General features: G+C 65.1%; 49 protein-coding genes (2 of these 49 cut by a window edge). 28 read left to right on the top strand and 21 right to left on the bottom strand.

Going from position 1 to position 57,545, the window contains the following annotated elements; translation table 11 throughout:
- The 12 genes from IE100_RS11735 to IE100_RS11680 all read right to left on the bottom strand — a co-directional run.
- Window positions 1–1,114: the 5' portion of an ABC transporter ATP-binding protein gene (locus IE100_RS11735; protein WP_189374433.1), read on the bottom strand. It extends 29 nt beyond the left edge of the window; 1,114 of the gene's 1,143 nt are visible here — the first part of the coding sequence; the start codon lies at window positions 1,112–1,114; its stop codon lies beyond the left edge, outside the window.
- Window positions 1,111–2,736, bottom strand: coding sequence for an alpha-amylase family glycosyl hydrolase (locus tag IE100_RS11730; RefSeq protein WP_189374431.1), 1,626 nt, complete (start codon window positions 2,734–2,736; stop codon window positions 1,111–1,113). The genes IE100_RS11735 and IE100_RS11730 overlap by 4 nt, the downstream gene beginning before the upstream one ends.
- 193 nt (window positions 2,737–2,929) lie before the next feature.
- Entirely contained in the window at window positions 2,930–3,760 is an 831-nt protein-coding gene (locus IE100_RS11725; RefSeq protein WP_189374430.1) for a carbohydrate ABC transporter permease, read from the bottom strand.
- Window position 3,761: 1 nt separating this feature from the next.
- On the bottom strand, window positions 3,762–4,703 hold the full coding sequence (locus IE100_RS11720) for a carbohydrate ABC transporter permease (protein WP_189374428.1): 942 nt from the start codon (window positions 4,701–4,703) through the stop codon (window positions 3,762–3,764).
- Between the two features lie 144 nt (window positions 4,704–4,847).
- Window positions 4,848–6,119: an ABC transporter substrate-binding protein gene (locus tag IE100_RS11715; protein WP_189374427.1), complete on the bottom strand. Its 1,272-nt coding sequence runs from the start codon at window positions 6,117–6,119 to the stop codon at window positions 4,848–4,850.
- Between the two features lie 154 nt (window positions 6,120–6,273).
- Complete coding sequence (locus IE100_RS11710; RefSeq protein WP_229800359.1) at window positions 6,274–8,886, bottom strand: hybrid sensor histidine kinase/response regulator; 2,613 nt, start codon at window positions 8,884–8,886, stop codon at window positions 6,274–6,276.
- Between the two features lie 4 nt (window positions 8,887–8,890).
- Window positions 8,891–9,619, bottom strand: a complete 729-nt coding sequence (locus tag IE100_RS11705) for a response regulator (RefSeq protein WP_189374425.1) — start codon at window positions 9,617–9,619, stop codon at window positions 8,891–8,893.
- Between the two features lie 135 nt (window positions 9,620–9,754).
- Window positions 9,755–10,582, bottom strand: coding sequence for an ABC transporter permease (locus IE100_RS11700; protein WP_189374423.1), 828 nt, complete (start codon window positions 10,580–10,582; stop codon window positions 9,755–9,757).
- Window positions 10,583–10,585: 3 nt separating this feature from the next.
- On the bottom strand, window positions 10,586–11,848 hold the full coding sequence (locus tag IE100_RS11695) for an ABC transporter permease (RefSeq protein ID WP_189374421.1): 1,263 nt from the start codon (window positions 11,846–11,848) through the stop codon (window positions 10,586–10,588).
- A gap of 120 nt (window positions 11,849–11,968) precedes the next feature.
- Window positions 11,969–13,009 carry an ABC transporter substrate-binding protein gene (locus IE100_RS11690; protein WP_229800358.1) on the bottom strand — a complete coding sequence of 347 codons (1,041 nt, stop codon included), beginning with the start codon at window positions 13,007–13,009 and terminating at the stop codon, window positions 11,969–11,971.
- Window positions 13,010–13,082: 73 nt separating this feature from the next.
- Window positions 13,083–14,198 (bottom strand): ABC transporter ATP-binding protein, encoded by a 1,116-nt coding sequence (locus IE100_RS11685; protein ID WP_189374417.1) that lies wholly within the window; start codon window positions 14,196–14,198, stop codon window positions 13,083–13,085.
- A gap of 413 nt (window positions 14,199–14,611) precedes the next feature.
- Window positions 14,612–19,414, bottom strand: a complete 4,803-nt coding sequence (locus tag IE100_RS11680) for an NAD-glutamate dehydrogenase (RefSeq protein WP_189374415.1) — start codon at window positions 19,412–19,414, stop codon at window positions 14,612–14,614.
- 533 nt (window positions 19,415–19,947) lie between these two features.
- Here IE100_RS11680 and aotJ (IE100_RS11675) point away from each other — a divergent pair.
- The 11 genes from aotJ (IE100_RS11675) (at window position 19,948) to IE100_RS11625 (ending at window position 28,363) form a co-directional block, all read left to right on the top strand.
- Entirely contained in the window at window positions 19,948–20,712 is a 765-nt protein-coding gene (gene aotJ / locus IE100_RS11675; protein WP_189374413.1) for an L-arginine-binding protein AotJ, read from the top strand.
- 70 nt (window positions 20,713–20,782) lie between these two features.
- Window positions 20,783–21,547: an L-arginine-binding protein AotJ gene (gene aotJ, locus IE100_RS11670; RefSeq protein ID WP_189374412.1), complete on the top strand. Its 765-nt coding sequence runs from the start codon at window positions 20,783–20,785 to the stop codon at window positions 21,545–21,547.
- A gap of 81 nt (window positions 21,548–21,628) precedes the next feature.
- A complete protein-coding gene (locus tag IE100_RS11665) occupies window positions 21,629–22,318 on the top strand; it encodes an ABC transporter permease (protein ID WP_189374410.1) in 690 nt (229 codons plus the stop codon).
- Complete coding sequence (locus IE100_RS11660) at window positions 22,315–23,046, top strand: ABC transporter permease (protein ID WP_189374408.1); 732 nt, start codon at window positions 22,315–22,317, stop codon at window positions 23,044–23,046. Before IE100_RS11665 ends, IE100_RS11660 begins: the two co-directional genes overlap by 4 nt.
- Window positions 23,047–23,055: 9 nt before the next feature.
- On the top strand, window positions 23,056–24,183 hold the full coding sequence (locus tag IE100_RS11655; RefSeq protein WP_189374406.1) for a succinylglutamate desuccinylase/aspartoacylase family protein: 1,128 nt from the start codon (window positions 23,056–23,058) through the stop codon (window positions 24,181–24,183).
- Window positions 24,180–24,995 (top strand): ABC transporter ATP-binding protein, encoded by an 816-nt coding sequence (locus IE100_RS11650; RefSeq protein ID WP_229800357.1) that lies wholly within the window; start codon window positions 24,180–24,182, stop codon window positions 24,993–24,995. The genes IE100_RS11655 and IE100_RS11650 overlap by 4 nt, the downstream gene beginning before the upstream one ends.
- Window positions 24,996–25,098: 103 nt before the next feature.
- Window positions 25,099–26,073, top strand: a complete 975-nt coding sequence (locus IE100_RS11645) for a GlxA family transcriptional regulator (protein WP_189374404.1) — start codon at window positions 25,099–25,101, stop codon at window positions 26,071–26,073.
- Between the two features lie 164 nt (window positions 26,074–26,237).
- The gene (locus IE100_RS11640; protein WP_229800356.1) at window positions 26,238–26,672 is read left to right on the top strand and encodes a MarR family winged helix-turn-helix transcriptional regulator; all 435 of its coding nucleotides are present in this window, start codon (window positions 26,238–26,240) and stop codon (window positions 26,670–26,672) included.
- Window positions 26,673–27,209 (top strand): cytochrome b, encoded by a 537-nt coding sequence (locus IE100_RS11635; protein WP_189374401.1) that lies wholly within the window; start codon window positions 26,673–26,675, stop codon window positions 27,207–27,209. It begins immediately after the preceding gene.
- A 21-nt stretch (window positions 27,210–27,230) separates the two neighbouring features.
- Window positions 27,231–27,773: a YceI family protein gene (locus IE100_RS11630; protein ID WP_189374399.1), complete on the top strand. Its 543-nt coding sequence runs from the start codon at window positions 27,231–27,233 to the stop codon at window positions 27,771–27,773.
- Window positions 27,774–27,793: 20 nt separating this feature from the next.
- Window positions 27,794–28,363, top strand: a complete 570-nt coding sequence (locus IE100_RS11625; protein ID WP_189374397.1) for a YceI family protein — start codon at window positions 27,794–27,796, stop codon at window positions 28,361–28,363.
- Between the two features lie 80 nt (window positions 28,364–28,443).
- Here IE100_RS11625 and IE100_RS11620 read toward each other — a convergent pair whose 3' ends face one another.
- On the bottom strand, window positions 28,444–30,090 hold the full coding sequence (locus tag IE100_RS11620; RefSeq protein ID WP_189374395.1) for an EAL domain-containing response regulator: 1,647 nt from the start codon (window positions 30,088–30,090) through the stop codon (window positions 28,444–28,446).
- Window positions 30,091–30,367: 277 nt separating this feature from the next.
- Here IE100_RS11620 and queC point away from each other — a divergent pair, with 277 nt between their 5' ends.
- From queC to queE, 3 genes are read left to right on the top strand one after another with little or no spacing between them, the layout of a single operon-like run.
- On the top strand, window positions 30,368–31,060 hold the full coding sequence (queC, locus tag IE100_RS11615) for a 7-cyano-7-deazaguanine synthase QueC (RefSeq protein ID WP_189374393.1): 693 nt from the start codon (window positions 30,368–30,370) through the stop codon (window positions 31,058–31,060).
- Between the two features lies 1 nt (window position 31,061).
- A complete protein-coding gene (locus IE100_RS16640; protein ID WP_189374391.1) occupies window positions 31,062–32,072 on the top strand; it encodes a 6-pyruvoyl trahydropterin synthase family protein in 1,011 nt (336 codons plus the stop codon).
- Between the two features lie 10 nt (window positions 32,073–32,082).
- Window positions 32,083–32,718: a 7-carboxy-7-deazaguanine synthase gene (gene queE / locus IE100_RS11605; RefSeq protein ID WP_189374390.1), complete on the top strand. Its 636-nt coding sequence runs from the start codon at window positions 32,083–32,085 to the stop codon at window positions 32,716–32,718.
- 81 nt (window positions 32,719–32,799) lie between these two features.
- On the opposite strand, the gene phhA is transcribed toward queE, so the two are convergent.
- Window positions 32,800–33,690 (bottom strand): phenylalanine 4-monooxygenase, encoded by an 891-nt coding sequence (phhA, locus tag IE100_RS11600; RefSeq protein WP_189374388.1) that lies wholly within the window; start codon window positions 33,688–33,690, stop codon window positions 32,800–32,802.
- A 126-nt stretch (window positions 33,691–33,816) separates the two neighbouring features.
- On the opposite strand from phhA, the gene IE100_RS11595 reads away from it, so the two are divergent.
- The 5 genes from IE100_RS11595 (at window position 33,817) to arsA (ending at window position 37,503) form a co-directional block, all read left to right on the top strand.
- Window positions 33,817–34,305: an Lrp/AsnC family transcriptional regulator gene (locus IE100_RS11595; protein WP_047966156.1), complete on the top strand. Its 489-nt coding sequence runs from the start codon at window positions 33,817–33,819 to the stop codon at window positions 34,303–34,305.
- A gap of 187 nt (window positions 34,306–34,492) precedes the next feature.
- Window positions 34,493–34,852, top strand: a complete 360-nt coding sequence (locus IE100_RS11590) for an ArsR/SmtB family transcription factor (RefSeq protein WP_189374386.1) — start codon at window positions 34,493–34,495, stop codon at window positions 34,850–34,852.
- A gap of 34 nt (window positions 34,853–34,886) precedes the next feature.
- Window positions 34,887–35,324: a protein-tyrosine phosphatase family protein gene (locus IE100_RS11585; RefSeq protein ID WP_189374384.1), complete on the top strand. Its 438-nt coding sequence runs from the start codon at window positions 34,887–34,889 to the stop codon at window positions 35,322–35,324.
- 32 nt (window positions 35,325–35,356) lie between these two features.
- Window positions 35,357–35,716 carry an arsenite efflux transporter metallochaperone ArsD gene (gene arsD / locus IE100_RS11580; RefSeq protein WP_189374382.1) on the top strand — a complete coding sequence of 120 codons (360 nt, stop codon included), beginning with the start codon at window positions 35,357–35,359 and terminating at the stop codon, window positions 35,714–35,716.
- Between the two features lie 14 nt (window positions 35,717–35,730).
- Complete coding sequence (gene arsA, locus IE100_RS11575; protein ID WP_189374380.1) at window positions 35,731–37,503, top strand: arsenical pump-driving ATPase; 1,773 nt, start codon at window positions 35,731–35,733, stop codon at window positions 37,501–37,503.
- Between the two features lie 27 nt (window positions 37,504–37,530).
- On the opposite strand, the gene IE100_RS11570 is transcribed toward arsA, so the two are convergent.
- The 3 genes from IE100_RS11570 to IE100_RS11560 all read right to left on the bottom strand — a co-directional run bounded on the left by IE100_RS11570 (window position 37,531) and on the right by IE100_RS11560 (window position 43,000).
- Complete coding sequence (locus IE100_RS11570) at window positions 37,531–38,421, bottom strand: DMT family transporter (RefSeq protein WP_189374378.1); 891 nt, start codon at window positions 38,419–38,421, stop codon at window positions 37,531–37,533.
- A gap of 84 nt (window positions 38,422–38,505) precedes the next feature.
- Window positions 38,506–41,139 carry an aminopeptidase N gene (gene pepN, locus IE100_RS11565; protein ID WP_189374376.1) on the bottom strand — a complete coding sequence of 878 codons (2,634 nt, stop codon included), beginning with the start codon at window positions 41,137–41,139 and terminating at the stop codon, window positions 38,506–38,508.
- A 79-nt stretch (window positions 41,140–41,218) separates the two neighbouring features.
- On the bottom strand, window positions 41,219–43,000 hold the full coding sequence (locus IE100_RS11560; RefSeq protein ID WP_189374374.1) for a M61 family metallopeptidase: 1,782 nt from the start codon (window positions 42,998–43,000) through the stop codon (window positions 41,219–41,221).
- Window positions 43,001–43,444: 444 nt separating this feature from the next.
- Here IE100_RS11560 and ccoN point away from each other — a divergent pair, with 444 nt between their 5' ends.
- From ccoN to IE100_RS11525, 7 genes are all read left to right on the top strand, one after another.
- Window positions 43,445–44,869 carry a cytochrome-c oxidase, cbb3-type subunit I gene (ccoN, locus tag IE100_RS11555; RefSeq protein WP_189374372.1) on the top strand — a complete coding sequence of 475 codons (1,425 nt, stop codon included), beginning with the start codon at window positions 43,445–43,447 and terminating at the stop codon, window positions 44,867–44,869.
- A gap of 18 nt (window positions 44,870–44,887) precedes the next feature.
- Window positions 44,888–45,502, top strand: a complete 615-nt coding sequence (ccoO, locus tag IE100_RS11550; RefSeq protein WP_189374371.1) for a cytochrome-c oxidase, cbb3-type subunit II — start codon at window positions 44,888–44,890, stop codon at window positions 45,500–45,502.
- Window positions 45,503–45,505: 3 nt separating this feature from the next.
- Window positions 45,506–45,691, top strand: a complete 186-nt coding sequence (locus tag IE100_RS11545; protein ID WP_047966162.1) for a cbb3-type cytochrome oxidase subunit 3 — start codon at window positions 45,506–45,508, stop codon at window positions 45,689–45,691.
- On the top strand, window positions 45,688–46,602 hold the full coding sequence (gene ccoP, locus IE100_RS11540) for a cytochrome-c oxidase, cbb3-type subunit III (protein ID WP_189374369.1): 915 nt from the start codon (window positions 45,688–45,690) through the stop codon (window positions 46,600–46,602). The genes IE100_RS11545 and ccoP overlap by 4 nt, the downstream gene beginning before the upstream one ends.
- A 151-nt stretch (window positions 46,603–46,753) precedes the next feature.
- Window positions 46,754–48,178: a cytochrome c oxidase accessory protein CcoG gene (gene ccoG, locus IE100_RS11535; protein ID WP_189374367.1), complete on the top strand. Its 1,425-nt coding sequence runs from the start codon at window positions 46,754–46,756 to the stop codon at window positions 48,176–48,178.
- Between the two features lie 2 nt (window positions 48,179–48,180).
- Window positions 48,181–48,702 (top strand): FixH family protein, encoded by a 522-nt coding sequence (locus tag IE100_RS11530; protein WP_189374365.1) that lies wholly within the window; start codon window positions 48,181–48,183, stop codon window positions 48,700–48,702.
- Window positions 48,699–49,115 carry a YbaY family lipoprotein gene (locus IE100_RS11525; protein WP_229800355.1) on the top strand — a complete coding sequence of 139 codons (417 nt, stop codon included), beginning with the start codon at window positions 48,699–48,701 and terminating at the stop codon, window positions 49,113–49,115. The genes IE100_RS11530 and IE100_RS11525 overlap by 4 nt, the downstream gene beginning before the upstream one ends.
- Window positions 49,116–49,190: 75 nt before the next feature.
- Here the strand turns inward: IE100_RS11525 and IE100_RS11520 are convergent, their stop codons facing one another.
- The 4 genes from IE100_RS11520 to IE100_RS11505 form a co-directional block, all read right to left on the bottom strand.
- On the bottom strand, window positions 49,191–50,294 hold the full coding sequence (locus tag IE100_RS11520) for an alpha-hydroxy acid oxidase (RefSeq protein ID WP_189374363.1): 1,104 nt from the start codon (window positions 50,292–50,294) through the stop codon (window positions 49,191–49,193).
- Between the two features lie 87 nt (window positions 50,295–50,381).
- Complete coding sequence (locus IE100_RS11515; RefSeq protein ID WP_189374361.1) at window positions 50,382–50,771, bottom strand: heme-copper oxidase family protein; 390 nt, start codon at window positions 50,769–50,771, stop codon at window positions 50,382–50,384.
- Between the two features lie 162 nt (window positions 50,772–50,933).
- Window positions 50,934–52,322, bottom strand: coding sequence for a tryptophanase (locus IE100_RS11510; RefSeq protein WP_189374359.1), 1,389 nt, complete (start codon window positions 52,320–52,322; stop codon window positions 50,934–50,936).
- 433 nt (window positions 52,323–52,755) lie between these two features.
- The gene (locus tag IE100_RS11505; RefSeq protein ID WP_189374357.1) at window positions 52,756–55,575 is read right to left on the bottom strand and encodes an EAL domain-containing protein; all 2,820 of its coding nucleotides are present in this window, start codon (window positions 55,573–55,575) and stop codon (window positions 52,756–52,758) included.
- A gap of 348 nt (window positions 55,576–55,923) precedes the next feature.
- Here IE100_RS11505 and IE100_RS11500 point away from each other — a divergent pair, with 348 nt between their 5' ends.
- Complete coding sequence (locus IE100_RS11500) at window positions 55,924–57,243, top strand: TRZ/ATZ family hydrolase (protein WP_189374355.1); 1,320 nt, start codon at window positions 55,924–55,926, stop codon at window positions 57,241–57,243.
- Between the two features lie 9 nt (window positions 57,244–57,252).
- Window positions 57,253–57,545, top strand: the 5' portion of a protein-coding gene (gene ubiG, locus IE100_RS11495) for a bifunctional 2-polyprenyl-6-hydroxyphenol methylase/3-demethylubiquinol 3-O-methyltransferase UbiG (protein ID WP_189374353.1). 406 nt of this gene lie beyond the right edge of the window; the window shows 293 of its 699 coding nt (coding positions 1–293); the start codon lies at window positions 57,253–57,255; its stop codon lies beyond the right edge, outside the window.

Below are 57,545 nucleotides of genomic sequence, written 5' to 3'. Positions count from 1 at the left end.
CCGCCGGCAATGCGGCCAACCTTGGCAGCGCTTCGCCATCGGCGGCAAAGGCGTGCAGTTGCGCGGCGGGCAGCGCGAAGCGCAGCGTGTCGCCGATCGCCAGCGCCGACTGCATCACCTTCACCACCAGCGGTGCCGGTGACAGCGCGCAGTCGAGATAGGCGTAGCTGTGCTCGCCCAGGTGCTCCAGGTGGGTGACGCGGCCCAGATGCGGGCCTTCCCCGCACAGCACGTGCTCCGGGCGCACGCCCAGCGTCAGCGTGCTGCCGACGGCACAGCCGCCGCCGTTCACCGCCGCGTCCAGGACCTGGCCGCCGGCGCGGCACTGCACGCCGTCGCCGCTGGCGGCCAGCACCTCGGTGTCGAAGAAGTTCATCCCCGGCGAGCCGATGAAGCTGGCGACAAAACGGCTGCGCGGATGGTGATACAGCTCGAGCGGATGGCCGACCTGGGCGATGCTGGGCACGCCCTCCTGCCCGGCCAGCGGCTTGAGCAGCACGATCTTGTCGGCCAGCGTCATCGCCTCGGTCTGGTCGTGGGTGACGTAGATCATGCTGACATTGCCCAGCTCGCGGTGCAGGCGGGCGATCTCCACCCGCGTCTTGACCCGCAGCGAGGCGTCCAGGTTGGACAGCGGCTCGTCGAACAGGAACACCTTGGGCTGGCGCACTATGGCGCGGCCGATCGCCACCCGCTGCCGCTGGCCGCCGGACAGCGCGCCGGGCTTGCGGTCCAGCAGCGGCGTGAGGTGCAGCGACTCGGCGGCGACGCGCACGCGACGCCCGATCTCGGCCTCGCCCAGCTTCAGGTGGCGCAGACCGAAGGCCAGGTTGTCGAACACCGTCATGTGCGGATACAGCGCGTAGCTCTGGAACACCATGGCCACGTCGCGCCTGGCCGGCGGCAGATCGTTGACGCGCACGCCGTCGATGTGGATGTCGCCGCCGCTGGCGTCGTCCAGCCCGGCGATCAGGCGCAGCAGCGTGGACTTGCCGCAGCCGGAGGGGCCGATGAACACGCAGAACTCGCCGCGCTCGATGGTGAGGTCGATATCGGCGAGGATGGGGTTGTCGCCGAAGCGTTTCTGGATGTGCTGCAAGCGGATCTGGCTCATGCTGCGTACTCCTGTGGCAGGGAAACAAAGACGGCCGACATGGCCGGCAGCGGCTGGCCATCCTCGACCCGGTACGCGTCCGGATGACTGGCGGCCAGCACGCGGGCGCCGGCCGGCAACACCAGCTTGGCCGCAGCAGCGGACAGGTTGAAGGCGCAGCGCACGCGCGCCTGCGGCAGCACGCGGTCAAAACACAACAGCTGCGCGTCGGCCGGCTGCAATTGCAGCGTCCCGTGCCGCAGTGCCGGCTGCGTGGCGCGCCAGGCCAGCAGCCGGCGCCAGTAGCTCAGCGTGCTGTCCGTCTCCGCCTGTTGCCGCGCCACGGCCTGCGCGCGATGCGCGGGCGCCAGCGGCAGCCACGGCGCGGCGCTGCCAAAGCCGCCGTCGGAGCCGTCGTCCCACGCCATCGGCGTGCGGCAGCCGTCGCGGCCCTTGTACTCGGGCCACAGCACCTTGGCGTACGGGTCTTGCAGCTGCTCGTAGCTCACCTCGGCCTCGGGCCAGCCCAGCTCCTCGCCCTGGTACAGGCACACCGGCCCCGGCAAGGCCAGCAGCAGCGCGGCAAACACACGCGCGCGCGCCGCCTCGCTGCCACCCAGCGCCGCCCAGCGACTGACCACGCGGCTATTGTCGTGATTGGACAGCGCCCAGCACACGGTGGCGTCACCAGCCTCGCGCAGGTATTCGGCCAGCACCTCGTGCAGGTAGGCCGGATCGCAGCGCTCGGTCAGCAGGGTGAACACGTAGGCCATGTGCAGCCGCTCGCTGCCGGCGGTGTAGTCGCGCAGGGTCTTGTACTGCTCGTCGTCGCCGATTTCGCCCACGGTGATGGCGCCGAACTCGTCGCACAGCGCGCGCAGGCGGCGGATGAACGGCAGGTTTTCCGGCTGCGTCTTGTCGTACAGGTGGCGCTGGAAGGCGTACGGGTTGCTGCGCGGCACGCCGCCGGCGTAGCTGCCCGCCGGCTGCGGCGGGTTGTCGCGCAGCTGCGCGTCGTGGGTGTAGAAGTTGACGGTGTCGAGACGGAAACCGTCCACGCCCAGCTGCAGCCAGAAGCGCGCCACGTCCAGCACCGCGTCCTGCACCGCCGGCTGGTGGAAGTTGAGGTCGGGCTGGCTGGCGAGGAAGTTGTGCAGGTAGTACTGGCCGCGACGCGCATCCCACTGCCAGGCGCTGCCGCCGAAGATGCTGAGCCAGTTATTCGGCGGCGAGCCTTCCGCCTTGGCATCCGCCCACACGTACCAGTCGGCGCGCGCGTTGTCGCGGCTGGCGCGGCTTTCGGCAAACCACGGGTGCTGGTCGGAGGTGTGGCTCAGTACCAGGTCGATCAGCACCTTCAGGCCCAGCTCGTGGGCGCGGCCAACCAGCGCGCGGAAATCGTCCAGCGTGCCGAACATCGGGTCCACGTCGCAGTAGTCGGACACGTCGTAGCCGAAATCGGCCATCGGCGAGGTAAAGAACGGCGAAATCCAGATCGCCTCGGCACCCAGCTCGGCAATATGCGGCAGGCGGCGGGTAATCCCCGGCAAATCGCCAATACCGTCGCCATTGCTGTCCTGGAAACTGCGCGGGTAAATCTGGTAAATCACGGTGTTTTTCCACCAGTCTTTATTTGTCTGCATGTTTAATACCTCTTTTGCCACAGAAGACACAGAAACCACAGAAAAGACTTCACGGTTTATTTCATCCAAGCGACACCGGCATTTCAGCAACGCAGCCGGATTTGGCCTATCAAGCCACTGAATATCCAGCTGCCCGCCCATCATGGTTGCGTCGTTTTCCGTGTTTTCCGTGGATTCTGTGGCCAAAATGAAATCAACCCTTCACCGCACCGGCGGTGAGGCCGGACACGATATGGCGCTGGAAGATCAGCACCAGCACGATCAGCGGTACGGTCACGATCACCGAGGCGGCCATGATGTTGCCCCACGGCAGCTCATAGCTGCTGGCGCCGGAAATCAGCGCGATGGCCACCGGCACCGTGCGCTGCTCGCCGGACAGGGTGAAGGTGAGCGCGAACAGGAACTCGTTCCACGCCGCGATGAAGGCCAAGAGCGAGGTGGCCGCCACCGCCGGCCACAGCAGCGGCAGGAAGATGCGGAAGATCACGGTCAGCACCCCGGCGCCGTCCATCAGCGCCGCCTCTTCCAGCTCCTTCGGCAGTTCGCGCATGAAGGTCACCAGCACCCACACCGTGAACGGCAGGGTGAAGATCAGGTCGGACAGCACCAGCGCCCACAGGCTGTCGTACAGGCCCAGCCAGGTAATCAGCTCGAACAGGCCGGACAGGATGGCCACCTGCGGAAACATCGACACGCCGAGGATGGTCATCATCAGCAGGCCGCGTCCGCGGAACGTCACCCGCCCCAGCGCGTAGGCCGCCAGCAGCGACACGGTGAGCGACAGTGCCACCACGCCGCCGGCGACCAGCACCGAGTTGAGCAGGTTCTGGCCGAACGGTTGCTCGGCGAACACCGCCACATAGTTGGCCGCACTCCATGCCTGCGGCCAGAAATCGCTGGAGAACAAGGCATTGCCGCGCTTGAACGAGCTGGCGATGGCGTACACGAACGGAAACAGGGCAAACAGCAACACCAGCGGTAGCGCCAGCCAGTACAGCGCGTCGGTCCAGGTCAGTCTTTTCATTTCAGTGTCCTTCCATGCGGCGGCGCGCCAGCGCCATGTAACACAGCGTGATCAGCGCAATCAGCAGGAACAGCAGCGTCGCGGCCGCCGAGCCATAGCCGACCAGCTGGAAATCGATCATCTGCTCGCGCACGTAGACCGACATGCTCTTGGTGGTGCGGCTGTTGGAGGTCATCACGTAGATCAGGTCGAACACCCGCAGCGCGTCGAGGGTGCGGAAGATCATCGCCACCAGCACCGCCGGGGTGATCAGCGGCAGGGTGAGGTTGAGGAACACCGACCAGGTCGGCACGCCGTCCACCCGCGCCGCCTCGTAGCAGTCGGAGGGCACCATCTGCAGCGCGGCCAGGATCAGCAGCGCCATGAACGGCGTGGTCTTCCACACGTCGACCAGCACGATGGTGACAAAGGCGAGGTCCGGATCGGCGGTCCACGCCAGCGGCTCGCCGATGAGGCCGAGCGCCAGCAGCATGGCGTTGATGACGCCGAACTGGTCGTGCAGCATCCAGCTCCACATCTTGGCCGACACCACGGTGGGGATGGCCCACGGCACCAGCACCGCGGCGCGCAGCAGCGTCTTCAGCCGCGACGGGTGATTGAGCATCAGGGCGATACCGAGCCCGAGCACGGTTTCCATGCCCACCGACATCAGCGCGAACCACAGCGTGTTGCGCACCGCGCCCCACCACTCCGGATCGTTGAGCACGCCGCTATCGCCGATGTAGTTGGCCAGACCGACAAACTGGCGGCTGGACAAGTCCGCCAGCTGCGCATCGCTGAGGCTCATCCAGAAGGTACGCAGCAGCGGCAGGCCGGCAATCGCCAGCAACACCAGCAGGGACGGCGCCACCAGCAGCCAGGCCATGCGCTGGCGCGAGCGCTGCAGCGAAGAGACCGTCCGTGGCGGCAGGCACAACGGCGGGGCGAGGGTTTCACTCGACATGAGCGTGACTCCAGCAGGTCGCCACCCTGCGGCCAACGTTGGCGGGCAACCGCAAGGTTGGCCGCACGCCGGGGCACGGAGTGGACGACGGATTCAACAGGGGAAGGCGCCCCGGCGCTGCCGACGGCAGGCCGGGACGACGGCTTACTGCGCGCGGCCGAAACCGGCCGGTGCCAGCCGCTTCAGCGAGGCGTCCAGCCGGGCCAGTGCAGAGGCGGCATCGGACTTGCCGGACAGCACGTCGTGGGTGGCGTTCCAGAACTGGTTGCTGACCTGGTTGTAGCGGGTGCCGGTGATCGAGGACGGTCGTCCCACGGCGCTGGTGAAGGTGTTGTACAGCTCGCCGAAGAACGGGTTGGCTTGCAGCACCGCCGGATCGCGGTACAGGGCGCCGATGGTCGGGTTATAGGCGCCGTTGATGGCGCGCTGCTTCTGCACCTCGCTGCCGGTCAGGAACAGCACCAGCTCGGCGGCCAGTTGCGGGTTCCGGGTGTACTTCGACACCGCCAGCTGCCAGCCGCCGAGGGTGGCGGCATTGCGGCCGTCAGCCCCGCCCTTGGGCAAGGCCATCACGCCGACCTTGCCCCTGACCGCGCTGTCGTCCTTCTGGGTCAGCGCCCAGGCGTAAGGCCAGTTGCGCATGAAAACGGCATTGCCGGCCTGGAACACGCCGCGCGCCTCTTCCTCGCCGTAGTTCAGCACGGCCTTGGGCGTGATGGTGCCGACCCAGCCGGCGGCGGTCTGCAGTGCCTTCACCGCTTGCGGATTGTTGATGCTGGGCTTGCCGCTGGCATTGTCGATGATGGTGCCGCCCTTGTAGCTGACCAGCCACTCCAGCGCGTCGCAGCTCAGGCCCTCGTAGGCGCGGCCCTGCCACACATAGCCCCACATCCTGTCGTTGCCGGCGGCGCGCTCGCCGTCCTGGATCTTGCGCGCGCTGGCGGTCAGCGCTTCCCAGGTTTTGGGTAGCGGCTGCTTGTATTTCTCCAGCAGGTCCTTGCGGTAGTACAGCAGGCCGGCGTCGGTAAACCACGGCATCGCCACCAGGCGGCCGGCCACGGTGTTGTTGCTGACGATGCCGGCGAAGTGCTGCTTCTCGGCCCCCCGGGCCAGCGGCTTCAGATCGACAAGGTGATTGGCGAGGATGCCGGGCCAGACCACGTCGATCTGGAAGATGTCGATCTTGTCCGAGCCGCTGCCCAGGATCTGCTGGTACAGCGCCAGCCGTTCGTTGGAGTCGTTGGGAGTGGCCACCACCTGCACATCGTGGCCGGTCTTCTTGCTCCATTGCGCCACCGCCTGCTTGCACAGCTCCAGCTCCTGGCCGACGGCACCACAGGAAATCTTCAGGCTGGCGGCCTGTGCCGAGGCGGCAACACCCAGCAAGACGGCAACACTGATCAGGCTACGTTTCATCACTTTGTCTCTCCTCGTTAGCGTGGCAACAGCGTGGCCCGGCGCTCTCTGTATCGTGGCTCACGTTGTATTGCTGCCATCTAAACGCGGCGAAGTTAATGACGGATTTCAGGCGCGGCCCGCGGCCGTTAACAATTGCAACAAGCCCGGCGGTTCAGCGCCCGGCGGCCGGCAGTTGCTGCAGCAGCCGGGCAAGGTCTGCCAGGCTGTACGGCTTGGCGAGAAAGACCGCCTGCCCGGGCCAGTCCCGGCGGCTGGCGTGGTGCTCCGGCGGCAGGCCGGAGGCGAGCACCACCGGCAGTTGCGGCCAACCTTGCTGCAGACGGCGATACAGGTGCACGCCGTCGCCACCGTCGCCGAGCATGATGTCCGACAGCACCATGTCCGCCACGCCGCCGGCCTGCAGCCACTGCAGCGCCGCCTCCGCCCCGGCGACCGCGCTGACCTCGGCGCCCAGCTGCTGCAGCAGCGCCAGCGCGGTGTCGCGCACGTCGGCATCGTCCTCCACCAGCAGCACGCGCAGGCCGCGCGGCACCGGGGGGAGCGGTGCCGGATCGGCGCCCGGCCCGGCCTGCGCGGCGCAGGCCGGCAGCCAGATGCGGATGGTGGTGCCCTGCCCCTGCCGGCTGCTGATTTCCAGCTCGCCGCCGCTCTGACGCACGAAGCCGTAGACGATGGACAAGCCCAGACCGCTGCCCTTGCCATGCTCCTTGGTGGTAAAGAACGGCTCCAGCACGTGCGGCAGCACCTCCGGCGGGATGCCGGGGCCGTTGTCGTTCACGCTGAGGCAGATGGCGTCGCCCGCCGGCAAGGGGTGACCGTGCGAACAACGCTCGGCCCGCAGTTGCAGCCGGCCGCGATCGCCCATCGCTTGCGACGCATTCAGGGCCAGATTGAGGATGGCGTTCTCCAGCTGGCCGCGATCGACACACACCGTCAGCCCCGGTCCGGCCTCGATCCCGACCTGGATGCCCTCGCTGACGCTGTATTCGATCAGGTCCAGCATCTCGTGCAGCATGTCGCTGCAATCGACCAGCTCGTTGCTCAGCGGCTGGCGGCGGGCAAAGGCCAGCAGTCGTCGCGTCAGGGCCGCGGCCTTGTTGGCGGCGGCGTGGGCGCGCTCCAGCCGGTGACGGGCCTCCGGCGGCAGGTCGTCGCGCTTTTCCAGCAGCTCCAGATTGCCGAGGATGGCCAGCAGGATGTTGTTGAAGTCGTGCGCCACGCCGCCGGTCAGCTGGCCCAGCACCTCCATTTTCTGCATCTGCCGCACCTGGTTTTCCGCGGCGCGACGGGCGGAAACATCGCGGCACACGGCCACCCAGCCTCCCTCCGGCATCGCGCGGCTGAAAAACTCCAGCACCCGGCCATCGGGCAGGTGCAATTCGGCATTGCTGGCAATGCGTTCGCGACCGTCGCCGATATAGGTGACGGCGTCGTTGCCCAGCACCTGCCAGCGCGTGCCCGGCGCCATGCTGCCGCGCAGCGTCGCCAGCGGCATGCCCACCGACAGCTGCCCCTCGCTGATGCCCAGCATGGCCGGGAAGCGCGGGTTCCACACCATCAGGCCGCCCTGGGCGTCGTAGACCGACAAGCCGTCGTTCATGCTGAGGAACACCGTCTGCAGCAGCCGCTGCTGTGCCTCCATGCCCTGTGCCAGGCGCTGCTTTTCCCGCAGCACGTCGCGGAACACCTGGAAGGCACGCGCCAGCTCGCCGATCTCGTCGCGGCGCTCGGTGGCCGGCGTCGCCTGGTGCAGGTCCCCGGCGGCCAGCTTGCTCATCACCGAGGCGATGGACTGGATCTGCCCGGCCACCCGTCGCACATAGCCGGCAGCCAGCAAGGCAATGACGACCCCCACCGCCGCCAGCAGCATCAGGCCGCTGATACCGGAACGGATGGTGGCCTGCACCTGTGCGCTGCGCTGATCGGCCCGGGCGCGCAAGGCCTTGACGTAATGCGCGCTGCGCAGGCTGAGGTGTTCGGCATTGCCGCGATACAGCTGCAGCAGCGCCGCCATGCGGTCGTTGGTCTCGACGATGCGCCGGCGCTGCTCGAAGATGTTCTGCGGCGAGGCCAGCATCACCTCCAGCTCGATCGCCAGCCACGGCGGCAAGGCCTGCAGCTCGCCGCGCCGCTGCATCGCCAGCATCAGCGCCTCGGCATCGGCCTCCAGCACCCCCAGCCGGGCGCGGTCGCGCGCCAGCGGCACCGCCAGCAGTGTCTGCCACAGGGGCAGCAGCGTCGGCGCCTGCTGCGCACGGGCAGGGGCGCGGCTGGCCAGCTGCGTCCCCAGCCAGTCCAGCCGCTGCAGGTAGGTGTCGAGAACGTCCTGATGCCGGCGCTTGTCGCTGGACAGCAGCAGCAACTGCTGCAGATCCCGCTCGGCGCCCTCCAGCATGGTGCTGACCGCCAGCTCGGCGTCGGCCTGCGCCGGCAGCGTGCGTGACAGGCGGCGGATGTCGCTCATCAGGAATTGCAGGCGGCGAATATCGTTCCCCAGCGAACCGGGGGCGTAGGTATCGGCCAGGTTCGGCGCCACGGCCGCCACCTGCGACACCTTTTCGGCCAGCTCCAGCACCTGGGCCAGCTCCGGCATCACCTCTTCGCGAAAGCCCGTCAGCGTGCGCAGGGTGACGCGCATGCCGTCGACCCCGACCACGGTCAGCAGCAGCATCAGCACGAACAGCACCACGAACGCCGCCTGCAGCCGGATACGGATCTGCTGCGCCGGTGGCCACAGGCCAAGGTTGGCCGCAAACGGCATCATCGCCTCAGCTGCGGCTGACGCCGGCCTTGAACAGGTAACCGGCACCGCGTTCGGTACAGATCAGCTGCGGGCAGCGCGGATTGGGCTCGATCTTGCGGCGCAGGCGCAGGATCAGCACATCGATGGTACGGTCGAACACCTCGGTATCCAGACCACGGGTGTGTTCCAGCAACTGTTCGCGGCTCCAGACGCGACCGGGGTGACGCACCAGCGTCGCCAGCAGCGCAAACTCCCCCTGCGTCAGCGCACAGCCCTGCCCGTCCGGCTGCTGCAGGGTGCGCCCGGTCAGGTCCAGCGTCCAGCCGGCAAAGTGGTAGCACTCGTGCGCCTCGTCCTGCCTGGGCAAGGCAGGGCGCGACAGCTCGGTGGTGCGGCGCAGTGCGGCCCGGATGCGGGCCAGGAACTCCCGTCCGGAAAACGGCTTGGTCAGATAGTCGTCCGCCGCCATTTCCAGCCCGAGCACGCGGTCGGTTTCGTCGCCCTTGCCGCTCATCATGATGATGGGAATGGCCGACTTCTGCCGCCACTCGCGCGCCAGTTGCAGGCCGTCCTCGCCACGCAGCCGCAAATCCAGCACCAAGAGCGCATACGCCCGCTCGGCCAGCGCCGCGCGCATGGCCTTGCCGTCAGCGACCCCGTCCACCACGTAGCCGACTTCCTGCAGCAGGCTGGCCAGCCACTCGCGGACGTCCTCTTCGTCATCGACGACCAGAATGCGGTATACGTGCTCCATCTGTGTTGCCTCCTGTTTTGCTCTTCTTTATCAGAAATCGCCGTGCCGCGTGTTTCAATTATTACAGGCGGCACAGCGCAGCAAAAAAAACGCCCGTACCGGCAGGTACGGGCGTGGCTGCAACAGCATCCCGGATCAGTGTTCGACCGCGGTACGCATCTTCTCGGCGCGGCCGCGCAGCCATTCCAGCGTCAGCAGCAGCGCGATGGAGAACAGGATCAGCACCGTGGCCGCGGCGGCGATCGCCGGGCTGATGTTTTCCTTGATGCCGCCGAACATCTGCCGTGGCAGCGTCGACTGCTCCGGACCGGCCAGGAACAGGGTGACCACCACCTCGTCGAACGAGGTGGCGAAGGCGAACAGGCCGCCGGAGATCACGCCCGGCGCGATCAGCGGGAACACCACACGGCGGTAGGTGGTCAGCGGGTTGGCGCCGAGGTTGGCGCTGGCCTTGATCAGGTTGACGTTGAAGTTGCCCAGCGTCGCCGACACGGTGATCACCACGAAGGGCACGCCCAGCGCGGTGTGTACCAGGATCAGGCCGAGGTAGCTGTTGGTCAGCCCCAGCGGCGCGAAGAACAGGTAGGAACCGACGCCGACGATCACCACCGGCACCACCATCGGCGAGATCAGGATGCTCATCAGCAGCGACTTGCCGGGGAAGTTGCTGGAACTCAGCCCGACCGCGGCCAGCGAGCCGAGCGCCATCGCCAGCAGCGTCGCCGCCGGCGCCACGATGAAGCTGTTCTTCAGCGAGTTCAGCCACACCTCGTTGCCGAAGAATTCCTGGTACCAGCGCAGCGAGAAGTTCTCGATCGGGTACAGCAGGAAGGTGTTGTCCGAGAACGACAACGGAATGATCACCAGCAGCGGCGACACCAGGAAGATCAGGACCGACACGCACAGGATGCGGAAGGTCCAGAACCAGATGCGCTCGATCGGGGAAGCGTAGTTTGGCAGCATGATTTACCCCAGACTCAGTTTGTTAGCACCCACCAGCTTGCTGTACACCGCGTACAGCGTCATGGTGGCGACCAGCAGCAGCGAGCCCAGTGCCGCGGCCATGCCCCAGTTGATGGTGACGTTGGTGTAGAACGCGACGTAGTAGCTGACCATCTGCTCTTGCGGGCCGCCCAGCAGGGCCGGGGTGATGTAGTAGCCCATGCACATGATGAACACCAGCAGGGCGCCGGCCGCGACACCGGCCACCGTCTGCGGGAAGTAGATCTTCCAGAACGCGGCGAACGGGTGGTCGCCCAGCGAGATGGCGGCGCGCATATAGGTCGGCGGAATGCTCTTCATCACGCTGTAGGCCGGCAGGATCACGAACGGCAGCAGGATGTGCACCATGGCGATGTAGACGCCGGTGCGGTTGAACGCCAGCTGCAGCGGCTCGCCGATGATGCCCAGCCCCATCAGCGCCGAGTTGATCAGGCCCTCCTGTTGCAAGAGCACGATCCACGACGCCACGCGCACCAGCACCGAGGTCCAGAACGGCAGTAGCACCAGGATCATCAGCAGGTTGCTCTTGCGCGCCGGCAGGTTGGCCAGCCAGTAGGCAATCGGGTAGCCCAGCAACACGCTGATCAGCGTGATCCACATGCTCATCCACAGCGTGCGGCCGAAGATGCTGAGGAAGGCGCGCTCTTCTTCCGGCGCCAGCTCCGGCATGCCGGCCTTGGTTTCGCGCAGGTCCAGCGAGCTGTACAGGTAGTACGGCGTCCACGACTTGGCGTTCTTGGCGATCACGTGCCAGTGGTCGGGGTCGCCCCAGCGTTCGTCCATCGCGATGAACTGGTCGCGCACCGATTCGCCGGCGGCCACTTCCAGCGGCATCTTGCGGGCGGTACGCTGGATCAGCGAGCGGAAGCCGCTGATGTCCATGTTCAGGCGCTTGGAGATTTCGGGAACGGTCTTCTGTTCCTTGGCGACGGTCAGGTCGCGTGCCATCGCGGCAAACACCGCTTCCGACGGCAGGCCGCGCCGATCCCAGCCGGCGATTTCGGCCGAGGTCTGCGGCAGATAGGTAATGACTTCCGGGTTGTCCACGCTGCGCTTGAGCAGCATGGCAATCGGCACCAGGAAGGTCAGCAACAGGAACAGCGCCAGTGGCGCAACCAGCGCGATAGCCTTCAGCTGCTTGTTGCGACGTTCGCGGGCCAGCTTGACTTTCAGGGATTCGCCGTCGGCGGCAGTCAGTGGCGCATTCATGGTCATGGTCTCGGACATGGGCAAACACTTGATGAGTGCAGCCCGGTCGGGACCGGGCCGCATGGCAGCAGACAACGGCAGCCGTCCCCCGTTGCGGCCAGGGTTGGCCGCAACGGTGTCAGGCTGCCAGGACAGCGATTAGCGTGCAGCCCAAGCGTTGAAACGCTCTTCCAGCTCTTCGCCATTCTCGACCCAGAAGTTCACGTCCAGGGCCAGGGCGTTCTTCAGGTTGGCCGGCCAGGTCGGCAGGTTGGATGCCGACTTCGGATCCACCTTCTGGATCGCCTTCATGTTGGTCGGACCGTAGGCGATCTTGCTGGAGTAGATGGCCTGGTATTGCGGCAGGCTGGCGTGCTTGATGAAGTCCAGTGCCTCTTTAGCCTTCGGCGAACCCTTCGGAATCGCCCACGAATCGACGTCGTACACGCTGCCGGTCCACACCACTTTCAGGTTCTTGCCTTCCTTCTGCGCGGTATCGATACGGCCGTTGTAGGCCGAGCTCATCACCACGTCACCGGAGGCCAGGAACTGCGGCGGCTGCGCGCCGGCTTCCCACCACTGGATGTTCGGCTTCAGCTGGTCCAGTTTCTTGAAGGCGCGGTCCACGCCGGCCTTGGTCGACAGCACCTTGTACACGTCGGCCGGCTTCACGCCGTCAGCCTGGATCGCGAACTCTAGGGTGTACTTGGCGCCCTTGCGCAGGCCGCGCTTGCCCGGGAATTTCTTCACGTCCCAGAAATCGGCCCAGCTCTTCGGTGCCACTTTCAGCTTGTCGGCGTTGTAGGCCATCGCGGTGGACCATACGAACATGCCGACGCCGCACTCGGTGACCGCCGGTTTCACGAAGTCGGCCTTGTTGCCCACTTTCGCCCAGTTGATCTTCTCGAACATGCCCTCTTCACAGCCACGCAGCAGTTCCGGCGACTCGACTTCCACCAGATCCCAGCTGACTTTCTTGGTGTCGACCATGGCCTTGATCTTGGCCATTTCGCCGTTGTAGTCACCGGCGGTGATCTTGTGGCCGGTGGCCTTTTCGAAGGTCTGGTAGTAGGCCGCAACCTGGGCGTCCTTGTTGGCGCCACCGAACGAAATCACGGTCAGGTCCTTGGCCATTGCCGGGGCGGCCAGCGCCATGGCAACCGACAACACAGCAACGCGTGGCAGGTATTTCTTGGTCATTGTCATTCTCCTCTGGGGGTATTGCTCATTTGCATTACGTGGGGGTTTTTACGCCTGTAGGCAGGCTTGTTTTTTAGTGGCTGACAATGGCGGAGTCCAGCGCGCGGATATCGCGTGCCATCCAGCCGACATCGAGCATGTCGCCGGCCTTCCAGCTGCTGTCCAGCTCGCCGACCGGTACCTTGACCATGAAGCCACTCTGGCCGGCGACATCGAGGCGCAGGCGCACGTGGTCGCCGAAGTAGATGAATTCCGCCAGCTTGGCCTTGAGACGGTTTTCGCAGGCTTCCGCCAGCTGGTTCAGGCGCACGCGCTCCGGACGGATCGACATCGAGGTCGGCTCGCCGTTGCGGCCAACGCAGATCGCCGAGGCCTTGACCACCTCGCCGCTGGCCAGACGCACCGCGCAGTGCTGGCCGGCAACGTCAACCACTTCGCCGTGCAGGGTGTTGTTCTCGCCGATGAAGTTGGCGACGAAGGAGTTGACCGGTGCCTCGTACAGCACGTTGGCCGCATCGATCTGCTGGATCACACCGTCCTTGAACACCGCCACGCGGTCGGACATGGTCAGCGCCTCGCCCTGGTCGTGGGTCACGTACACCACGGTGATGCCGAGGTTCTCGTGGATGTGCTTGATTTCCAGCTGCATGTGTTCGCGCAGCTGCTTGTCCAGCGCGCCCAGCGGTTCGTCCATCAGCACCAGCTGCGGTTCGAACACCAGCGCCCGCGCCAGCGCCACGCGCTGCTGCTGGCCGCCGGACATCTGGCCCGGGTAGCGGTGTGCCAGCGCGTCGAGCTTGACCATGCCCAGCGCCTTTTTCACGCGCTCGGCGATCTCGCTCTTGTTCATCTTGCGGATGGTCAGCGGATAGGCCAGGTTTTCCGCCACCGTCATGTGTGGGAACAGCGCGTAGTTCTGGAACACCATGCCGATGTTGCGCTTGTGCGGCGGCACGTTGTTCAGCAGCTGGCCGTCAAGACGGATCTCGCCGTGGGTCGGCGTTTCAAAGCCGGCCAGCATCATCAGGCAGGTGGTCTTGCCGGAGCCGGAGGGGCCGAGCATGGTAAGGAATTCCCCGCGACGGATGTCGAGGTCGAGATGCTTGACGATCAGTGACTCACCATCGTAGCTCTTCTGCACGCCACGAAAGCTGACCAGCGTGTCACTGGCCGGTGTTGAGATGCCCATCCAGTATTCTCCATTATAATTCCGCAATGCGGAACTGTGTTTCAGTTTATTCAGATTAACCAGCATCGCTTGGACTGTAAAGCGCTTTTGTTCTGCATACCGGGGCGGTCAATCTGCGCTCAACCAGCGTCTAATAATTTAATCACACCGTTTAATAAAACAAGCAAAAATTATTTTCCCCGTCCGGCCGTGTCATCCCCCTTTCTAAGACATGGGAATGAACAGCACCTTGTTGGTGCGCAAGATCCGGTCGTTCTGGCAACAAATCTGCCTATACGCGGGAAAAATGGAATTTGGTGCACCGCAACCAACCCTGCCCTGCACCACGCATTCAAACAGTTGTTTGTCGTAAAGCGACAACAAAAAAAAGCCGACCTTGCGGTCGGCTTCAAAGGGAGTAGTAAAACGGAAACTTAGGCGAGCAGGTGGTTGTTCAGCTCGCGCATGCCGGCAGACAACATCGCCAGGTCCAGCACGTCGAACGACTGCAGCTCGACGAACATCTGCTGGCAGGCCTCGACATCGGCGGCGCGCTGCGCCAGCCAGGCGTTGACGAAGGCCGCTTCGCTCGCCTCGTGCAGCGCCTGACGCGTCAGCTCGCGGTGCTGACGATACAGGTCGTCGCGCAGCGCCGAGCGCGCCAGCGATTGCCAGCGGTTGTCGCGCGGCAGCTGGGTGATGGCGGCACGCAGCCAGTCCAGCTGCAGGTCGCGGCCCAGTTGCAGGTAGTTGGCGGCAATGATGTCCAGCGCCAGCTCGCTGCCCTCTGCGATCTCGATGATGTCCATCAGCGGTACCGCGAACTCCAGACGCGCCAGCACGCTGGCCAGTGCGGCCGGTACGTTAGGTTGGTTGAAGCGGGCTTCCAGACGGGCAACCTGCGGATAGACCTCGGCACTGATCAGCTGCGGCAGTTGCTGCAGCAGCGCCTGCACCTTGGCACCGTACTGGGCGATGACCGCGTTGACCGAACCGGACGGACGGCGGTTGCGCAGTACCCAGCGCACCACGCGTTCCACCAGGGTACGCACCATCACCATCATGTCGACCTGCAGGTCGGCCGATACCTTGTTGTCCAGCGCCTCGATCTGCGTCCACAGGCTCTCTGCGTCGAACACGCGGCTGGCGATCCAGAATGCACGGGTGATGTCGGCAGCGGAGAACGCCGACTCTTCCTGCAGGCGGAACACGAAGGTCACGCCCATGCGGTTGACGATCTGGTTGGCCAGCTGGTTGGCGATGATCTCGCGCTTCAGGTGGTGCTTCTGCATCTGCTCGCCGAAGCGCTGTTGCAGCGGCTGCGGGAAGTAGTTCACCAGCACCGGCATGAAGTCGGCGTCGTCCGGCACGTCGGTCGCCAGGATCGCCTGATCCAGCGAGATCTTGCCGTAGGCCAGGAGTACCGCCACTTCCGGCGGCGTCAGACCCTGGCGTGCCAGGCGACGCTCGTTGATCTGGGTTTCCGACGGCAGGTACTCGATCTCGCGATTGAGTTCGCCGGTCTTCTCCATGTGGTTGATCATGCGCGAGTGGGCGCTGAGCATCGACGCGGCGTGGCTGCGATTGATCGCCAGCACCTGGGTCTGCAGGTAGTTGTTGCGCAGCACCAGGTGGCCGACTTCTTCGGTCATCTCGGCCAGCAGGTCGTTACGCTGTTTCAGCGTCATGTCGCCGGCCTGCATCACCGCGCCCATCAGGATCTTGATGTTGACTTCGTGGTCGGAGCAGTCGACACCGGCGGAGTTGTCGATGGCGTCGGTGCAGATGCGGCCACCGGACAGCGCGAACTCGACACGGCCCAGCTGGGTGCAGGTCAGGTTGCCGCCTTCGGCCACCACGCGCACCTGCAGGTCGCGACCGTCGACACGCACCGGATCGCAGGCGCGGTCGCGGGCGTCGGCGTGGCTCTGCGTCGAGGCCTTGACGTAGGTACCGATACCGCCGTTGTACAGCAGGTCGGCCTTGGCCTTCAGGATTTCGTGGATCAGCTCGTTCGGCGCCATGCTGTCCTTGTCGGTTTCCAGCCAGGCCTTCACTTCCGGCGACAGCGGGATGGACTTGGCGGAGCGCTCGAAGATGCCGCCGCCCTGCGAGATCAGCTCGCGGTTGTAGTCTGCCCAGCTGGAGCGCGGCAGGTTGAACAGGCGCGCACGCTCGGCGAAGCTGGCCGCCGCGTTCGGCGTCGGATCCAGGAAGATGTGCAGGTGGTTGAACGCCGCCTTCAGGCAGATGTGCTCGGACAGCAGCATGCCGTTGCCGAATACGTCGCCGGCCATGTCGCCGATGCCGATCACGGTGAAATCCTGCTCCTGGGTGTTGACGCCCAGGTGGCGGAAGTGGCGTTTCACCGATTCCCACGCGCCGCGGGCGGTAATGCCCATGCCCTTGTGGTCGTAGCCGGCGGAACCGCCGGAGGCGAACGCGTCGCCCAGCCAGAAGTTGTAGGCTTCGGAGATGCCGTTGGCGATGTCGGAGAAGGTCGCGGTGCCCTTGTCGGCGGCCACCACCAGGTACGGATCATCCGGGTCCAGACGGCGCACGTCGGCCGGCGGAATGATCTGGCCGGTCACCAGGTTGTCGGTGACGTCCAGCAGTGCCGAGATGAAGGTCTTGTAGCAGGCGATGCCTTCGGCCATGAACGCTTCGCGGTCGGACGGTGCCGGCAGTTGCTTGCCGACGAAACCGCCCTTGGAGCCCATCGGCACGATCACCGAGTTCTTCACCATCTGCGCCTTGACCAGGCCCAGCACTTCGGTACGGAAGTCTTCCATGCGGTCGGACCAGCGCAGGCCGCCACGGGCGACTTTCGAACCGCGCAGGTGCACGCCTTCGACACGCGGGCTGTACACCCAGATCTCGAACATCGGGCGCGGCTGCGGCAGGAACGGAATGGCGTTGGACTCCAGCTTGAAGGAGATGTAGGACTTGAACGCGCCCTGGGCATCCTTCTGCCAGAAGTTGGTACGGCGCGTGGCCAGGATCACCTGCAGGAAGCCGTTCAGGATGCGGTCTTCGTCGAGGTTGGCGACGTCGTTGAGCAGGTCTTTCAGCTCGGCCTGCAGGTTGGCCGCAGCGGCGTCATCAAACGCGCTCGGGTGCAGGCGCGCGGCGAACAGCTTCACCAGACGGCGGGTGATCTGCGGATAGTGCGCGACGCAGTTTTCGATGTAGGCCTGGCTGAAGGTGAGGCCGCCCTGGCGCAGGTATTTCGCCAGTGCGCGCACCAGCGAGATCTCGCGCCAGTCGAGGCCGGCCACCAGGGCCAGACGGTTGAAGCCGTCGTTTTCCACGTCGCGGGCAAACACGTGCGCCAGCAGCGTCTGGAAGTTCTGCTGCACCAGCTCGTCCTGCATCGCCTCGGCAACGGTACCCAGCTCCAGGCCGAAATCGCTGATCCAGACGGTGGCATTGTTGCGCTCGATGCGGTACGGATGCTCGTCGCGCACCTGCACGCCCATGTTTTCCAGGATAGGCAGGCTGGCGGACAGGCCCAGCGGCTGGCCGGCACGGAACAGCTTCAGGTTGTAGCCGTGGCTGCGGTTGAACGCGCGGTACAGTTTCATGGTCAGGCCATGCTGTACGGCGGCGTCCTCGATCAGCTGGATGTCCAGCACCGCGTTGCGCGCCGCGAACTCTTCGCGGTAGGCCACCGGGAAGGCGCCACGGTAGCGGTTGAACAGCAGGTTGCCCTTCTCTTCGCCGTGCGCTTCCAGCAGCAGCTGGTGCAGTTCTTCTTCCCAGCCGCGCACCACGCGGGCGATCTCGTTTTCCACTTCGTGCTCGTGGAACTGCGGCAGCTGGCCGGCCGGCACGCGGATGATGTAGTGCACGCGCGCCAGCGGGCTGTCGCTGATCTGCACGCTGAACTCGGCGGAGGCACCGTTGAAGGCACTCATCAGCACTTTTTCGATCTTCAGGCGGATCTCGGTGTTGAAGCTGTCACGCGGCACGTACACCAGGCTGCTGACGTAGCGGTGGTAGCGGTCGGCACGGGTGAACAGGCGCACGCGCGGGCGCTCCTGCAGGCTGACGATGCCTTCCACGATAGGCTGCAGCGTTTCCACCGGGATCTCAAACAGCTCGTCGCGCGGGTAGCTTTCCAGCACGAAGGCCAGGGTCTTGGCCTTGTAGCTGTTGTCGACGTAGTCGCAGGCACTGATCACCGACGCCACCTTCTGGCGCAGCAGCGGGATGTCCTTCGGTGCCGCCTGGTAGGCACTGGCGGTGTACAGGCCGAGGAAGCGGCGTTCGCCGATCACTTCGCCCTTGCTGTTGAAGCGCTTGAGACCGACAAAGTCCATGTAGGCCGGACGGTGCAGCACGGAGCGCGATTGCGACTTGTTGAGGATGATCAGCTGCGGCTGGTGCGCCAGTTCGCGCAGTGCCGGCGGCAGCGCCTCGAAGCTCTCCGAGTACTCCTTGCCGCCCTGATCCTTCAGGAAGCCGAGGCCGGAGTCCTTGACGATCTTCAGGCTGTCCTGGCCATCGCGCTTGACCAGGTCGTAGTCGCAGTAGCCCATGAAAATGAAGTGGTTGGCGCCCATCCAGTCGAGGAAGGCGACGGCTTCGGCCGCTTCGGCGGCACGCTCGCCCTTGATGCCGTCGAGGTCGGCACGCAGCTGCGCCAGCACTTCGCGCATTTGCGGCTCGTCGTTGACCACGCAGCGCAGATAGGTCAGCACCTGCTCCAGCTCCTGCTGCAGCGCGTGCAGCGCGTCCGGATCGCTGATGCGGTCGACCTGCACGTGGATGAAGGATTCCAGCGGTAGCGAGCGGTCTTCGGTGCGCTTCAGCGCATCGATCACGCCGTTCGCGTCGCGGCCGACCGACAGCACCGGGTGCACCAGCAGGTGCAGGTTCAGGTTGTGGCGGGTCAGCAGCATGGCGATGGAGTCGATCAGGAACGGCATGTCGTCGTTCACGATCTCGATCACGCTGTGCGTACTCTGCCAGCCGTCCCGCTCGAAGTCGGGATTGTAGATACGAGACTTCAACTGGCCCGGCGCGCGCTTGAGCGCGAATTCCAGATGCGCATTGGCCGCACCGAACAAGTCCAGGGCAGAGAAGGTCTTCAGATCTTCCGATTCGGTTTCTTCAAAGTAGAGGGGGATAAAACTACTGAGGCGGGCACGTTCCGTATCGGCCAGTTTTTGCTCAGCCACGGCTTGGATATCGGCGATCAGGCCGACAAATTCGGTCTTGTTCGTAAGCGACATGTTGCTTCTCGTTTGTTATGAGGACACAGGTGTTGTGTGGACGCATTGTAAGAGCCACCACAGACAAGGCATTTCCATATTGCGACATCCCCGTACAGATTCATTGGCTGCACTGCAGCATAGAAAAGACGGGCGATTGTCGGACAGGGTACCAGTGGCACATTTTTCATTACAGCAATGCGACGGCAAATTACACAATGGCCCTGTGGCACCCGCCGCCATTTTCGTCGAAAAATCACGACAAGTATTTGATATTGCTCACGTTTCCAAAACAAACAAAAAACCGGTAGAATGCGCCCCCTTGCCGCTTCGGCCCTCGGTATGACAGGTGGTGGATTGTACGTCGCCGCGTTGCATGCCAACATTTGCCTGCCTCCCGACAGAGGGGGCGGTAAAACAACAAAACGTTATCCAGCACCAAAGGGAAGGGCCGCGACTGGCTCGAATGTCCGGGGGAGCGCGGCGACACGCCGCCGCCTGGACATGATTCTCCTGCCCGGGGAATCCTTCATCTTTCAGAGAGATAGAGACTCATGAAAAAAGCATTTGTTCTGGCCGCGCTGGCCATGACCGCTTCCGCGTTCACCGCCCACGCCGACACCGTCCGCTTCGGCATCGACGGCAACTACCCGCCATTCGCCAAGCAGGGCGCCGACGGCAAGCTGCAGGGCTTTGACGTGGATATCGCCTACGCACTGTGTGCCGCGATGAAGGCCAGCTGCGAGATCGTGCCGCAGGACTGGGACGGCCTGATCCCGGCGCTGAACGCCAACAAGTTCGATGCCATCCTGTCGTCGATGTCGATCACCGACGAGCGCAAGAAGGCGGTCGACTTCACCAACAAGTACTACAACACCCCCAGCCGCATGATCGCCAAGGCCGGCACCAAGGTTGACCAGGCCGCGTTCAAAGGCAAGAAAATCGGTGCGCTGCGCGCGTCCACCCAGGAAAAGTTCGCCAAGGACTTCTGGGGCAAGAGCGGTGCCACCATCGTTTCCTACGGCAAGGCACCGGAAGGTTTCCTCGACCTGAAATCCGGCCGCATTGACGGCATGTTCGTCGACTCGGTGGTCGGCGACGCCGACTTCCTGAAAACCGCACAGGGCAAGGGCTTCGCCTTCGTCGGCCCGGAGTACAGCGACAGCAAGTACTTCGGCTACGGTGCCGGCATTGCCGTGAAAAAAGGCAACAAGCAGCTGACCGAGCGCCTGAACCAGGCCATCGCCCAGATCCGCAAGGACGGCAGCTACAAGAAAGTACAGGACAAGTACTTCAGCTTTAACGTATACGGCAACTAAGCCACCCCTACCCCGCCCTCAGCCGAAGGCGGGGTTTTCACACCTATAAAAACATCCTGTCGGAGAACTCATGAAGAAGCCTTTGCTCGCGCTAGGCACGCTTGCCCTTGCCCTGTCCGCAACCGTGTCCGCAGAAACCCTGCGTTTTGCCACCGATGCCAGCTACCCGCCGTTTTCGAAACAGGGTGCCGACGGCAAGATGACCGGCTTCGATCCCGACATCGCCCAGGCACTGTGCGCGGTGATGAAGGCGAAGTGCGAGATCGTGCCGCAGGATTTCGACGGCATCATCCCGGCGCTGCAGGCGAAGAAATTCGACGCCGTGATCGCATCGATGAACATCACCGAAGAGCGCAAGAAGGCGGTCGACTTCTCCGACAAGTACTACAACATGGCCAGCCGCCTGGTGGCCAAGCAGGGCACACAGGTCAACGCGGCCTGGTTCAAGGGCAAGAAGATCGGCGTGCTGCGTTCCTCGATCCAGGAAAAATACGCGCGTGACACCTTTGCCAAGCAGGGTGCGCAGCTGGTGAGCTACGGCAAGGCGCCGGAATCGTTCATGGACCTGAAGGCCGGCCGTGTCGACGCCGCCTTCGTCGATGCCGCGGTGGGTGACACCGACTTCATCAAGACCCCGAACGGCAAGGGTTTTGCGCTGGTCGGCCCCGACTACAACGAAGCGAAATACTTCGGCGTCGGCTCCGGCATTGCCGTGCGCAAGGGCGACAAGGCACTGCTGGCGCGCATCAACGGCGCGCTGAAGCAGATCCGCGCCGACGGCAGCTACGACAAGATCCAGAAGAAGTACTTCAGCTTCGACATCTACGGCAAGTAAGCGCCCGCGGGCAATACCGTGCAGCTGCGGCCAGGCCCAAGGTTGGCCGCAGCGTCCAGACGCAAAAAACGGAGTAATACCATGTTTCTACAGGGCTACCTGCCCAGCATCATGGAAGGCACCATTCTGACCCTGCAGGTTGCAGTGTCGGCATTGCTGGTGTCCGTGGTACTGGGCCTGATCGGGGCGATGTTCAAGATGTCGCCATCCAAGCCACTCGCGTGGCTGGCTGAAGTCTATTCCACCGTGGTGCGCGGCGTGCCCGACCTGGTGTGGATGCTGCTGCTGTTCTTCGGCGTGCAGATGCTGATCAACGAGCTGTTCTCGCAGATGGGCTGGGAAGCCCCGGAGATCAACTCCTTCTTCGCCGGCGTCATGACCATCGGCTTCATCTTCGGCGCCTACATGACCGAAACCTTCCGCGGCGCCATCATGGCGGTGCCCAAGGGCCAGATGGAAGCCGGCCTCGCCTACGGCATGAGCCCGCTGCGCGTGTTCCTGCGCATCACCTTCCCGCAGATGGTGCGCTTCGCGCTGCCGAGCTTCTCCAACAACTGGCTGGTGCTGGTGAAATCCACCGCCCTGGTGTCGGTGATCGGCCTCAACGACGTGATGTACCGCGCCGATACCGCCAAATCCATCACCCAGGAGCCGTTTACCGTCTACGCCGTGGTCGGCTGTATCTTCCTGGCCATCACCAGCGTGTCCGACTTCGCCCTCAAGCGCCTGGAAAAGCGCTACTCCACCGGTGTACGGGAGACTGAACTGTGATCGACCTGAACCTGATTATCGAACGCTTCCCGGCCTTCCTCGGCGGCACCGACGGCGCCCCGATCCTGTCCACCTCCGACGGCCTGCAACTGACGCTGGAGCTGCTCGGCCTGTCGCTGGCCTTCGGCCTGCTGCTGGCGGTGCCGATGGCGCTGATGCGCGTGTCGCGCAACAAGTGGGTCGCGCGCCCGGTGTGGCTGTACACCTACGTGTTCCGCGGCACCCCGCTACTGGTACAGCTGTTCATCATCTACTACGGCCTGTCGCAGTTCGACTGGGTGCGTGACAGCTGGGCGTGGGAATACCTGCGCGAAGCCTACGTCTGCGCCATCCTGGCGTTCACGCTGAACACCGCCGCCTACACCACCGAGATCCTCGCCGGCCAGATCCGCAACACCCACTACGGCGAGATCGAGGCGGCCAAGGCGATGGGCATGGGCAAGTGGCTGATGATGCGCCGCATCGTGATCCCGTCGGCGCTGCGCCGCGCGCTGCCGGCCTACAGCAACGAGGTGGTGATGATGATGCAGTCGACCTCGATCGCCGGCCTGGTGACGCTGGCCGACCTGACCGGTGTCGCCCGCCGCGTGTTCAGCGATACCTACATGCCGTTCGAGCCGTTCCTGACCGTGGCCGGCATCTACCTGGTGATGACCTTTGCCCTGGTCTGGCTGTTCAAGAAGGCCGAGCAGCGCTGGCTGGCCTACCTGGCGCCGCGCAAGCACTAAGGAGCCGTCATGCACAGAATCGATCATCCGCTGCCGCCCATCAGCCTGAACACTGCACGCCAGATCAGCAGTTTTCACTTCGGCAGCGCCGGACAGGGCGAGAAGGTCTACATCCAGGCCAGCCTGCACGCCGACGAACTGCCGGGCATGCTCACCGCTTGGCAGCTGAAGCAAAGGTTGGCCGCACTGGAGGCCGAAGGCTGCCTGCAGGGTGAAGTGGTGCTGGTGCCGGTCGCCAACCCGATCGGTCTCGACCAGAACCTGAACGGCGTGATGCTGGGCCGTTTCGAGCTGGCCAGCGGCCAGAACTTCAACCGCCACTACCCCGCCTTTGCCGCCGACATCTTTCACGAGCTGAAAGCGGAACTCGGCCGCGACGCCCGAGCCAACACCGGCCTGATCCGCGAGCGGCTGCGCGGCAAGGTCGCCGCCATCGAACCGGCGAGCGAGCTGGCCGCACAGCGCAAGACGCTGATGCTGCTGGCCTGCGACGCCGACGTGGTGCTGGACCTGCACTGCGACTGCGCCGCGGCGATGCACCTGTACACCGGCACGCCGCTGTGGCCGCAGTGCGAACCGCTGGCCCGCTATCTCGGTGCCGCCGCCACGCTGCTGGCCGAGGAATCCGGCGACAACCCGTTCGACGAAGCCTGCAGCCAGCTATGGTGGCAACTGCGCGACATGGCGGCTGCGGCCAACCTTGACGCCGCCATCGACATGGCCTGCCTCGCCGTCACCATCGAGCTGCGCGGCCAGGCCGACGTCAGCCACGCGCTGGCGGCACAGGATGCCGACGCCATCATCGCCTTCCTGCAACACCGCGGCGTGATCGCCGGCACCGCCCCGGCGCTGCCGGAGCTGCGCTACCCGGCGACGCCGCTGGCCGGCTCAGACAGCCTGCTGGCGCCGCATCCCGGCGTGGTGCACTACCACTTGCAGTCCGGTACCGTCGTCGCCGCCGGCGACGCCATCGCCGACATCATCGACCCGGTCAACGACCGCGTCACCACCTTGCGCGCCAGTCGTCCCGGCATGCTCTACGCTACAGAAAGCCGCCACTACGCCATTACCGGCCAGTGGCTGGCCAAAGTGGCCACCCCTGAATCCTTTAAAACCGGAAAGTTGCTATCAGCATGAAACCGCTAGAACATGATCTCGCCGTCGGCGCCGCCGCTGATGGCAACACCAAACTGAACGTCATCGACCTGCACAAGAGCTACGGCAGCCACGAGGTGCTGAAAGGCGTCTCGCTGACCGCCCACGCCGGCGACGTGATCAGCATCATCGGCTCTTCCGGCTCCGGCAAGAGTACCTTCCTGCGTTGCATCAACATGCTGGAACAGCCGCACAGCGGCACCATCGCCGTCACCGGCGAAACGCTGAAGCTGGTCACCGACAAGCGCAACGGCGCGCTGAAGGCGGAAGACCCGAAACAGCTGGCGCGCCTGCGCACCAAGCTGGCGATGGTGTTCCAGCACTTCAACCTGTGGGCGCACATGACGGTGCTGGAAAACATCATCGAGGCGCCGATCCACGTGCTGGGCGTGCCCAAGGACGAAGCCATCGCCCGCGCCCGCAAGTACCTGGACAAGGTCGGCCTCAAGAACGTGGAGGACAAGTACCCGTCGCACATGTCCGGCGGCCAGCAGCAGCGCGTGGCCATCGCCCGCGCGCTGGCGATGGAGCCGGAAGTGATGCTGTTCGACGAGCCGACCTCGGCGCTGGACCCGGAACTGGTGGGCGAAGTGCTGCGCGTGATGCAGGACCTGGCGCGCGAAGGCCGCACCATGGTGGTGGTCACCCACGAGATGGGTTTCGCCCGCGAGGTGTCCAACCACGTCATCTTCCTGCACCAGGGCCGCATCGAGGAACAGGGCCATCCGAAGGAGGTGCTGACCAAGCCGAAAAGCGAACGTCTGGCACAATTCCTGTCCGGCAGCCTGAAATAAGCCGTACAATCGCCGCTTGACAAGCAAGCGCCATGCTGACGATAACCTCAGCATGGCGCCTTCTTATTTGCATCGCCCTTCGCCCCATCACCAGATTGCAGACATGGTCAACGTAACTTCCGGCACCAAACCCGTCCGCTACGGCTTCCTGCTGCTGCCCAACGCGTCGATGGCCGATTTCGCCATCGCCACCGAGGTGCTGACCCGCGCCAACCAGCTGGCGGAAAAAAAGTGCTACGAGTTCCTGCCGCTGTCGCTGGACGGCCTGCCGGTCACGCTCAGCAACGGCCTGCGCCTGGCGGTGGACCTGCCGCTGGCCCACGCGCCCAAGCTGGACGTGCTGGTGGTGCTGGCCGACGAGGTCGGCGTCGACATCGCCGCCGACGAGCTGGCGCGCGTGATCGGCAGCCAGCTCAACGAACACACCATGCTCGCCGGCATCAACTGCGGCAGCTACTGGCTGGCGCGCGCCGGCCTGCTGGCCGGCCACCGCGCCACCATCCACTGGCAGGAAATCAGCCGCCTGACGGACGAATTCCCCGACGTGATCGTGTCGTCCAACCTGTACGAGATCGACGGCAACCGCCTGACCAGCACCGGCGGCGCCGCCACCTTCGACTTCATGATGGCGCTGGTTGCGGCCAACCTTGGGTCGGAATTCGCCGCGCAGCTGTCGGAAGTTTTCAGCATGGAACGGCTGCGCCCCGGCAGCGAACGGCAGCGCGTCCCGCTGGCCACCCGCATCGGCGGCAGCCAGCCCAAGCTGACCGAGGCGGTGAGCCTGATGGAGGCCAATATCGAGGAGCCGCTGACCACCGACGACATCGCCTACTACGTCGGCGTGTCGCGCCGCCAGCTGGAGCGCCTGTTCAAGCAGTACCTCGGCACCGTGCCGTCCAAGTACTACCTGGAGCTGCGCCTGAACCGCGCGCGCCAGCTCTTGCAGCAGACCAGCAAGTCCATCGTGCAGATCGGCCTCGCCTGTGGCTTCTCCAGCGGCCCGCACTTCTCCAGCACCTACCGCAGCCACTTCAACATCACGCCGCGCGAAGAACGCGCGCAGCGCACCCAAGGCTAAGCCCCACCCCGTTGCGGCCAAGCCTGGCCGCAACGCCCCGCCCTGCTCACTCATTCAGTTTTTCTGAATAGATACTCAGAAATGCTGTGTTTTATTTTGTACTAACTAAAACTATCCTGACGAGAACCAAATCCGCGATGAACACTCCTATGCAACAGCGCAGTGTGACCCGTTCTATGGCGCTGGTACGCGAGCTGGTACGCGCCTACCAGGCGTTCGAGCAGCTGAGCAGCAGCCGCATCCGCAGCCACGGCCTGACACCGCCGCAATTCGACGTGATTGCGACGCTGGGCAACACCCCGGGCATGAGCTGCAAGGAACTCTCCGGCCGCACCCTGATCACCAAGGGCACGCTGACCGGGGTGCTGGACCGGCTGCTGGACAAGGGGCTGATCAGCCGCCGTGTCGATGCCAACGACCGGCGCAGCCTGTTCGTGGCGCTGACCGCCGAGGGGGAGAGCGTGTTCCGCGCCACCTTCCCGGACGTCACCAGCCACTGCGATGGCGCATTCGATGCGATGAGCGATGAAGAACTGAAGCAGATCACGGCCACGCTGGCCGGCCTGCGTGCCGCCATTACGGCAAAACTGGAGTCCTGAATGAACATGAAGCAACGTTACCACCCTAGCCAGATCCTGCTGCACGCGGTGATCGGCCTGCTGATCGTGCTGACCTTTGCCTTCGGCAAGTACGTGGCCAGCCTGCCGCTGTCGCCGGCCAAGTTCCAGCTGATCAGCTACCACAAGTGGGGCGGCATCATCGTGCTGCTGCTGGTTGTGGTGCGCATCGTGCTGCGCCTGCTCAAGGGCGCGCCGCCGCTGCCGGCCACCATGTCGCCACTGGCCAGGCTGGCCGCCCACGCCGGCCACCTGGCGCTGTACGTACTGATGCTGGCGGTGCCGCTGTCCGGCTGGCTGATGAGCTCGGCCTACGGCATCCCGGTGGTGCTGTTCGGCGTGCTGCCGCTGCCGGACCTGATTGCGGCCAACCCTGAGCTCGCGGAACAGCTGGGCGGGGTGCACGCGCTGCTCAACCAGCTGCTGCTGATCACCGTGATCCTCCACGTGCTGGCGGCACTGAAACACCACTTTATTGACCGCGATGGTCTGCTGCAGCGCATGAGCCTGCGTCGTTAACCCGAAGGACGAAAGCCCCCGATGAAAGCCCTGTTGATTTCCGCCGGCCTGCTGCTGGCCAGCCCGGTGTTTGCCCAGACTGTCGATCTTGGCAAAAGCCAGCTCGTCTTCACCATGAAACAGATGGGCGTGCCGGTATCCGGCAGCTTCAAGAAATTCGCCGCCAAGGTCAGCTTCGACCCGGCCAAGGCCGAGCAAGGCAGCGCCGACATCAGCATCGACGTGAACAGCATCAGCCTGCCCACCGCCGACGCCAACGCCGAAGCCCGCAAGAAGGAGTGGTTCAACACCGCCCAGTTCGCCCAGGCCCGTTTCGTGTCCAGCAGCATCAAGCCGCTGGGCGGCAACCGTTACCAGGTCAGCGGCAAGCTGACGCTCAAGGGCATCACCCGCGAGCTGAGCGCGCCGTTCACCGCCACCCCCCAGGGCAAGGCCGTCAGCATCGACGGTACCCTGCCGATTTCCCGGCTCGCCTTCAGGATCGGTGAAGGCAGCTGGAGCGACACCGGCACCGTTGCCGACACTGTCGACCTGCGTTTCCGTCTTGTAGTAGCCAACCCTTGAACCACCCCGGAGTGTTAACCATGATCCGTACCACCCTGTTTGCGACCCTCATTGCGTCTGCCGGTCTGGCATTTGCGGCCCCGGCCAGCTACACCATCGACCCGAGCCACACCTACGCTGCCTACGAAGTCGGCCACCTCGGCCTGTCCAGCCAGAGCGGCGTGTTCACCAAGATCAGCGGCAACCTGAGCGTGGACGAAGCGGCCAAGAGCGGCAACGTCGACATCACCATCGACGCCGCCTCGCTGAAGACCTTCTTCGCCGATCGCGACAAGCACCTGAAGAGCGCCGATTTCTTCAACGTCGAAAAATTCCCGACGCTGAACTACAAGTCGGACAAGGTGGTGTTCAAGGGCAACAAGCCGGCCGCCGTCGAAGGCAAGCTGACCCTGCTGGGCGTGACCAAGCCGGTTACCCTGCAGCTGGTCAACGTCAACAAGGCCAAGCACCCGATGACCGGCAAGGAAAGCTGGGGCGCCAACGCGGTGGCCACCATCAAGCGCAGCGAGTTCGGCATGAAGACCTTCATCCCGGCCGTCAGCGACGAAGTGAAGCTGAACATCGTTCTGGAAGCCAGCAAGGCCGAATAAGCCTGCGGGTGATGGAACAGAGAAAGCCGCCATAAGGCGGCTTTTTTGTTGCGGCCAACCTTGCGCCGGCAAGCCGCTGCTCATGGCGTCCCCAGCAGCGACAGCAGTTCGGTCAGCGGCATCGGCCGGTAGAAGTGATAACCCTGCGCGTAGCGGCAGCCGAGCTCGGCCAGCAGCGCCGCCTGCGCCGCGTTTTCCACCCCTTCGGCCACCACCACGCAGCCCATGGCGCGGCCGAGGCTGATCAGCCCCGCGATCAGGCGCGAGTCGATGCTGCGGCCGGTGATGTCCGTCACCAGGCTGCGGTCGATCTTGATCACCTCGGCGTGCAGCCGCTTCAGGTAGTCCAGCGACGCGTAGCCCATGCCGAAGTCGTCGACCGCCAGCTTCAGCCCCAGCGCGCGCAGCGCGGCGATGTCGGCCTCGATGGCGGCGGTGAGGTAGGTCATCGAGGTCTCGGTGACCTCAATCTCGAGGTTGGCCGCCAGCGCCAGCCTCCCTGCCTGCAGCTGGGCGTTGAGAAAGGCCGGCACCCCGCGGCCCAGGCTTTGCGCCGAGATGTTGAACGACAGGATGAAGTCCGGGCGCAGGCTGACCAGCTCGGTGACCGCCTCCAGCGTCTGCGCGATCACCCAGTGGTCGAGGTCGGTGGCCAGCCCGCTGCGCTCCGCCGCCGGCACGAAGGCCCCCGGCGACAGCGCACCGATATCGGCATGCGGCCAACGCAGCAGCGCCTCGGCGCCGACGATGCGGCCGCTGAGCAGGTCGACGCGCGGCTGGAACAGCAGGGTCAGCTCGCCGGACTTCAGCGCCTGCCCCAGAAAGCGCTCGGCGTGGCGCGCCGCCTGCAGCGCCCGGTAGTCGCCGCGGCCCAGCTCGATGAAGCGGCGCGGGTTACCGGCGCTCTCGAAGTTGAGATGCAGCGCGCAGGACTCCACCAGCGTGGCGGCATCGAAGCGGCGCAGCGCCGGCGCCTGCCAGTCCAGATGGATGCACAGCGCGCTGCAGGTATAGGCGATGCTGGCGCCGCCGACCGACAGCGTCATCCTTTGCGCCAGCACCGTCGCCGCCTGCGCCGCAGCCTCCTCCGCCAGCAGCAGCGCCCAGCAGCCGTCGGACCAGCTGTACACCTGCCCGCTGCCGGCCAGCGGCGCGAGCCAGGCCAGCATGTCCTGCTGCAGCAGCGGCTGTTCGGCGGGCGCCAGGCGCATGGTCAGCGCCAGATAGGTATCGACCTTGACCAGCAGCAGCGTCTGCGACGCCTGCGCCGTGCGTGCCGCGGCCACCTGCGCCAGCAGCAGCGCCCGTCCCGGCACCGCCGGCGGTGGCGGCAGGCTGTCGCCGCGGCGGCGACGCCTGACCCTGGCGGCGATGGCGGCCAGCAGCAGCTCGAAGTCGAGCGGCTTGGACAGGTAGTCGCCGGCCCCGGACAGGCGGCCGCGCAGCGGGCTGCGGCGGTCTGCCTGCGCAGCGAGCAGGATGAACGGCAGCTGCGCCAGCTCGCCGCCCTGCGCCGCCACCGCCTCCAGCAGCTCGACGCCGCCCATGCCCGGCATCGCCACCTCGCTCAGCACCAGGTCCGGCAGCTGCTGCGCCATCAGGGCCAGCGCGGTGCGCGCGTCCGCCGCCACCAGCACGCGGTAGCCGGCAGCGGGCAGCACCTCGCCCAGCCGCTGCCGCAACCCGGCATCGTCGCCGACATACAGAATGGTGTACACATCCGCCATGGGGCGTCGCCTCGTCCTCGCTGGCCCGGTCGCAGCGGCCGGCAGCCACGCATCAGGCCGATAATTCATCCTATGCAACAAGCCGCCGGTGCGCCGCCTTTCTCGGCCCCCTGCCGCCCCGCAACCCGCAGGCAAGCGCACGCCGGTCGCGACACGCGCCGCAAAATGCTGCGCAAAAACGGCTTATAGTGGGTTAAAATGGCGGGTTAACCATGCCGGGAGAGACCGATCCCGTGTGTGCCATCCCTCTTCACCTCGACTGTTTCTCGACGGAATCATGAACAAGACATCCAAAGCCCTGGTCGTCCTTTCGGGCGGCCAGGACTCCACCACCTGCCTGTTTTGGGCGCTGCGCGAATTCGGTGCGGCCAACATCGAGGCCCTGACCTTCGACTACGGCCAGCGCCACCGCGTCGAGCTGGACGCCGCCCGCAAGGTCGCCGAGCTGGCCGGCGTGCGCCAGACCCTGCTGCCGATCGACACCTTCGCCGCCATCGGCGGCAACGCGCTGACCGACAACAGCATCGCGCCGGAACAGGGCGCGCGCGACGACGCCGACACCGCGCTGCCCAACACCTTCGTGCCCGGCCGCAACCTGATCTTCCTCAGCTTCGCCGCCGCCTTCGCCTACACCCGCGGCATCGAGCACGTGGTGACCGGCGTGGCGCAAACCGACTACTCCGGCTACCCGGACTGCCGCGAGAACACGCTGAAGGCGCTGGAACTGGCGCTGCGCCTAGGCATGGACAGCCGCGTCACCCTGCACACGCCGCTGATGTTCATGAGCAAGGCGGAAACGGTGCAGCTGGCGCAGGAGGTCGGCGCCATGGACGCGATGGCGTGGAGCCACACCTGCTACAACGGTGAAGTGCCGCCCTGCGGCCACTGCGCCGCCTGCGAGCTGCGCGCCAAGGGCTTCCTTGAGGCCGGCGTCGCCGACCCGCTCGTCGTGCGCTGCGGGGAACACTGACATGAACAGCAGCCATATCCTGGCCGGCGCCGGCTTCGAGGCGGCGCGCAACCTCGCCGGCATCGGCGAGCACGGCCACAGCTTCCGCGTGCAGGTACGCGCCGACGCCCATCCCGGCAGCGAGGCGGCCCTGCACGCCGACCTGGCCGCCGCGGTGGCGCCCTTCCACTACGCCCACGTCAACGCCACGCTGGCCGACGGCAGCGACCTGTCGATCGCGCGCTACCTCGCGTCGCAGTGCGGCCAGCCGGTGAGCCTGCAGCTGGCCAGCGCCGCCGACCGCGGTGCGCTGCTGGACGAGGACGGCAACGAGTACGTCTATCTCGACACCCGCTTCGAGGCCGCGCACCAGCTGCCGCACGTCGGCCCCGGCCACAAGTGCGGCCGCCTGCACGGCCACGGTTTCGGCGTGCGCATCGTCGTCGACGCCAGCCAGAACTGCCTCAACGACATCCTGCTCAAGGCCTGGCCGCCGCTGTTCGCGCGGCTGAACCACAAATACCTGAACGCCATCGCCGGCCTGGACAACCCGACCAGCGAGGTGATGGCGGCGTGGCTGTACCGCGAGCTGGCGGCCAACCTTGCCGGCCTCGCGTGGGTGGAGGTGCGCGAGACGCACACCGCCGGCAGCCAGTTCGACGGCGAGACCTTCCGCATCTGGAAGGAACAGCACTTCGAGAGCGCGGTGCCCTTCGACGCCGCCGGCAACTACACCGGCCACAGCTACCTGATCCGCCTGCTGCTGCAAGGCAGCGTCGACCGGGTGATGGGCTGGGTGCTGGACTTTGGCGACGTCAAGGACCGCTTCAAGCCGGTCTACCGCCAGCTGGACCACAACCCGCTGGACAAGCTGCCCGGCGTCCGTGCCGCCGACGCCGCCAGCGTCGCCGAGTGGGTGCACGGCGAACTGAAGCCGCTGGTGCCGGAACTCTCCCGCATCGACCTGATGGAAACCCCGCAACGCGGCGTGTCGCAGACCTTCCGCGGCGACATGCAGTGGCCGCTGCTGTAAGGAGACGACGATGACCATCTATACCGTCAAGGAAATCTTCTACACGCTGCAGGGCGAAGGCCGCCAGGCCGGCCGCGCCGCGGTGTTCTGCCGCTTCTCCGGCTGCAACCTGTGGTCCGGCCGCGAGGAAGACCGCAGCAAGGCGATCTGCCAGTTCTGCGATACCGACTTCGTCGGCACCGGCGACGACGGCGGCAAGTTTGCCGGCGCCGCCGCGCTGGCCGCGCGCATCGCCGCCGAATGGCGCGGCGCCGGCGGCCAGCCCTACGTGGTGTTCACCGGCGGCGAGCCGCTGCTGCAGCTGGACGACGCGCTGGTCGACGCCATGCACGTGCAGGGCTTCGAAGTCGCCGTGGAAACCAACGGCAGCCTGCCGGCCCCGGCCGGCATCGACTGGATCTGCGTCAGCCCCAAGGCCGGCGCCGACTGGGTGCAGAAAAGCGGCCACGAGCTGAAACTGGTGTTCCCGCAGCCGACGCTGCTGCCGTCGGAACTGCCGGACGACCTGCAGTTCGAGCACTACTACCTGCAGCCGATGGACAGCCCGCTGCAGCGGCAGAACACGCAGGAAGCCATCGCCTGGTGCATGGCGCACCCGGAGTGGCGGCTGTCGGTGCAGACCCACAAGGTGATCAACATCCGCTGAACGCGGCGTCCTGGCAATAAACAGCAAAAAGCCACGACCAGGGTCGTGGCTTTTTTGCACGCGCGGTGCGGCCAACCTTGTTCAGATGTCGTCGGTCTCGGCCCAGCCGGCGCGCGAGCCGCGGTGGAACACCCGGTCCTGCGGCAACACGTCGCCGGCGCCGTGCGCCGCCACGCCCTGCAGCTGCCGGTAGTAGGCGGTGAAGTCCGGCGCGGTGGCGTCGAACAGCTGCTGGAAGCTGTCGATCACGAAGTAGGTCTTCTGGAAGGTGTCGATGCGGTAGCGCGTGTTCATGATGCGCAGCAGATCGAAACCGATGCGGTTCGGGCTGTCGCTGTCCAGGCAGTACACCGACTCCGACTTGCTGGACACGATGCCGGCGCCGTAGATGCGCAGCCCCTGCGGCGTGTCGATCAGGCCGAACTCCACCGTGTACCAGTACAGCCGCGCCAGCAGCGGCAGCGCGCCGAGGTCTTTCGCCTTCATGCCGCCGAGGCCGTAGGCCTGCAGGTAGTCGGCAAACACCGGGTTCATCAGCAGCGGCACGTGGCCGAACAGGTCGTGGAATACGTCCGGCTCCTGCAGGTAGTCCAGCTGCTGCGGCTCGCGCAGCCACCAGGTCACCGGGAAGCGGCGGTTGGCCAAGTGCTCGAAGAACACCTCGTCCGGAATCAGCCCCGGCACCGCCACGATCTGCCAGCCGGTGGCGGCGGCCAGTTTCAGGTTCAGGCGCGCGAAGTCCGGCACGCGGTCGGCATCGATGGCCAGCGCCTCCAGACCGGCGAGGAATTCGTCGCAGACGCGACCGGGCAGCATCTCGCACTGGCGGCGGTACAGCGTGGCCCAGGTCTGGTGATCCTCGGCGCTATAGCGCGCCAGCGGTTGCGGCAGGGTGAAGTCGACGGCGTGGTCGAGGCCGACATTCTTGCGGACGGTGATGTCCGGCACGGTAAACGGGATTGTCTCCATCATCGATCTTCTTGTGTAGGCGGCAGCAAGGCCAGAGCCAGCAGTGTAGGCTTGCTCCGCTGCGGCTTGGCCGCAACATTTGCCATCGGCACGGTTTATTTGCATACTTCCCGCACCAAAAACCGGAATATGCACAAAATGCGCAATATCGACTTCGACCGTTTCGACTACCAGATTCTGGAGGCGCTGCAGAAAGACGCGCGCGCCACCCACCAGAAGCTGGCGCAGGACATCGCGCTGTCGCCGTCGCAGATCGGCCGCCGCATCCAGCGGCTGGAGGAGTGCGGCGTGATCCAGGGCTACCATCTGGCGCTGCGTCCCGACCTGCTCGACCTGTCGGTAACGGCCTTCGCTAATGTCAGTCTAGAACGCCACGGCGAGGCGTCCATCCGCGAATTCGCCGCCGCCATCACCGACCTGCCGGAAGTGCTGGAGTGCTACGCGGTGGCCGGCGAAGCCGACTACTGGCTGCGCATCGTGGTGCCGGACCTGCCGTCGCTGTCGCGTTTCGTGATGAACAAGCTGATGACGCTGCCACTGGTGCGCAGCGTGAAATCGACGGTGGCGCTGGAGCCGATCAAGCACACCACGCGCCTGCCGCTGCCGGAGCGGCGCTAGGCCAGGCGGCCTGCCACTTTGGGCGCGCCGCGGCCCAGCAAGCGGCCCGCTCCGGAGTACGGATAGGCGCCGGTACAACGGGGCCGGCGGCAGTGCTTTTCGCATCGGCAGCAAACAGATGGCAGACGGCCCGGTCATGCGGCAGGGGCTTTCTTGTATATTTCAATAATTCTTGTATAGTTGATGCATGGAAAAACAAACCGCCACCCAAGTATTCGAGTCGCTGTCTTCCGGCATCCGGCTGGACATCTATCGCCTGCTCGTCAAGCGCGGCCTGGAAGGCATGGTGGCCGGCCAGATCGCCAGTGCGCTCGACTTGCCCCCCAACAATGCGTCCTTCCACCTGAAGGGCATGACGCACGCCGGACTGGTATCGGTGGCGCAGGAAGGGCGTTACCAGCGTTACCGCGCCAATCTGCCCTTGATGCTGGAGCTGATCGCCTACCTGACCGAAGAGTGCTGTGCGGGTCATCCCGAGCAGTGCGCCGAGATCCGTGCCGATTCCTGCTGCCCGGAAGCCATTCTCCCCCCTATTACCCAAGACTGAAACGGAAAGTTGACCTCATGAGCGTGCTTTTTCGATGAATACAGACAAAAGTTACCACCAGCTGATTAGCGGTCGTGTCTACCTGGGCGGGGCGGGCGACGTTGCCGCCATGGTGGAGCAGGATGGCGTGCAAGTGATTGTGGACCTGCGCGAAGAATCCACCGGCTGCGCCGCGGCCAACGTGACCTGGACCAAGATCCCCCTGGGCGATGATCCCGCCCAGGATCAGGTAGCCCTGTTCAAGGCCGCCATCGACGCGGTGGTGGCCGCCTATCGTGCGGGTCGGAAGGTGGGTTTCCACTGTGGCGGCGGCAAGGGCCGCACCGGCACCGTCGCCGTTGGCGTGCTGCTGGAGCTGGGCCTGTGCCAGACCCTGGATGAGGCCGAGGCCAGGGCGAAGGCGATTCGTCCGGTCATTAGCATGAAACCTGCGCAGCGCGCGGCATTGCAGCAGCTGTATCCGCAAGCCTGATCGGCTTGCCCGTGAAAAGAGAAAGGATTGCCATGAAAACCATCCAGATTTTTGATCCGGCGCTGTGCTGCAGCACGGGTGTCTGTGGCGTGGACGTTGACCAGGCACTGGTGAATTTTTCCGCCGACGTGGACTGGGCCAAGCAGAACGGTGCACAGATCGAGCGCTTCAACCTGGCGCAGCAGCCGCTGGCCTTTGCCGACAATGCCCAAGTGAAAGGCTTTCTGGAGCGCTCCGGCCAGGAGGGCTTGCCGCTGGTACTGGTAGACGGCGAAGTGGCCATGGCGGGCCGTTACCCGACCCGCAAGGAGCTGGCACGCTGGGCCGGCATCGTCGAGATCGCTGCCTCGCAGTCAACCGGCAGTTGCTGCTCCGGCAGCCGCTGCTGCTAAGCGGGAGGCTCCTCATGCGCTTCCTCGATCAACCGCCACGTTTCCTGTTCTTTACCGGCAAGGGCGGGGTCGGCAAGACCTCGATTGCCTGCGCGACGGCCGTACAGTTGGCCGCAGACGGTAAGCAGGTGCTGCTGGTCAGCACCGACCCTGCCTCCAACGTGGGCCAGGTGTTCGGCATCGCCATCGGCAACCACATCACCGCGATACCGGCGGTGCCCAAGCTGTCGGCACTGGAGATCGACCCGCAAGGCGCGGCGCAGGCCTACCGCGACCGCATCGTCGGTCCGGTGCGGGGGGTGCTGCCGGAAGCGGTGGTCAAGGGCATCGAGGAGCAACTGTCCGGAGCCTGCACCACCGAGATCGCCGCGTTTGACGAGTTCACCGCCCTGTTGATCGAATCACCACTGACGGCAGGCTTTGACCACATCATCTTCGACACCGCCCCCACCGGCCACACCATCCGCCTGCTGCAATTGCCGGGAGCATGGAGTGGCTTCCTGGAAGCGGGGAAAGGCGACGCCTCCTGCCTGGGCCCACTCGCCGGCCTGGAAAAACAGCGGCAGCAGTACAAGGCGGCGGTGGATGCGCTGGCCGACCCGCTGCGCAGCCGGCTGGTACTGGTTGCCCGTGCGCAGCGGGCCACGCTGCGCGAAGTGGCGCGGACACACGAGGAGCTGGCGGCGATTGGCCTGTCGCAACAGTACCTGATCATCAACGGCCAGCTGCCGCAGTCGGCGATCGAACAGGATGAACTGGCGGCCGCCATTGCCCGGCGCGAGCAACTGGCTCTGGCGGCCATGCCGGCGGTGCTGCAATCCCTGCCTATCGATTACGTGGCCCTCAAGCCATTCAACCTGGTCGGGCTGGATGCCTTGCGGCTATTGCTGGTGGACGACACCCCGGCGACGGAACGGGTCACGCTCCCGCCCGCCGTCCTGTTGAATGCGCCCAGCCTGTCTGCCCTGGTGGACGACATCGCTGCTGACGGTCACGGGCTGGTGATGCTGATGGGCAAAGGCGGCGTCGGCAAGACCACGCTGGCCGCAGCCGTCGCTGTCGAGCTGGCGCATCGTGGCCTGCCTGTCCATCTGACCACCTCGGACCCCGCCGCACACCTGGCGGAAACACTGGAAGGTTCGTTGCCCAATCTGGCGGTCAGCCGTATCGACCCGCATGACGAAACCGAGCGCTATCGCCAGGAAGTGATGGCCAGCAAGGGCGCCAGGCTGGATGCCGCAGGCCGGGCGCTGCTGGAAGAAGATCTGCGTTCGCCGTGCACCGAAGAGATCGCCGTGTTCCAGGCCTTCTCGCGCATCATCCGCGAAGCCGGCAAGAAGTTCGTGGTGATGGATACCGCGCCCACCGGTCACACCCTGCTGTTACTGGATGCCACCGGTGCCTATCACCGCGAGGTGTCCCGGCAGATGGGAAGCAAGGGCCTGCACTTCACCACGCCGATGATGCAGCTGCAGGACCCCAAACAGACCAAGGTCCTGATCGCCACCCTGGCCGAAACGACCCCGGTACTGGAAGCGGCCAACCTGCAGCAGGACTTGCGTCGCGCCGGCATCGAACCCTGGGCGTGGGTGATCAACAACAGTGTGGCCGCCAGTCGGCCCAGTGCCGCCTTGCTGCGTCAGCGCGCGCAAAACGAGCTGAAGGAAATCGATGCCGTGGCCACGCACCATGCCACACGCTATGCCGTGGTGCCGTTGCTGAAGCAGGAGCCGATCGGCGTCGAGCGACTGCTGCAACTGGCCACCCCTGCCGACGAGGCGCGCTGACCACGGCAACGCCCTGCGTCCCGGCCGCTAGCGCCGCCACTCGCGCCGCAGCGCGGACAGCGAGATCAGGACCAGCGCGGCGGCGATCAGCAGCATGCCCAGCGCCTCGGCCTGGCTGGGCACCTCGGCCAGCAGCAGCCACGCCATCAGCACCGCCACCGCCGGTATCGCCAGGATGCTCATCCCGGCCATGCCGGCCGACAGCCGGGACAGCAGCAGCATCCACACCAGCCAGCCCAGACCGCCGGCGAGCACGCCGGAGAACAGCAACACGCCCAGCAGCGGCCAGCCCCACTGGATATCCTTGCCGGGGAACAGCGGCAGCAGCAGCGCCAGCACCAGCGTGCCCCACACCATCTGCCAGAAGGTCAGCGCCAGGGTATCGACCTGGTGCTGCGCGCGCAGCTTCTTGGCGATGATCGCCGAGCTGGCCCACACCAGGCCGCCGCTGATCGCCAGCGCATCCGACAGCCAGTTGCCGCCGAGATCCCACGGTTCGAGGATCGCCAGCAGCCCGACCAGCGCCAGCGCCACGCCCAGCCACTGCAGCGGCGCCAGCTTTTCGTGCAACAGCAGCCGCGCCAGCAGCAAGGTCCAGAACGGCATGGTGTAGCACAGCACCGACACCTTGCCGGCGCCGCCGGCCACCAGCGCCAGATTGGTGAACACCACGAAGCCGGCGGTCTGCGTCAGCCCCAGCCAGAAGGTTGGCCGCAACGGCGTCGGCGTGAAACGACGCCCGGTGGCGCGCATGATCAGCGCCAGCGTGACGATGGCGAGCACGGTACGGCCGAGGCCGAGCTGGAAGGCGCTGGCGTAGGCCAGGCCGAGCTTGGTGACCACCCAGTTGGTACCCCAGGCGAACCACAGCGCCAGCAGCATCAGCACACTGGTCGTACGGTCGGAAACAGCAGACATGATGGATAAGGTTGGCCGCAAGGAAACAGGAAAAGAAAAACGGGCCGGAAGCATCCGGCCCGTGTCAGGACAGCATTGTACCCTTTATGCCGTCAGGTTTTTCGACACAATCTCGAACACGTCGTTCGACAGCCCCGGCTTGGCCAGGATCTGCTGCAGGGCGGCGGTCATCAGCTGCTGGCGTTGCGGCTCCAGCTTGCGGCGGCGGTTGAAGGCCGCCACCAGGCGGCTGGCCACCTGCGGGTTGATGTCGTCCAGCACCATGATCTGCTCGGCGAGAAAGCGGTAGCCGGAGCCGTCGGCGGCATGGAAGTGCAGCATGTTGCGGCCGAAGCTGCCCAGCAGCGCACGCGCCTTGTTCGGGTTGCGCAGGGTGAACGCCGGATTCGACATCGCGGCTTTCACGTGATCCAGCGTGCACGGCAGCTGGCTGCTGGCCACCAGGCTGAAGTACTTGTCCATCACCAGCGCGTTGTCCTGCCAGCGTTCGGCAAAGGCGAGATAGCAGTCGGTGCGGACGTCGCCGTCGCGGTCGCGCAACGCCAGCAGCGCGCCCATCTGGTCGCTCATGTTGTCGGCGTTCAGGCACTGCTCGCCGGCCGCTTCCTCCGGCCAGGCGTCGGCCAGCCGCGTCAGCATCGCCAGCGCCAGGTTCTTCAGCGCGCGGCGGCCGGCATCCTCCGGCTGGTAGGCGCCGCACTGGTTGATGTCGAAGGCCTCGTGCCATTCGCCGCGCAGCGCCTGCGCCAGCGAGGCCAGCACGAATTCGCGCACCTGATGGATGCGCGCCGGATCGGCGACGTCGACCATTTCCAGGATCTCGGCTTCCGACGGCAGCGTCAGCATCAGCGCCTTGAACGCGGCGTCGGCCTCGTGGTCGCGCAGCACCGCGCGGAAGGCCTCGACGAAGCCCTCGGCCAGCTGCAGCGGGCGGCCGGCGGCGTGGTCGGCGATCAGCTGACGAAGCAGGCGCTCGGCGTAGGCCTGGCCGGCCTCCCAGCGCGCGAACGGGTCGCTGTCGTTGGCCATCAGGAAGGCCAGCTCGTCGTCGCGCCAGTCGAACACCAGCTTCACCGGCGCCGAGAAGCCGCGCAGCAGCGACGGCACCGGCTGCTGGGCAACGTTGACGAAGGTGAAACGCTGCTCGGCGGCACGCACGTCCAGCACGCGGGTGGTGGCGCCCGCCTCGGCCTCGCCCTGCAGTTGCAGCGGCAGGTCCTGGCCGTCGCGGCCAACCAGGCCCAGCGCCAGCGGAATGTGGAACGGCTGCTTGTCGCCCTGCCCCGGCGTCGCCGGGCAGTGCTGCGTCAGCTGCAGGGTGTAGCTGAGCGCGACCGGATCGTAGTCGCCGCGCACCGTCAGCTGCGGGGTGCCGGCCTGGCTGTACCACAGCGCGAACTGGGTGAGATCCACGCCATTGGCGTCGGCCATCGCGGCGCGGAAGTCGTCGCAGGTCACCGCCTGGCCGTCGTGGCGGCGGAAGTACAGCTGCATGCCCTTCTGGAAGCCTTCTTCGCCGAGCAGGGTATGGTACATGCGCACCACTTCGGCCCCCTTCTCGTACACCGTCATGGTGTAGAAGTTGTTCATCTCGATGTAGCTGTCCGGGCGGATCGGGTGCGCGGTCGGGCCGGCGTCCTCCGGGAACTGCAGCTGGCGCAGGTTCTTCACGTCCTGGATGCGCTGCACCGCGCGACTGTGCAGGTCGGCGCTGAATTCCTGGTCGCGGAACACGGTCAGGCCTTCCTTCAGCGACAGCTGGAACCAGTCGCGGCAGGTGACGCGGTTGCCGGTCCAGTTGTGGAAGTACTCGTGGCCGATGATGGCTTCCACGCGCTCGAAGTCGGCGTCGGTGGCGGTGTCCTGCCGCGCCAGCACCGCCGAGGTATTGAAGATGTTGAGGCCCTTGTTCTCCATCGCGCCCATGTTGAAGTCGCCGACGGCGACGATCATGTAGATGTCGAGGTCGTACTCCAGGCCGAAGCGCTCCTCGTCCCACTGCATCGAGCGCTTGACCGCGCCCATCGCGAACTCGACCTTGTCCTGGTCGGCCGGCACGGTCCAGATTTCCAGCGCCACGCGGCGGCCGCTGGCGGTGATGTAGTAGTCCTTCAGCGCCGACAGCTTGCCCGCCACCAGCGCGAACAGGTAGGACGGCTTCTTGTACGGATCCACCCACTTCACCCAGTGCCGCTTCTTGTCGGCCATGCCCTCGCCCACCTTGTTGCCGTTGGACAGCAGCACCGGGTACTTCTGGCGGTCGGCGATGATGGTGGTGGTGAACTTGGCCATCACGTCCGGACGGTCCGGGTAGTAGGTGATCTTGCGGAAGCCTTCCGGCTCGCACTGGGTATACAGGTTGCTGCCGCCGGAGGCGTACAGCCCCATCAGGCTGCTGTTGGCCTGCGGGTCGATCTCGGTCTCCACGTCGAGGATGAAGCTGTCCGGCACGTTGGCGATGCTGAGGCCGTCCTCGCGCAGGCTGTAGGCGTCGGCGGCCAGCACTTCGCCGTCCAGCTGCAGCGACAGCAGCGTGGCCGAGCCGTCCAGCTGCAGCACGTTGGCCGCGCTGGCCGCCGGATTGCGGTGCATGATCAGGCGCGAACGCACGCGCACCAGGTGATCGTCTAGGATGTCGAAGGTCAGGTCGACCTTGTCCACCAGATAGGACGGCACTTGATAGTCCTGCCGGTACTTGATTTGGGCTTGTTGGCTCATGCCATGTTTCCTGTGTAGGGTACGGAGCGGGTCAGCGCGCTGCCCGCCCTCCTTGTTGTTTACGCGTAAGCGTCCCCGGTTAGTGCGTCGGCCAGCCGGCGCCGTTGTCCCCCGGGCGCAGGCGGCAGGTATCGGCGGCGGTGGCGGCCAGCGTTACCTTGTAAGTGTCCAGTTCGTCGCGGCGGAAGGCGTGGATCTTCACCGTGTCGCCGATGCGGCAGCGGCCGATCGCCTTGTCCAGGTCGCCTACCTTCAGTCCGTTGACGGCGATGACGATATCGCCGCCGGCCAGCCCGGCCGCCTGCGCCGCGCCGCCATCCAGCACGCTTACAAGGCGCACGCCGAGGGCGTCGGGCGCGCTCTTCACGCCCAGGGTTGGCCGCAACGGCGCGGCGCGGAATTCGTCGACCACGCTGCCGCTGTCGGCCGGGCCGTCGGCCGCCACCATCTGCATCTGAACCCCCTGCGTGGCGAGGAGTTCCGCCAGCGGCAAATCGGCGGTGGAACGGATCGCCATGTCGAAGAACCGGCCGAGCTTGAGGCCGGTCGCCTCTTCGGCCACGCGCTCCCATTCGTCTTCCGCCAGGCCCTGACCGTCGGCCAGCCACTTCTGCCACAGCACCCGCATCACCGTGTCCAGGCTCTTGGCACCGCCGGTTTCGCGGCGGATGTGCAGGTCCAGCGCCAGCGCCGCCAGCGCGCCCTTGGTGTAGTAGCTGACGATGCTGTTGGGGCTGTTCTCGTCCTGACGGTAGTACTTGGTCCACGCGTCGAAACTGGAGTCGGCCAGCGTCTGCCTGGTGCGGCCGTTGCCGCGCAGCACGCCGCTGATGGTCTTGGCCAAGAGGCCGAGGTAGCGCTTGTCGTCGATCAGGCCGCAGCGCAGCAGCGCGAGGTCGTCGTAGTAGGAGGTGATGCCCTCGAACGCCCACAGCAGCGTGGTGTGGCCTTCGCGGTTCAGGTCATAGGGGGTGAACGCCGCCGGCTTCATGCGCTTCACGTTCCAGCTGTGGAAGTACTCGTGGCTGATCAGGCCCAGCAGCTTGAGGTAGCCGTCGGAGATGGCCTCCTCGCCGTGGCGCGGCAGGTCGTCGCGGCTGGCCACCAGCGCGGTGGAGGCGCGGTGCTCCAGCCCGCCGTAGATGTCGCCGCCGACGAACAGCATGAATACGTAGCGATCGAACGGCGCCGGCTCGCCGAAGAAGCGGATCTGCCATTCGCAGATCCGCTTGCTGTCTGCGGCCAACCTTTTCAGGTCGGCCTGGTACTTGCCGGATACGATGAACTCGTGCGGCACGCCGCAGGCCTTGAAGCGGATGCGCTCGAACTCGCCCAGCTCCACCGGGTGGTCGATCAGTTCGTCGTAGTTGGCCGCACGGTAGCGGCCGAAGCCGGATTTCCTCGTTTCCAGCGCCGGCAGGCTGGTCGCCACCTGCCACTTGGCCAGCGCCTTGTCCGGCGGCGGCAGGATGTCCACCTCGCACGGCTCGTGCTCGAAGCCGTCGGCCTGCAGGAACACGCTGGTGCCGTTGTAGAAGCCGCGCTGCGGGTCCAGGTAGGCGCCGCGCACCGACAGGTCGAAGGCGTACACGGTGTAATGCACGGTCAGCTCGCCCTTCACCGGCGCCGCCTGCCAGCTGTGCTTGTCCAGTTTCTGCAGCGCCACCGCCTTCTTGCCGCTTTCGGCGCGGATGGCCACGATGTGGCGCGCGAACTCGCGGATCATGTAGCTGCCGGGGATCCACGCCGGCAGGCGCAGCACTTGTCCTGCGGCGGCGGGCTGGCGAATGGTCAGCGAGACTTCAAACAGGTGCGCCTGCGGATCAAGCGGGCAGAGGCGATAGCGGACGGCAAAGCTCATGACACAACCCCGGGCTGGAAGGGAAAGTGGGGGATTCTAGCACCATGTCCTGTCCGGCGCAGGCGGGGTGGCCGCTTGATCTTCATCAAAATGGGCAAAGGCAATGACAATATAATCGCAGTGGGCAAAAAGGGCTTTTCAGCCTGACACGCCGCGACGGACAGCGCAAAAAGCCGGGCTCACCGGCGCTGTCGTCTGGCCGCTGACACCCGATTTGATTTAGAATGCCTGATTGAATAAATGGGGATTCGGGGCGCTTTGATAGCGACTGGAATAACACCGATACCGTGCACCACCAAGAAATGGTCACCCGGTCTTATGCCATCCACGGCCCTCTGCCATCCCCGCGACTTGCCCGACTTCATTTTCATATGGGGTTACGCACCGGGGTTTCAAGTCGCTACGGTTTTACGTTCTAGTTCGCAACCTTGGAGAAAACCCTAAATGGAAACGCAATCCACTTATAACTATAAGGTGGTGCGCCAGTTCTCGATAATGACCGTAGTCTGGGGCATTGTCGGCATGCTGGTTGGCGTCATTATTGCGGCCCAGCTGGTGTGGCCGGAGCTCAATTTCGGGCCGTGGTTCCACTACGGCCGTCTGCGCCCCCTGCACACCAACGCCGTGATCTTTGCATTCGGCGGCTGCGCGCTGTTTGCCACGTCCTACTACGTGGTGCAGCGCACCTGTAACGTCCGCCTGCTGTCGGACAAACTGGCCGCCTTCACCTTCTGGGGCTGGCAGGCCGTCATCGTGCTGGCCGCCATCACCCTGCCGCTGGGCCTGACCGCCGGCAAGGAATACGCCGAGCTGGAGTGGCCGATCGACCTGCTGATCACCGTGGTATGGGTCGCCTATGCCATCGTGTTCTTCGGCACCATCGCCGTGCGCAAGGTCAAGCACATCTACGTGGCCAACTGGTTCTACGGTGCCTTCATCCTGGCCGTGGCCCTGCTGCACATCGTCAACAGCCTGGCGATCCCGGTATCGATGTGGAAGTCCTACTCCATCTACGCCGGCGCCGTCGATGCCATGGTGCAGTGGTGGTACGGCCACAACGCGGTGGGCTTCTTCCTGACCGCCGCCTTCCTGGGCATGATGTACTACTTCGTACCGAAGCAGGCCGGCCGTCCGGTGTACTCCTACCGTCTGTCCGTGGTCCACTTCTGGGCGCTGATCTTCACCTACATGTGGGCCGGTCCTCACCACCTGCACTACACCGCGCTGCCAGACTGGACCCAGTCGCTGGGTATGGCGTTCTCGCTGATCCTGTTCGCGCCAAGCTGGGGCGGCATGATCAACGGCATCATGACCCTGTCCGGCGCGTGGCACAAACTGCGTACCGACCCGGTACTGAAGTTCCTGGTGGTATCGCTGTCGTTCTACGGCATGTCCACCTTCGAAGGCCCGATGATGTCGATCAAGACCGTCAACGCGCTGTCGCACTACACCGACTGGACCGTTGGCCACGTGCACTCCGGTGCCCTGGGCTGGGTTGCCTTCATCTCCATCGGCTCGCTGTACTACCTGCTGCCACGCCTGTTCGGCCGTGACGGCATGCACAGCACCAAGCTGATCGAAGCCCACTTCTGGCTGGCCACCGTCGGCGTGGTGCTGTACATCGCCGCACTGTGGATCTCCGGCGTGATGCAGGGCCTGATGTGGCGTGCGCTGAACGCGGACGGCACCCTGACCTACGCCTTCGTGGAAGCGGTAAAAGCAACCTATCCGTACCACTTCGTGCGCCTGCTGGGTGGCCTGCTGTTCCTGTCCGGCATGCTGATCATGGCGTACAACACCTTCCGTACCGTTGCCGCTGGTCGTCCGGTTGATGCCAAGATCCCGGCCGTTGCCGCTCACGCGCACTAAGGGACAGAAAGAACCATCATGGAAAAAATCCAGAAACTGATTGAAGAAAACGTCGCCTATCTGATCGTGCTGACCCTGCTGGTGATCAGCATTGCCGCACTGGTCGAGATCGTGCCGCTGATGTTCCAGAAGTCGACCACCCAGCCGATCGCCGGCGTCAAGCCGTACAACGCGCTGCAGCTGACCGGCCGCGACCTGTACATCCGCGAAGGCTGCTACGGCTGCCACTCGCAGATGGTGCGTCCGTTCCGTGCTGAAACCGAACGCTACGGCCACTACTCGGTCGCCGGCGAGTCGGTGTACGACCACCCGTTCCAGTGGGGCTCCAAGCGTACCGGTCCGGATCTGGCCCGTGTCGGTGGCCGCTACTCCGACGAATGGCATCGCGTGCATCTGGTCAACCCGCGTGACGTGGTACCGGAGTCCAACATGCCTGCCTTCCCGTGGCTGGCACGCAACCTGGCCGACGCCGAGGGTGTCGCCGCCAAGATGACCGCGCTGCGCAAGGTTGGCGTACCGTACACCGACAAGGAAATTGCCGAAGCCCAGGCCATGGTCGAAGGCAAGTCCGAAATGGACGCGATCATCGCCTACATGCAGGGCCTTGGCCTTGCGCTGAAGAACGCGCGCTAAGTCATGGACTTGACCAATCTGGCCCGCATCCTGTTCACGGTATTCTGTTTTGTGACGTTTATCGTGATCCTGATCGGTGCCTTCGGTAAAAAATCGCAGAGGCGTTACGACGATGCGGCCAACCTTGTCTTCAATGGCGACGAGGAAGAGCAGCATGGGATTGACGCCGCTAACGGAGCGAAGAAATGAGTGATTTCGTGAGTGATTTCTGGAGTATCTACATCACGGTAATCGTGATCGTAGGTATCGTCGGTTTGACGTACTTGCTGTTCAGCCAGTCGAAGACCACGGTACAAAAAGGGGAAGAAGTAAAAACCATGGGGCACGTCTGGGATGACGACCTCGAGGAATACAACAACCCGCTGCCGCGCTGGTGGATGCTGATGTTCTACATCACCCTGATCTTCGGTGCCGTCTACCTGGTGCTGTACCCGGGTCTGGGCACCTGGAAAGGCATCCGCGGCTGGACTTCCGTTGGCCAGTACAAGGAAGAGAAAGCCCAGGCGGAAGCCAAGTACCAGCCGCTGTACGACAAGTTCATGAAAATGGACGTGAAAACCGTAGCCGCCGATCCGGAAGCGCAGGCCATGGGCAAGCGCCTGTTCCAGACCTACTGTGTACAGTGCCACGGCTCTGACGCACGCGGCGCCAAGGGCTTCCCGAACCTGACCGACAACGACTGGCTGTACGGCGGTACCCCGGAAATCATCAAGACCACGCTGGATAACGGCCGTCACGGCCAGATGCCGGCCTTCGGCGCCGCCTTCGGCGAAGAGAAGGTCAAGGATGTGGCCAACTATGCGATGTCGCTGTCCGGCAAGAGGCATGACGCCGAGCGTGCCAGCCGCGGCAAGGAAACCTTTACCGCGGTGTGCGCAGCCTGCCACGGCGCCGACGGCAAGGGTAACCAGGCACTGGGTGCACCGAACCTGACCGACAACGTCTGGCTGTATGGCGGTACCGAGAAGACCATCATCGAAACCGTGACCAACGGTCGCAACAACCAGATGCCGGCCTGGAAGGACTTCCTCGGCGACGGCAAGGTTCACCTGCTGACCTCTTATGTCTGGGGCCTGTCCAACAAAACCAAAGCAGAGTAATTGATGCTGCTCAATACTGCCCGCGCAAGCGGGCAGTATCTTTTGCGGCATACAATCTATCTATTAGTAAAATAAATCACCATTCAGAACAGTTCGCACAGTACATAATGGATTGTGTACTTCGCGAAATTTTCTAGCCAGGAACCGCAGCATGAGCCAAAAGCTGAAAGACATCCCGGTCAGGGTCGAGCCGGCCAAACCGGAAATGCAGACCGTGTCGCTGTACGAGGCACAGAAAAAGATCCATCCGCGCAGCGTCAGCGGCCTGTTCAACAACTGGCGCATCCTGTTCGTGGTCGCCACCCAGCTGGTCTACTTCGGCCTGCCCTGGCTGCAATGGAACGGGCGCCAGGCGGTACTGTTCGACCTGGTCAACCGCAAGTTCTACCTGTTCGGCCTCACCATCTGGCCGCAGGACTTCGTCTATCTTGCCGCCCTGCTGATGTGCTGCGCCTTTGGCCTGTTCGCCTGGACCACCATCGCCGGCCGGCTGTGGTGCGGTTACTCCTGTCCGCAGACCGTCTACACCGAGATCATGATCTGGATCGAGCAACTGGTAGAAGGCGACCGCAACAAACGCCTCAAGCTCGACAAGGAGGCGATGGGGCTGCGCAAGCTGCGTCTGCGCGCCACCAGCCAGGGCCTGATGATTGCCTTCTCGCTGCTGACCGGCTTCACCCTGGTCGGCTACTTCACCCCAATGCTGGACCTGGTCGCCGCGCTGCCTAGCTTCGACTACGGCTCGTGGGAAATCTTCTGGATGTTCTTCTACGCCGGCTTCACCTACCTGCTGGCCGGCCACATGCGCGAGCAGGTGTGCAAGTACATGTGCCCGTACGCCCGCTTCCAGAGCGCGATGTTCGACGAAGACACGCTGATCATCTCCTACGACGAGAAGCGCGGCGAACCACGCGGTGCGCGCAAGAAGGGCCAGGACAATACCAATCTCGGCGACTGCATCAACTGCGGCATCTGCGTGCAGGTGTGCCCGGTCGGCATCGACATCCGCAACGGCCTGCAGTACGAGTGCATCGGCTGCGCCGCCTGTATCGACGCCTGCGACGAGGTGATGGTCAAGGTCGGCAGCCCGAAAGGCCTGATCCGCTACACCACCGAGGCGGCGCTGGAAGGCAAGTATCCGGAGAGCGAATTCTGGTCGCGCCTGAAGCGGCCGCGCGTGGTGCTGTACCTGCTGCTGCTGCTCATCATTTTCGGCGCCGCGGTCACGTCCTTGGTGATGCGCAAGCCGTTCAAGGTCGACATCCTGAAGGATCGCGCCTCGCTGGTGCGCGAGACCGACGACGGCTGGCTGGAGAACAACTACAGCGTGCGCATCATCAACGTCTCGGAAACGGAACAACACTTCCGCATCACGGTCGAAGGCCTGCCGGATCTGAAGCTGGTGGTCGACCGCAAGGACATCGTGGTCAAGGCCACCGAGAACGAACAGATCGACGTGCGGGTGCAGGCTGATCCACAATACGCGACCAAGGGCAGCCACAAGATCTACTTCCGGGTCGAATCGCTGCCGGATGGCACCGCCATCGAGGAAAAATCGAGCTTTATCGGAGAATGACGATGCAGAAACAAACAGGGGCGGCGCGCCCCTGGTACAAGGAGCGCTGGTTCTGGCTGTTGATGTCGGGGCCGCTGCTGGTGGTGATTGCCGGCTTTGTCACCTTCGGCATCATCGTGCGCGGCGCCGACGACATGGTCAACGACGACTACTACAAGCAGGGCAAGGACATCAACCTGGAGCTGAAGCGCGACCTGGCCGCCCAGTCGCTGGGTATCCACGCCCAGGTGATGTTCAGCGACGACATGCGCAGCGTGCGCGTGGTCGACACCAGCGCCAAGCCGCTGACCGGCACCCCGGAACTGCTGCTGCTGCACCCGACCCGGCAGCAGGGCGACCAGCACATCGCGCTGCAGCGTGTCGGCGACAAGCTGTACCAGGGCATCGTGAAACCGGACCAGGTCAGCCACTGGTATGTGCGGCTGCAGGACAAGCAGGGCAGCTGGCGGGTACAGAGTGAATGGTTGCCGGCGGAAGGCGCGATGGTCACCCTCGGCAAGGCCGCCACGGAGCAAACCCCATGATGCACACCACCCTCCCCCGCCGCCAGCTGCTGCTGGCACTGTCGGCCGGCCTCTTGGCCGCCTGCGCCACCCCGCTGCGGCCAACCCTGGCCTACCTGAACGGCACGGTGTCCTACCGCGAAAAACTGCTGTGGCCGCAGGACAAGACCCTGCTGCGCGTGCGCCTGCTGGCGCTGGGCGACGGCACGGAGGCCGCGGCGGTGCTCGCCGAGCAATCGCTGGAGAAGATCACCTTCCCGGCCGCCTTCTCGCTGTGCTACGACCCGCAGGCCATCCAGGCCGGCAAGCGCTACGCGGTGGATGTGCGCCTGTTCGTCGACGGCGAGCTGCGCATGCACAGCGCCCGCCCCTACCCGGTACTGGATGGCGGCACGGCAGCGCCGGACATCACTCTGCAGATGATCTCCGCCTAAGCAAAACGGCCCGCGATTGCGGGCCGTTTTGCTTCAACGCGACGGCGTGTTGTGGCCAAGGTTGGCCGCAACGCCTCATTCAGGCCACAGTACCTCCGGCGAGATGTCGGCCAGCGTACGGCAGCCGGTCAGCGCCATCGCCACCTCTAGCTCCTCCTGCAGCGTGCGCAGCAGGTGCGCCACCCCCAGCGCGCCGGCGGTCGCCAGCGCATGGAGATAGGGACGGCCGATCAGTACCGCCGAGGCGCCCAGCGCCAGCGCCTTCAGGATGTCGCTGCCGCGGCGGATGCCGCCATCCAGCAGCAAGGGCAGCGCCCCGTCCACCGCCTCGGCGATACGCGGCAGCGCGTCGAGACTGGCCGGCACCGAGTCCAGCACCCGCCCGCCGTGATTGGACACGATCAGGCCGTCCACGCCCTGCTGCTGCGCCCGCCGTGCATCGCGCGGCGCCAGCACCCCCTTCAGCAGCAGCGGCAAGCGCGTCTGCTGCCGCAGCCAGTCGATATCCGCCCAGTTCGGCGCCACCGCCATCAGCCCGTCAAACACCATGCTCTGCCCCGCCGCCAAGGCGGGCTGGTACGGCGCCATGCCCGCCAGATTGGCGGCCTGTACCCGCGGCGGCAGCTGGAAGCCGGCACGGGCCTCGGCATTGCGCACCCCGGCCAGCGGCGCGTCCACCGTCAGCACCAGTGCGCGGTAAGCGGCGGCCTCGGCGCGTTGCACCAGTTCCGCCACCACCGCGCGATCGTGCTGCCAGTACAGCTGGAACCACAATGGACCCTGCGCCGCGGCGGCAACCTCCTCCAGCGGAGTGCTGGCCAGGGTGCTGACCAGCATGCTGCTGCCCATGGCGGTGGCGGCATAGGCGGCGGCCCGCTCGCCGTCGGCGTGCACCAGTTTCTGGTACGCCACCGGCGCCAGCAGCAGCGGATGGCTGAGCGACAGCCCGAGCAGCTCGCTGCGGCAGTGGCCGCCGCGGACATCGGCCAGCACCTGCGTCTGCAGCTGCCGGCGCGCGAAGGCGGCAAGGTTGGCCGCATGGCTCAGCTCGTCCGCGGCGGCACTGTCGACATAGGCACGGGCGTTGGCGCTCATGTGGCGCGCGGCGTAGCGCTGGTAGTCGACCGCGGACACCAGATCGGCGGGGATGTGATCGAGGGGGGGCAACTGGGCGGTCATGGCGGCGTGCGGCGAGGTGAAAACCGCACCATAGCCAAATCGAGAATTACTATCAACTACAAGATGTGCAACGGCGACCGGCGCCGCCTAGTTGCCGGCATTACGGAACACGTTGACTGCAAACAGCAGCACCGCGACACCGAGCACGACGGACGCCACACCGGCCAGCGGCTCCAGACCACGGTAACCGCGATGGATGGCGGTCACCGCCAACATCAGCGCCGGCAGGCCGAGGTTGTACAGCCAGAACTGCGCCTGCGCCAGCGGCGACGCGCCCATGGCTGGGAACTTGCGGAACAGGATGCCGAACAGCGCCATCGACACCCAGCCCAGCAGGTTCAGGTGGGCGTGCACCGGATACAGCGAGCGGTCTCCGGAGGCACCCATGTAGATGCCCAGCCAGACGCCGGCCACGAAATACACGGCGGCCAGACGCAGCCAGACGGTGCCGTGCGGACTATCAACCTTGATCTTCATGTTGTCCTCTCCCGCCGGCCCGCCCCGGACGGGGATCGGCCGGGACAGCACTCTTGCCTAACCATAGGATAGTCCGCAACAACATCAAGCCCGTCGCCGTTTGCCAAGGACAGCGACGGGCGCGACACGGCGCTGCCGCATCGTGCCGTCGCGTGCCGGGGGCTAGACCGGTTTCAGCCGCGCGGTGAAGTGACGCAGGATGGGCGGCTCGTAATCGAAAGCGAGGCCGCGGATGCCGGCGGCCCGCTCGCGGATGTCGATTAGGCAATCGGCGATGTAGTCCATGTGGTCGTTGGTGTACACCCGGCGCGGGATGGTCAGGCGCAGCAGCTCAAACGGCGACGCCTCCTGCTCGCCGGTAGCCGGATTGCGCCCCAGCAGCAGCGAGCCGATTTCCACGCCGCGGATGCCGCCTTCCAGATACAGCTCGCAGGCCAGCGCGTGCGCCGGGAACTGCCCGGCCGGGATGTGCGGCAACAGTTTCTTGGCGTCGACGAACACCGCGTGGCCGCCGGTCGGCGTCTGGATCGGGATGCCGCCGGCCGCCAGCCGCTCGCCCAGATACGCTACCTGGCCGATGCGGTAGGCGAGGTAGTCCTCGTCCATCCCTTCCTGCAGGCCGATCGCCATCGCCGCCATGTCACGCCCGGCGAGGCCGCCGTAGGTGATGAAGCCCTCCATCGCCACGCAGCGCACCTGCACGCTGCGGAACAGGTCCTCGTCGTCCTTGAAGCAGCACAGGCCGCCGATGTTGACCAGCGCGTCCTTCTTCGACGACATGGTGAACATGTCGCCGTGGCTGAACATCTCGCGCACGATGGCCGGCACCGGCACGCCGGCGTAGTCCGGATCGCGCTGCTGGATGAACCAGGCGTTCTCGGCGAAGCGCGCGGCGTCGATGATCACCGGGATGCCGTGCTGGCGCGCCAGCGCCGCCGCCTCGCGGATGCTGGCCATGCTGACCGGCTGGCCACCGGCGCTGTTGCAGGTGACGGTGACGATCAGGCCGGCAACGTTGGCCGCACCGACTTCCGCTATGGTTGCGGCCAACCCTGGCAGGTCGAAATCGCCCTTCCAGTCGTACGGCGTGGTGGTGTCAAGCGCCTTCGGCGTCAGCACATTGATGGCGCGGGCGCCGGCAATCTCGACGTGGGCCTTGGTGGTGTCGAAATGGTAGTTGGACAGGAATACCGGCTGCGTCCCCTTGCAGCGCTTGACCAGCTCCGGAAACAGGATCTGCTCGGCACCGCGGCCCTGGTGGGTCGGCAGCGTGTGCCGGTAGCCGAACACCGCCTGCACCGTCTCGGCCAGCTGGTAGTAGTTGCGGCTGCCGGCGTAGGCCTCGTCGCCGGTCATGATGCCGGCCCACTGCCGGTCGGACATCGCACCGGTGCCGCTGTCGGTGAGCAGGTCGATATAGACATCCTCGCCGCGCAGCAGGAAGGGGTTCCAGCCGGCCTCGGCCAGTGCCTGGCGGCGGAATTCAGGTGTGGTCTGCTTGATCGGCTCTACCATCTTGATGCGGAATGGTTCGGGAATGCGTCGTGCCATGATGATGCTCCTTGCCTTGCGGCCAACCTTCGGGCGCACGCCGGGATGCTGCCGGGCGGAACAGCGCGCAGGCAGAGGCGTGGCAACGGGGGCCACAGGCGTCAATTCAATTGTAGGAAAGGAAAAGCAGGGGCAGCCGGACGGCTGCGGCAGGCATCAGGCGCGCGGGAAGTCGTAGGCAAGAACGATGTCGAGGGTGTACCAGTGTTCCGTCAGGCAGCCGGACAGGGCGGCAGCCCGGAACGGGCAAGCGTTGCGCTTCATCGGGCAGTGTCTCCAGGGGCTTGGCAACAGGTCGTGCCCATGCACGACCAAACGACAGGCTACACCCGCCGTCCGTCGTTCTGCAAGCTGCGCTGCAACATGCGGCGGCAACAAAAACGCCACGAGGCAGGCTCGTGGCACTTCGGCGAGGCGGGGCAGGCGCGACCGCTTACTCCAGACGCGGCAGCAGGCACTTCTGCCGCAGCAGCGGCTCCACCGCCTCCGCCGATACCGGCTTGGACAGCAGGTAGCCCTGCACCTGGTGGCAGCCTTCCTGCGCCAGGAACTGCCACTGCTCCACCGTCTCCACCCCTTCCGCCACCACCTGCATGTTGAGGTTTTTCGACATGTTGATGATGGCGCGGGTAATCGCGCTGTCGTCCTGGTCGCCCGGAATGTCGCGCACGAAGGAGCGGTCGATCTTCAGCTTGTCGGCCTTGAAACGCTTGAGGTAGGCCAGACTGGAATAGCCGGTGCCGAAGTCGTCGATCGACATGCGGATGCCCATCGCCTGGATGGCGCGGATGGTCTGCACCGTGGACTCCAGGTCGTCCATGATCACGCTCTCGGTCACTTCCACGTCGAGGCAGCTGCCCGGCAAGCGGTACTCGGCCAGCGCGTCCTGCAGCAGGCCGACCAGATCCTGGTGGCGGAACTGCAGCGCCGACAGGTTGACCCCCACCGTCATCAGCGGCAGGCCCTTGGCGTGCCATTCCGCGATCTGGCGGCAGGCCTCGCGGATCACCCAGTTGCCGATCTGCACGATATAGCCGCGCTCCTCGGCGACGTCGATGAAGTGCAGCGGCCCCAGCAGCCCCAGCGTCGGATGGTTCCAGCGGATCAGCGCCTCGGCGCCGATGATGTTGCCACTGCTCATCTCCACCTGCGGCTGGTAGTGCAGCACGAACTCCTGGCGGTCGACGGCGTGGCGCAGCTGGCTTTCGATGGCCAGGATCTCGCGTGCGCGGGCGTTGAGGTCGGCGGTGTAGAACTTGTAGTTGTTGCGGCCGCTGGACTTGGCGTGATACATCGCCGCGTCGGCATTGCGCACCAGGGTGTCGAAATCGCGGCCATCGTCCGGGAACAGGCTGATGCCGATACTGGCGGTGATCGCCAGCGAGTGGCTGTAGACGTCGATCGGCGCGGCGAACTCGGCGAGGATGCGCTCCGCCACATGCACCGCATCGGCGGCATCGTTGATCAGCGGCAGCAACACCAGGAACTCGTCACCGCCCTGGCGCGCCACCACCTCGCCGGCACCCAGTACCCGGCGGATGCGCTCGGAGGCGATCTTCAGCAGGATGTCTCCGGCAGCGTGGCCCAGCGACTCGTTGATGGTCTTGAAGCGGTCGAGGTCAAGCAGCAGCACGCCGAGCTTGCCGTTGTCGTGGGAGGCGTTCTGGATCGCCAGCAGCGCGCGATCCTGCAGGTGACCGCGGTTGGGCAGGCCGGTCAGCACGTCGAAGTGGGCGAGGAACTGGATGCGCTCGTCGGCGGCCTTGCGCTCCGACTGGTCGCTGAAGATCGCCACGTAGTGCGTCACTTCGCCGGCCAGGCTCTTCACCGCGTTGATCGCCAGCCACTCCGGGTACACCTCGCCGTTCTTGCGGCGGTTCCACACCTCGCCCTGCCACTGCCCCTGCTCGTTGAGCACCGACCACAGGCTGTCGTAGAACTCCTTGTTGTGGCGACCGGAGCTGAGCACCGTCGGCCGCTGGCCCAGCACTTCGTCCTGGCTGAAACCGGTAATCTCGGTAAAGGCGCGGTTGACGCTGCGGATGCAGACCTGCGCATCGGTGATCATGATGCCTTCGGCGGTGTTCTCGAACACCTTGGCCGCCAGCTGCATGCGCTCTTCCGCGGCACGGCGCTCGGAGATGTCGCGCACCATGCGCCACACCGCGGTGATGCGGCCGTCGGCGTCGCGCATCGCTACCGTCTTGACGCTGACCGGGATGGCGCTGCCCAGGCGGTTGATGTACTCGACCTCGAACTCGTCGCAGAAGCCGAAACGCATCACCTTGTTGTCCAGGTTGTAGCGCTCCACCGCCTCGCTGTTGTCGGACACCACCTTCCAGAAATTCTGCAGCTTGAGCTGGTCGAGGCTGTAGCCGATCAGGCTGAGGAAGGCCGGGTTGGCGTCGATCACCTGCCCTTCCAGCGAGCTGATCACGATGCCGTCCAGGTTGGACCAGAACAGCTCGCGGTACTTGTTTTCGGAGCGGCGCAGCGCGTCTTCCACTTCGCGGCGGCGCTCGATGTCCGCCTCCAGCGCCAGCGTCTTGGCCTTCAACTCGTCGATCAGGCGCTTCAGCTCGGCGCGCATCCATTCCAGATGCTTGCCGACGGTGCCGATCTCGTCCTGGCGCCCCCACTGGAACGGCTGCTCCAGCTTCAGTGCGGCCAACTGCGTGGCCTGCTCCGACAGCTGGCGGATCGGCTTCAGGAAGCGCGAGTTGAGGATGCTCATGATCAGCACGATGGACAGCAACAGCTGCGCCGCCACGATCAGCAGCAGGTCTTTCAGCTGGTTTTTCTGGGCAATGCCCAGATGCTCGGTGTCGAACTCGATGTTGACCTGGCCGATTTCCTCGCCGCGATAGACCACCGGTTTCTGCACGAAGGCCACACCGCCGATACGGCGTTCGCTGCGCAGTGCGGACAGGAAGATGGTATTGGACTGGGTATCGGAAACACGGACCGAAATGATGCGTTCGTCGTCCATCACCGACGATACCAGCGGCGCGCCGGCCTGGCGGCTGAGGTTCCACAGCGGCTCCTGCATCCCCAGCGCCACGATTTCCAGCAGCCGGTTCTGGTCGACGGCCAGCTGCGTCTCCATCTTGTCGCGCTGCAGGTTGAAGCTGAGGAAACTGATCAACAGGGCGGGGAACAGCAGGCCGAGCACGACGGCAATCAGGAATGCCTGGCGCAGCGACAATCTGCCGCCAGGCTGGGAGTAATCAAACGTTTCTGCTTGTCTTGTCATATATCGGGTTGCCGCAGGGCTGCCACATTATTTTATTTTTAAGAAAAGCCTGACTGTTACCAAGCCAGTTCATTTGCCGCTCGCCACGGGCGGGGCGCTTGCAGGCCTGCTGTGACGGCCGCAGCGCGAATCCGCTTATGCGCCTGCGCTACAATCGCCGTACCGAATCATTGTGTCTCAGCGGCAAAGCGACTGCAAATGTTTGCCATCGCGCAGCGCAGCACGAGCCTGCCCCCGCTTTGCCTTACAATTACGCTTTATCGCGTGCACCGGCAGCCGCAGGCGGGTTGTCGAAAGCGTACGGCGCTGCCTACAATCGCCGGCAATTATTTACAGGGTCACACGCCAATGTCGAATCGTCATTACGACCAGCTCATCACCGCACGCTGGATTATTACAGTAGAACAAGATGGTGTCATTCTTGACAACCACTCGCTGGCGATCAGCGATGGCCGCATTGTTGCCATTCTGTCGCCGGCCGAAGTCGCCGGCGTCAGCGCCGGCGAACACCTGAACCTCGACAACCACGTGCTGATGCCCGGCCTCGTCAACCTGCATGGCCACTCGGCGATGACCCTGCTGCGCGGCATGGCCGACGACAAGGCGCTGATGGACTGGCTGCAGAACCACATCTGGCCGGCGGAAGGCAAACACGTCAGCGACGCCTTCGTGTTCGACGGCGCGCTGCTGGCGATGGGCGAGATGTTCCGCAGCGGTACCACCACCGTCAACGACATGTACTTCTTCCACGCCGCGATGGCGCGCGCCGCGCTGGCCGCCGGCATGCGTACCTTCGTCGGCTGCTCGATCCTGGAATTCCCCACCGTCTACGGCCAGAACGCCGACGACTACATCGCCAAGGGCATGGCCGAGCGCAGCCAGTTCCTCGGCGAGGAGCTGGTGACCTTCACCCTGGCACCCCACGCCCCCTACACCGTGGCCGACGACACCTTCCGCAAGGTCATCACCCTGGCCGAGCAGGAGGACATGCTGATCCACTGCCACATCCACGAGACCCTCGACGAGGTCAACGGCAGCATCGACCAGTACCAGCAGCGGCCGCTGGCGCGCCTGGCAAACCTGGGCCTGCTGTCGCCACGCCTGATTGCCGCCCACATGGTGCACCTGACCGACGCCGAAATCGCGCTGGTGGCCAAGCACGGCGTGTCCATCGCCCACAACCCGACCTCCAACATGAAGCTGGCCTCCGGCATCGCGCCGGTGCAGAAACTGCTGGCCGCCGGCGTCAACGTCGGCATCGGCACCGACGGCGCCGCCTCCAACAACAAGCTGGACATGCTGAGCGAGACGCGCATGGGCGCGCTGCTGGCCAAGGTCGGCACCCTGGACCCGACCGCAGTGCCGGCCGCCACCGCCATCCGCATGGCGACGCTGCACGGCGCCCGCGCGCTGGGCATCGAGCACAAGGTCGGCAGCATCGCCGTCGGCAAGCAGGCCGACCTGATCGCCGTCGATCTGGCCCAGATCGAGACCAGCCCCAACTTCGACCCGATCTCGCACATCGTCTACGCCGCCGGCCGCGAGCAGGTCAGCCACGTGTGGGTCAATGGCCGCAATGTCCTGCGCGAGCGCAAGCTGACCACACTGGACGAAGCAGAACTGAAAGCCCGCGCCGACAGCTGGCGCGTCCGCATTCTCGGTAATTAAGGAATCCGCATGAGCAACGTTGACGAACAGGAACTCGACAAATTCAGCCAGATCGCCCACAAGTGGTGGGACATGGACAGCGAGTTCAAACCGCTGCATGAAATCAACCCGCTGCGCCTGGACTTCATCGACCAGCACGCGGCCCTGGCCGGCAAGGCGGTGCTGGATGTCGGCTGCGGTGGCGGCATCCTGTCGGAAAGCATGGCCCACTACGAGGCCAGCGTCACCGGCATCGACCTCGCCAAGAAATCGCTGAAAGTGGCGCAGCTGCACAGCCTGGAATCCGGCGTCAGCGTCAACTA

This window comes from Vogesella alkaliphila, from assembly GCF_014652475.1.
In the GTDB taxonomy this organism is placed as follows: domain Bacteria; phylum Pseudomonadota; class Gammaproteobacteria; order Burkholderiales; family Chromobacteriaceae; genus Vogesella; species Vogesella alkaliphila.
This window is presented reverse-complemented; position numbering and strand designations above follow the sequence as displayed.

Excerpts from the sequence above, each read along its gene's own strand:
- IE100_RS11730 (WP_189374431.1), bottom strand. The coding sequence starts at position 2,736 with ATGCAGACAAATAAAGACTGGTGGAAAAACACCGTGATTTACCAGATT.
- IE100_RS11725 (WP_189374430.1), bottom strand. The coding sequence starts at position 3,760 with ATGAAAAGACTGACCTGGACCGACGCGCTGTACTGGCTGGCGCTACCG.
- IE100_RS11720 (WP_189374428.1), bottom strand. The coding sequence starts at position 4,703 with ATGTCGAGTGAAACCCTCGCCCCGCCGTTGTGCCTGCCGCCACGGACG.
- IE100_RS11715 (WP_189374427.1), bottom strand. The coding sequence starts at position 6,119 with ATGAAACGTAGCCTGATCAGTGTTGCCGTCTTGCTGGGTGTTGCCGCC.
- IE100_RS11710 (WP_229800359.1), bottom strand. The coding sequence starts at position 8,886 with ATGATGCCGTTTGCGGCCAACCTTGGCCTGTGGCCACCGGCGCAGCAG.
- IE100_RS11705 (WP_189374425.1), bottom strand. The coding sequence starts at position 9,619 with ATGGAGCACGTATACCGCATTCTGGTCGTCGATGACGAAGAGGACGTC.
- IE100_RS11700 (WP_189374423.1), bottom strand. The coding sequence starts at position 10,582 with ATGCTGCCAAACTACGCTTCCCCGATCGAGCGCATCTGGTTCTGGACC.
- IE100_RS11695 (WP_189374421.1), bottom strand. The coding sequence starts at position 11,848 with ATGTCCGAGACCATGACCATGAATGCGCCACTGACTGCCGCCGACGGC.
- IE100_RS11690 (WP_229800358.1), bottom strand. The coding sequence starts at position 13,009 with ATGACCAAGAAATACCTGCCACGCGTTGCTGTGTTGTCGGTTGCCATG.
- IE100_RS11685 (WP_189374417.1), bottom strand. The coding sequence starts at position 14,198 with ATGGGCATCTCAACACCGGCCAGTGACACGCTGGTCAGCTTTCGTGGC.
- IE100_RS11680 (WP_189374415.1), bottom strand. The coding sequence starts at position 19,414 with ATGTCGCTTACGAACAAGACCGAATTTGTCGGCCTGATCGCCGATATC.
- aotJ (WP_189374413.1), top strand. The coding sequence starts at position 19,948 with ATGAAAAAAGCATTTGTTCTGGCCGCGCTGGCCATGACCGCTTCCGCG.
- aotJ (WP_189374412.1), top strand. The coding sequence starts at position 20,783 with ATGAAGAAGCCTTTGCTCGCGCTAGGCACGCTTGCCCTTGCCCTGTCC.
- IE100_RS11665 (WP_189374410.1), top strand. The coding sequence starts at position 21,629 with ATGTTTCTACAGGGCTACCTGCCCAGCATCATGGAAGGCACCATTCTG.
- IE100_RS11655 (WP_189374406.1), top strand. The coding sequence starts at position 23,056 with ATGCACAGAATCGATCATCCGCTGCCGCCCATCAGCCTGAACACTGCA.
- IE100_RS11650 (WP_229800357.1), top strand. The coding sequence starts at position 24,180 with ATGAAACCGCTAGAACATGATCTCGCCGTCGGCGCCGCCGCTGATGGC.
- IE100_RS11645 (WP_189374404.1), top strand. The coding sequence starts at position 25,099 with ATGGTCAACGTAACTTCCGGCACCAAACCCGTCCGCTACGGCTTCCTG.
- IE100_RS11635 (WP_189374401.1), top strand. The coding sequence starts at position 26,673 with ATGAACATGAAGCAACGTTACCACCCTAGCCAGATCCTGCTGCACGCG.
- IE100_RS11630 (WP_189374399.1), top strand. The coding sequence starts at position 27,231 with ATGAAAGCCCTGTTGATTTCCGCCGGCCTGCTGCTGGCCAGCCCGGTG.
- IE100_RS11625 (WP_189374397.1), top strand. The coding sequence starts at position 27,794 with ATGATCCGTACCACCCTGTTTGCGACCCTCATTGCGTCTGCCGGTCTG.
- IE100_RS11620 (WP_189374395.1), bottom strand. The coding sequence starts at position 30,090 with ATGGCGGATGTGTACACCATTCTGTATGTCGGCGACGATGCCGGGTTG.
- queC (WP_189374393.1), top strand. The coding sequence starts at position 30,368 with ATGAACAAGACATCCAAAGCCCTGGTCGTCCTTTCGGGCGGCCAGGAC.
- IE100_RS16640 (WP_189374391.1), top strand. The coding sequence starts at position 31,062 with ATGAACAGCAGCCATATCCTGGCCGGCGCCGGCTTCGAGGCGGCGCGC.
- queE (WP_189374390.1), top strand. The coding sequence starts at position 32,083 with ATGACCATCTATACCGTCAAGGAAATCTTCTACACGCTGCAGGGCGAA.
- phhA (WP_189374388.1), bottom strand. The coding sequence starts at position 33,690 with ATGATGGAGACAATCCCGTTTACCGTGCCGGACATCACCGTCCGCAAG.
- IE100_RS11595 (WP_047966156.1), top strand. The coding sequence starts at position 33,817 with ATGCACAAAATGCGCAATATCGACTTCGACCGTTTCGACTACCAGATT.
- IE100_RS11590 (WP_189374386.1), top strand. The coding sequence starts at position 34,493 with ATGGAAAAACAAACCGCCACCCAAGTATTCGAGTCGCTGTCTTCCGGC.
- IE100_RS11585 (WP_189374384.1), top strand. The coding sequence starts at position 34,887 with ATGAATACAGACAAAAGTTACCACCAGCTGATTAGCGGTCGTGTCTAC.
- arsD (WP_189374382.1), top strand. The coding sequence starts at position 35,357 with ATGAAAACCATCCAGATTTTTGATCCGGCGCTGTGCTGCAGCACGGGT.
- arsA (WP_189374380.1), top strand. The coding sequence starts at position 35,731 with ATGCGCTTCCTCGATCAACCGCCACGTTTCCTGTTCTTTACCGGCAAG.
- IE100_RS11570 (WP_189374378.1), bottom strand. The coding sequence starts at position 38,421 with ATGTCTGCTGTTTCCGACCGTACGACCAGTGTGCTGATGCTGCTGGCG.
- pepN (WP_189374376.1), bottom strand. The coding sequence starts at position 41,139 with ATGAGCCAACAAGCCCAAATCAAGTACCGGCAGGACTATCAAGTGCCG.
- IE100_RS11560 (WP_189374374.1), bottom strand. The coding sequence starts at position 43,000 with ATGAGCTTTGCCGTCCGCTATCGCCTCTGCCCGCTTGATCCGCAGGCG.
- ccoN (WP_189374372.1), top strand. The coding sequence starts at position 43,445 with ATGGAAACGCAATCCACTTATAACTATAAGGTGGTGCGCCAGTTCTCG.
- ccoO (WP_189374371.1), top strand. The coding sequence starts at position 44,888 with ATGGAAAAAATCCAGAAACTGATTGAAGAAAACGTCGCCTATCTGATC.
- IE100_RS11545 (WP_047966162.1), top strand. The coding sequence starts at position 45,506 with ATGGACTTGACCAATCTGGCCCGCATCCTGTTCACGGTATTCTGTTTT.
- ccoP (WP_189374369.1), top strand. The coding sequence starts at position 45,688 with ATGAGTGATTTCGTGAGTGATTTCTGGAGTATCTACATCACGGTAATC.
- ccoG (WP_189374367.1), top strand. The coding sequence starts at position 46,754 with ATGAGCCAAAAGCTGAAAGACATCCCGGTCAGGGTCGAGCCGGCCAAA.
- IE100_RS11530 (WP_189374365.1), top strand. The coding sequence starts at position 48,181 with ATGCAGAAACAAACAGGGGCGGCGCGCCCCTGGTACAAGGAGCGCTGG.
- IE100_RS11525 (WP_229800355.1), top strand. The coding sequence starts at position 48,699 with ATGATGCACACCACCCTCCCCCGCCGCCAGCTGCTGCTGGCACTGTCG.
- IE100_RS11520 (WP_189374363.1), bottom strand. The coding sequence starts at position 50,294 with ATGACCGCCCAGTTGCCCCCCCTCGATCACATCCCCGCCGATCTGGTG.
- IE100_RS11515 (WP_189374361.1), bottom strand. The coding sequence starts at position 50,771 with ATGAAGATCAAGGTTGATAGTCCGCACGGCACCGTCTGGCTGCGTCTG.
- IE100_RS11510 (WP_189374359.1), bottom strand. The coding sequence starts at position 52,322 with ATGGCACGACGCATTCCCGAACCATTCCGCATCAAGATGGTAGAGCCG.
- IE100_RS11505 (WP_189374357.1), bottom strand. The coding sequence starts at position 55,575 with ATGACAAGACAAGCAGAAACGTTTGATTACTCCCAGCCTGGCGGCAGA.
- IE100_RS11500 (WP_189374355.1), top strand. The coding sequence starts at position 55,924 with ATGTCGAATCGTCATTACGACCAGCTCATCACCGCACGCTGGATTATT.